The organism is Pseudomonas sp. GW821-FHT02H06, from assembly GCF_059421525.1.
Window position 1 is genome coordinate 56,204 of the sequence record NZ_JBWKVD010000020.1, and the last position, 43,220, is coordinate 99,423.

Genomic DNA, 43,220 nt, shown 5'->3' on the forward strand with positions numbered 1-43,220 from the left:
TTGAGCTCGTCGAAATGCCGGCGGTTGGCCAGGCCCGTGAGCGGATCGAAGCGGGTCAGGGCTTCCAGTCGCGTATTGGCGGCCTTGAGCTGTGCGGTGCGCTGCTCGACCAGTTCGGCGAGCTGGTCGCGGCTGGCGGCGAGGGTGACTTCATCGCGCGCCTGACGCTCCAGGTGCGCGGCCAGTTTGTCCTGCAGGTCATTGACGCCCGCTTCGAGCAGGTCGAGTTCGTCGCCGGCCTTGCCGCGTCGCTCAAGCGTCAGGTGCGTCTTGAGGTTGAGCGGTGTCAGGTGTTCGAGGTGGCGGGCAATGCGCCGCACGTGCAGGGTCACCGAGCGGTTGAACATCCCCATGATCAGCCCGGCGAGCGCCAGGGACTGGATGATCTGGGTGAGCATGATGACCGCGACTTCTTTCCACAGGCGTCTCCACAGCAGGCTCTCGTCGCCTTCGATGGTCAGCTCGCCGACCACCTCGCTGGCGCCGGGGTAGGGCGCAATCGTCAGCTGCCGATGCAACGCCGGGGCGAGGATCGAGCCGGTGTGGCCGGGGTGTTGGTGTTCCAGAATCTCGGGGGCGCGACCGGGCCGCAGGATCGTCAGCTGAACGCGGCCCACCGGCGCCGCCGTGGCCACGCTGTCGATCTGGGTCTGCAGCGCCTGATCATCCATCTCCCACACGGCTTTGGACAGCGTGCCCTGGAACACCTGATCGATCAGGCTCAGCTCGGCGTTCATGTTCGCCAGATTGGTGTTCCAAGCGAACCAGGTGCGCACCAGCACCGTTGCGGCGGTGAACAGCATGCAGAACGCCAGCGTCGCCAGCACCAGACGCCGTGCCAGCGAACCGGTGCGCTGTCCATTGCGAGGGTCCGGGCGGGTGTCGCCGGGCGGGTCGGAAGGGGTGTCGAACGGCATGCTCATTGCCACTTGCGCGCGATGGCGTCGTAGGTGCCGTTGGCGCGAATGGTCTCAAGGGCTTTCTGAAACAGCTGCACCGTGGCGTCGGGCGTGCCCATGCTGAACGCCATGTTGAAGCCGCCGGCTTCTTCCAGCTCTTTTATGCGCAGGGATTGCACCAGGGTTCGGGTGGGGTCATCGCCGACCTGCCGGGCGAGGTAGTAAGCGTTGAGCTCGTCGGAAATCCACAGCTCGACGTGGCCGGTCTGCAGTTTCTGGTAGTTGAATTCGTAGCGGTTGCTCGATTGCAGCTGATGACCGATCTCGAACGCGCGCGCCATCAGGTACTGCTCGCCGACGTCTTCGTTGACCGTCGCGGTTTGCCAGTCCCGGGCATCGTCCAGGCTCAGCAGCGTGACGGGATGGCTGGCAGACGAATACAGAAACCAGCGCGACGCGGCGATGGTGCCGACCCACTTGAACAGCCGCTCGCGCTCGGCGGTGCGGGTGATGGAGTAGATCAACACATTGGGCGTGTGCAGCGCCAGATCATAAGCCCGCGCCCAGGGCATGGATTGAATGGAGGCCTGCACATTGACCTCCTTCAACACCGCCTGGACCACCTCGGTGCTCATGCCGGTGAGCCCCCCGTCGCGGGTCATGTTATAGGGTGGGAGTTCTTCGGTGACCACATGGATCTCGACACGAGCCGCGTTCGAGTTAATCGATTCAGCTCCCGACGCGCCAGTGCCCACGCACAGCAACAGCGCCACACAGAGTGCGCTGCCCAGTGTGTGAATGAGCGAATGGAATGTCATCGATAACTACCTCATGGGGTGCAGAAGCGACAGATTCCGGGCCGTGAACACCCCGGCACAACCGTCACCGACTGCCTTGCACACCGGGATATCGGCTGAATAATCCGTCACTTGAGACGGCATCCTGCCGGTCATCCTAACAGCTTGAATGGACGAGGCCGGGTTCCCCGACTCCCGCGCACAACCTCACACAAACTCCAGCACCTTCTGACAACGCACATCGTCCGGCAACCACCGATCTCCAGTGCCCGGACTGGCCTCTTCCCGGCTAAAGCCGGTCCTACAAAAGCACCGCGTGCATTCAGTGGGACCGGCTTTAGCCGGGAATGGACGCGGAGCGTCCCAGGGTGCATACCCACGCAGAGCGTGGGGACGATCATCCACGGCACCGCATTCCCCCGTAGGACCGGCTTCAGCCGGGAAGCCGTTGATCTGCTGTTGATCTGCTGTTGATCTGCTTTTGATCTCGCTTTTGATCTTCGTACAAAAAAGGTCCAGACACCGCCAAACGCGACTTGTGTGCAGGCTGAACGCAGGTTTTGCGGAGTGGGCCGAGCCGCATGGATGCGGCGAGAGCGCCGTTAGGACATGGATGTCCGTTCGGCGCGGGCCCACGGAGCAAGACCGGAGTGAAGGAACCCGACGCAGGAGGGCCAAACCAGGAGCAAGCACCCTTGGTTACTTGGGGTGCTTTTCCAAGTAACTCGCCGAAGGCGAAACAATCTGCCCCCAGGCAGATGCTTTTAGACAGCTGTGGCGTTCTGCCACATCGGATCAAACGCGCCTTATTGACCTGGATCAATCCCGCAGGAAACGTCTGTAGGAAAAATACCTCGCACCCCGACGAGTCCTCAACATGCCCGGTCCTTTCGACTTCCTCAAACACCCCCTGGCTAGAGACATCAGTCTGATCCTCCTGATCAAACTCGTCCTGCTCATGGGCATCCGCAGCGTCTGGTTCGACGCCCCGGTCGAAGTCAAGGACGACGGCGTGCAAGCCGGCCTGCACCTACTGAGCACCCCATCCGCACCCTCTGAGAAAAACCCAAAATGATATCGGAATCAGTCGTCGACCTCTCCCGGCTGCAGTTCGCGATGACCGCGCTGTACCACTTCCTCTTCGTCCCCCTGACCCTCGGCATGACCTTCCTGCTCGCCATCATGGAATCGGTCTACGTCATGACCGGCAAGCAAGTCTACAAAGACATGACAAAGTTCTGGGGCAAACTGTTCGGCATCAACTTCGCCCTCGGCGTCACCACCGGCCTGACCATGGAATTCCAGTTCGGCACCAACTGGGCCTACTACAGCCACTACGTCGGCGACATCTTCGGCGCGCCGCTGGCCATCGAAGGGATGATGGCGTTCTTCCTCGAATCGACCTTCATCGGCCTGTTCTTCTTCGGCTGGGACCGCCTGACTCGCGTCCAGCACCTTACCGTCACCTGGCTGGTGGCGATCGGCTCCAACCTGTCAGCGCTGTGGATCCTCATCGCCAACGGCTGGATGCAGAACCCGGTCGGCGCCGAGTTCAACTTCACCACCATGCGCATGGAACTCACCAGCTTCAGCGACCTGCTGTTCAACCCCGTCGCCCAGGTCAAGTTCGTCCACACCGTGGCGTCAGGCTACGTCACCGGCGCGATCTTCGTCCTGGCGATATCCAGCTGGTATTTGCTCAAGGGCCGCGACATCGCTTTCGCCCGGCGTTCGTTCGCCATCGCCTCGGCATTCGGTATGGCCTCGATCCTGTCGGTGATCGTGCTGGGTGATGAGTCCGGCTACGAGATCGGCGACGTGCAGAAAACCAAGCTCGCCGCCATCGAAGCCGAATGGGACACCGAACCGGCCCCGGCAGCGTTCACCTTGTTTGGCCTGCCCAACCAGGCCGAGCAGCGCACCGACTACGCGGTCAAAATTCCTTACGTGATGGGCCTCATCGCCACCCGCTCGGTGGATAAGCAGGTCACCGGCATCAAGGATCTGGTGCACGAACACGAAGGCCGCATCCGCAACGGCATGACCGCCTACGACTTGCTCGGCCAACTGCGCGGCGGCGACAAGAGCCAGCAGACCCTCGACGCCTTCAACGCCGTGAAGAAGGACCTCGGCTACGGCCTGCTGCTGAAGAAGTACACCGACAAGGTGGTCGACGCCAACGAGCAGCAGATCAAACAGGCTGCGCTGGATTCGATCCCGCAGGTGGCCTCGATCTTCTGGACCTTCCGCGTGATGGTGCTCAGCGGGATGCTCATGCTGCTGTTGTTTGCCTGCGCCTTCTGGGCCTCGGCGCGCAAGAACGAGACCCGCAAGCGCTGGCTGCTCAAGTGGGCGGTGTTCAGCCTGCCGCTGCCGTGGATTGCCACCCAGACCGGCTGGTGGGTCGCCGAGCATGGCCGTCAGCCCTGGTCCATCGGCGAAGTGCTGCCCGTGCACCTGTCAGCCTCGACCCTGTCGGCGGGGGATGTGCTCGGTTCGATTGTGGCGCTGGTGGGCTTCTACACCGTCCTGCTGATCATCGAGATGTACCTGATGATCAAGTTCGCCCGACTCGGCCCGAGCAGCCTGCACACCGGTCGCTACCACTTCGAGCAAGGCGCGCCCGGCAACGCTGCCCACGCCAAACACCCGGCCCTGGCCTGAGGAATCCCCGATGTTCGATTACGAGACACTGAAAATGATCTGGTGGGTGCTGGTCGGCGTATTGCTGATCGGCTTCGCCCTCACCGATGGCTTCGACCTGGGCGCGGCGATGCTGATGCCCTTCGTCGCGCGCAGCGACACCGAGCGGCGCGTGGTCATCAACACCATCGCCCCGCACTGGGACGGCAATCAGGTCTGGCTGATCACCGCCGGCGGCGCGCTGTTCGCGGCCTGGCCGCTGGTGTATGCCGCTGCGTTTTCCGGTTTGTACTGGGCGCTGCTGCTGGTGCTGTTTGCGCTGTTCGTGCGCCCGGTGGGGTTCGACTACCGCAGCAAACTGGAAAACACTCGTTGGCGGCAGAGCTGGGACTGGGGCCTGTTTGTCGGGGGCGTGGTGCCGTCGCTGGTCTTCGGCGTGGCGTTCGGCAACCTGTTGCTGGGCGTGCCGTTTCAGTTCGACGACACCCTGCGGTCCAGCTATCACGGCAACTTCTGGCAGCTGTTGAGCCCGTTCGGCCTGCTGGCTGGCGTGGTCAGCCTGAGCATGCTCGGCCTGCACGGCGGCAGCTGGCTGATGATGCGCACCGAAGGCGCCATTGCCCAACGCTCACGCCGGGCAGCGCAGTGGCTGTCGCTGCTGTTTCTGCTGTCGTTCATCGGCGCCGGCGTGTGGCTGTTGCTCGGCGGCATTCAGGGCCTGGCGATCACTTCGGCGTTCGACGCCGGGGCGGCGCTGAACCCGCTGGCGAAAACCGTGACAGCCAGCAACCACGGCTGGATGGCGAATTATCAGCAGCACCCGCTGACGGTCATCGCGCCATTGCTTGGGATTTTCGGTGGCTTGCTGGCCTTGCTCGGCGCCAGTGCGGGGCAGGGCAGAACGGCGTTCCTCGGCAGCAGCCTGGCGATCGTCGGCGCGCTGTGCACCGCCGGTTTTGCGTTGTTCCCATTCGTCATGCCGTCGAGCCTGGACCCGGCGTCGAGCCTGACCGTGTGGGACGCCGTTTCCAGCCATAAAACCCTGATGATCATGCTGATCGCGGCGTCGATTTTCGTGCCGTTGATCCTCTGCTACACGCTGTGGTGCTACGCCAAGATGTGGGGCAAGGTCACCACCGCGCACATCGACCACAACCCCCACGGCCTGTACTGAGCCACGTTCTAGAGGAGAGACAATCATGTGGTATTTCGCCTGGATTCTCGGCGTGTTGCTGGCCTGCAGCTTCGGCATCATCAACGCGCTGTGGCTGGAGTCATCCGACGCCGCTGCGCTGGAGAGCGGCCGTGACCGCTGAAGCGCTGAGTGCACCCTTCAGGCACGCCATCGGCCGGGCACTGTCCCTGCTGATGGCCGTACCCCTGAGCCTGGTGCTGCTGATTCACCCGGCGTCGATGCTCGATGCCAACGGCCATTACTCCCACAGCCCGCTGATGCTGATCATGTGGGGCGTGGCCGGAGGATTCGTCCACGGCGTCGGTTTCGAGCCGCGGGCGATGGCCTGGCGGGTGGTGTTTCACCCGCTGCTGGCCTGGGCGCTGATGGCCGTCGGCTATGGGATGTGGCTGACCGCGCGGCAGTGGCTTTAAGCCGTTTACGCAGTAGCAGCCCTGGTCGACTTCACGGGCGGCACGATGGACAGCGCGATCAACGCCGCAATGGCGCACAGCAGGCCGGAAATGAAAAACGCCGGCAGGTACGTGGCGAAATGCGTGCGTGTCCAGCCGGCGCCGAAGGCGGCAAACGCGGCGCCCAGTTGATGGCCGGCGAACACCCAGCCAAACACGATATTGGCGCGCTCGGCGCCAAATCGCTGGGCAGTCAGCTTGACCGTCGGCGGCACTGTGGCGATCCAGTCCAGCCCGTACAACAAGGCAAATACCTACAGCCCGAACACGGTGAAATCCAGAAACGGCAGCAGCACCAGCGACACGCCGCGAAAGCCGTAGTACCAGAACAGCAGCCAGCGATTATCGAAGCGGTCCGACAGCCAGCCGGAACCGATGGTGCCGAAGAAGTCGAAAATCCCCATCACCGCCAGCATTCCGGCCGCCGTGGTCGCGGCCAGGCCGTAATCGCCGCACAGACTGATGAAGTGGGTCTGGATCAGGCCGTTGGTGCTGGCGCCGCAGATAAAGAACGTCATGAACAGCACCCAGAACGTCCAGGTTTTCGACACGTCGCGCAGCACTCGCAGCGGGGTGATCAGCAGCTGAACGAAGGTCTGGGTGCTCGCGGCTATGGGCTGAATGTCCTCATCGCCGTAGAGCGGCAATTGCAGATCGGCAGGGCGGTTGCGCATCAATGCCAGCACCGCGACGCCGGCAATGACGATGGCCGTGCAAATGCATGCCAGCGCCGTGCGCCAGCCGAAATGCTCGGTCATGTTCGCCAGCAGCGGCATGAACACCAGTTGGCCCGTGGCAGAACTCGCCGACAGCAAGCCCATTGCCAGGCCACGATGCTTTGAGAACCAGCGCGTCGCGACGGTGGCGCCGAGCACCATCGCCGTCAGCCCTGTGCCGAAGCCAACCACCACGCCCCATAGCAGCACCAACTGCCAGAACTGCGTCATGAACAGCGACAAGACCATGCCGCTGGCGACCAGCGTCAGCGCGGTCAGCACCACCTTGCGCACGCCGAAGTGATTCATGAACGCGGCGGCAAACGGGCCGACCAGACCGAACAGGGCAAAGCGAATCGCCAGCGCCGAAGAAATCTCGGCGGTGTCCCAGCCGAACTCCGCTTGCAGTGGCCGGATGAACACACCCGGCGCGCCCACGGCGCCGGCCATGACCAGCATGGTGAGGAAGGTGACGGCCAGGATCACCCAGCTGTAGTGAATGCGACGGCGCGACAGCGAAGCCGCCAGAACGGACGAAACCATGGAAATTCACCAGAGAGCAGAGCAGTTGGATGATGGCTGTACTCCAATATGAACGCTCAGCCATCAGGCCTCCGTCAAGGGGATATTTCTGAATGTTGCAGATAGGGGAGGCGCGAGCCGTGTGAGCGGCTCAAACAGCGGGATTCGACGTCCGGCATTTCACCCCGTGAAACAGTGGATTGCTTTTTCTGGTCATTCTCCAATCCAGCGGTCAGGCCCACTATTCATTCCACCAGCGCGGCCCACCATTGCGGCACCGCCGCCCCACGCTGAGTTGACGCACTTGCCCAGGAGCTCACCCCATGACCGCCATCACGCTCTATCACTTCCCGCTGTCCGGCCACTCCCACCGCGCCGAGCTGATGTTGTCGCTGCTGGGCCTTGATCCGAAGATCCAGTTTGTTGATCTGGCCAAGGGCGAGCAGAAAAAGCCGGAATTCCTCGCCATCAACGCCTTCGGCCAGGTGCCGGTGATTGACGACAACGGCGTGATCGTCGCCGATTCAACGGCGATCCTGGTGTACCTGGCGAAGAAGTTCGACCCGTCGGGCCGCTGGTTGCCGAATGATCTCGAGGGCGCCGCGCAGGTGCAGCGCTGGTTGTCTGCCGCCTCCGGCGCGATTTATCTGGGCCCGGCGCGGGCGCGGCTGATCACGGTGTTCGGCGCGGGCTTCGATCCGAAAGACACGATCCAGCGGGCCCACGACGCGCTCCGTGTCATCGATCAGCACCTGAACGGGCGCGAATTTCTCGCCACTGATCACGCCACCATCGCGGATGTCGCCGCCTACAGCTACATCGCCCACGCGCCGGAAGGCAATGTGTCGCTGGACGAATACGCCAACGTGCAGGCATGGCTGGCGCGCATCGAGAACCTGCCGGGCTTCACGCCCATGCCGCGCACGGCGGCAGGGCTGGTCAACTAATCATCCGGGAGTCCAGGGAGTTCGCGCCATGAACGAGATTCGCACTGAAATACCATCGCCATGGCATTCCGGCGAGCGCGCTCTGCAGGCTAAAGTCGGCGTTGCGGAGCGCATGGAAGCCCTGGGCAAGCGCGTCATTCGTGACTACATGCCCGATCAGCACCGTGAGTTCTACGAGCACCTGCCGTACCTGATTCTCGGCGCCGTCGACGCTGAGGGCTGGCCATGGGCGAGCCTGCTGGACGCCCAGTCGGGGTTTATCCATTCACCCGACGCCAGGCAGTTGCACATCGCCCGACGACCCGACGCCGAAGACCCGGCCGGCGCCGAGTTCACCCCGGGCGCGGCGGTGGGCATGCTCGGCATCGACCTGCACACCCGCCGTCGCAACCGCATCAATGGCCACATCAGCGATGTGTGGGAAAACGGTTTTTCCGTGAGCGTCGAGCACTCGTACGGCAATTGCCCGCAGTACATTCAGCTGCGGGCGCTGAAGCAGGTGCCGCTCAAAGCTGTGGCGGAGCGTCCCCCGTTGCAGCGATTGACCGCGCTGGATGACGCCGCCATCGCCACCATTCGTGGCGCCGACACCTTCTTCGTCGCCAGCTATGTCGACCTTGAGGGCGCCCAGCCCCAACGTTCGGTGGACGTGTCCCACCGTGGCGGCCAGGCCGGGTTCGTGCGGGTGGAGGGCGATGTGCTGACCATCCCGGACTTCGCCGGCAACCTGTTTTTCAATACGCTGGGCAATTTCCAGGTCAATCCAAGGGCCGGTCTGCTGTTCGTCGATTTCCAGACCGGCGAGCTGTTGCAGGTGGCGGGCACTGTCACGCTGATCCTCGACGGGCCGGAAATCGCTGCATTTCAGGGCGCCGAGCGGCTCTGGCAGGTGCGGGTGGAACAGGTGGTGCGTCGTCCGGCGGCGTTGCGCTCGCGCTGGGAATTCCAGGGCTGGTCGCCGAACAGCCTGATGACCGGCGACTGGCAGCAGACCGCCGCCCGCTTGCAGGCCGACGCCTTGCGCGATCAATGGCGACCCCTGCGGGTGACGCGGATCGAGGACGAAAGCGACGGTATTCGTTCGTTCTATTTCGAGCCTGCCGACGGCGCCGGTTTGCCCGCGTTCAAGGCCGGTCAACACCTGCCGCTGCGCCTGTCCCCGGACGTTCGCACGCCGCCGCTGATACGCACCTACAGCCTGTCCAGCGCGCCGTCCGATGGATTCTTCCGCATCAGCGTCAAGCGCGACGGCCTGGCCTCGGCGTACCTGCATGACCACGTCAGCGTTGGCGATCTGCTCCAGGCGCGGTCACCCCAGGGCAGCTTTGTGGTGGATCCGCAGGAGCGCCGTCCGCTGGTGCTGCTGGGGGCGGGCATCGGCGTCACGCCCATGCTGTCGATGCTGCGAGAAGTCATCTACGAAGGCAAACGGGTGCGGGGAGGGCGGGCGACCTGGTTCATCCAGAGTGCCCGTCGTCTGGCCGACCTGGCGTTTCGCGAAGAAGTGGACACACTCATTGCAAAGGCTGGCGACCAGCTGACAGCGATCCGCGTGCTGAGCCAGCCGGAAACGTCGGCGCGGGTGGGTGAAGACTTCCACCTGACCGGCCGCATTGACCTCGATCTGCTCAAGGCGCTGCTGCCGTTCAACGACTTTGATTTCTATGTGTGCGGGCCGGCGGCATTTACCCAGGCGATCTACGACGGCCTGCGCGGCATGCACATTCGCGATGAGCGCATTCATGCCGAGACCTTCGGCCCGTCCAGCCTCAAGCGCAGCGGTGATTCACAGGGAGTTGCCTTCGAGCAACCGCCCGCCGCCACCGAAGCAGTGCCGGTGGTGTTCGAACGCTCCGCCAAGGAAGCGCGCTGGCAACCCGCCGGCGGCACTTTGCTGGAACTGGCCGAGAGCCGAGGACTGAGCCCGGAATTCAGCTGTCGCGGCGGATCCTGTGGCACCTGCAAGACCCGGCTCATCAGTGGCCAGGTGCATTACCCGGTTCCGCCCGCTGAAAGGCCGGCGCCGGACCACGTGCTGATCTGCTGCGCAGTCCCGGCTTCAGGGCCGTTGGTGCTCGATCTGTAACCATCCATGCGTGTGCGGGAGAGACGGCGATGAACCCATGGCCAGCGTTCGAGAAAGAGGAAACCCCGATGCCTTATCAGGCCACCGAGCAGGAGATCTCCTGGTTGTTGCCGCAGTCGCTGGCGTCCCTGGCCGGCGAGCTTGCGGCGAGCCACGAGCCCGTAGACACGCCGGCGACCCTTCGGCTGTTTATGTGGGTGCGGTCGATCCCGGCCTTCAAACGATCGCACTGAAGGCAACGTGGGAAGGGCGATGAGGGCGCGGGCCGATGATTGTGCGTGTGTAGCGGCTGATGGTTGAAATGTCCCGCCGTCTGGCCGGATGATGTGCGCCGGTTTGCCCACCGTTCGCAGCGGCTCAGCGGCGGCTCGTCCCATTGGGGTGAGTGCCATGATCCGTGCGGCGCTCGTTGCCCTTCACAAGGACGTTCATCTTGATCACCCGCAGAACCCTCATCGGCGCGTCGTTGCTGGCTGTGCCCACGTTGTTGAGTCTTCCTTCATTCGCTTTCGAGCGGCGCTCGGAGCCTTCTTCTGATCGAGTCATCCAGCAGCAACTGGCCGACCTTGAACGTCGTCACGGCGGCCGGCTGGGGGTTGCCATTCTGGACACGGCGAGCCAGCGCCTGATCAGCCATCGTGGCGATGAACGCTTTGCCCTGTGCAGCACCTTCAAATGCCTGGCCGCCGCCCATGTGCTGGCGCGGGTTGATCGAAAGCAGGAGGACCTGTCGCGGCGCATCGTCTATTCCGCTGAGCAACTAGTGCCGTATTCACCGACCACCGAGCTGCACGTGGGCGGGCAGGGGCTGAGCGTCGGTTCGCTGTGCGAGGCGGCGATGACACTGAGCGATAACACCGCCGCCAACCTGCTGCTCGACAGCATGGGCGGTCCCGAAGGTCTGACGGCCTGGCTGCGCTCGATCGGTGACACGCAAACGCGCCTCGACCGGCGCGAGCCCGAGCTGAATGAAAACCGGCCGGGTGACCCGCGCGACACCACCACGCCCGTCGCCATGCTGCAGACCCTGAAGACCCTGGTGCTGGGTGAAAAACTGACACTGGCCTCGCGCGATCAATTGACGGCCTGGCTGGTGAACAATCAGACCGGCGACAAAAAGCTGCGCGCCGGCGTCCCTGCCCGTTGGCGTGTGGGCGACAAGACCGGTTCAGGTGCCAACAACGCCAGCAACGACGTTGCGGTGATCTGGCCCGGCGAACGGCCGCCTGTTCTGGTGACGGCGTATTACACCGGATCGAAAGCCAGCGGTGATCAGATCAACGCACTGATGGCCGATATCGGGCGACTTGCCGCTGGGGTGTAGGGCGAGCGTCGAGGTGTATCGAGGCGAGTCGTAAAATCTCGATACACATTGCCCTCGATGGATCGGTTGCGCCGTACGGCCGGAGAACTCCGCCAACGTCTCACACAGCCCTGTGCCGCCCCAGACGCCGCTCAATTGCCACAAATCTGATGCCTTGATGCCGATATGTGGCGCATTGATATTAAATTCCCTTCAGCTAGACAACCTCAGCCTTAGCCAACAAAACCGGGCACTTCAGCTTTACACGCTGTAGGAAATGGCTGACAGACGGCTCCGTTTTGGCGCGTGGTCTCAAGACTGTCATCAAACAGAAATGTTTCCAGTTTTAAATCTGCCTCGGGTCTTCAACTGTGACCACACACACAAAATTCTCTTGTTGAGGTATTGCCGTGATTCTGCTGACTAAAAAACGCCTGTCGCTTCTGATGGCTTCGATGTGCCTGTCGGGTATGGCACACGCCGTTGATGTGACGGGCGCTGGTTCGAGTTTCGTATTCCCGGTTATCTCCCAGTGGTCGCAGGACTACAGCAAAACTGCTGACAATCGCGTGAACTATCAGTCGATCGGTTCGGGCGGCGGTATCGCCCAGATCAAGGCTGCCACCGTAGACTTCGGCGCGTCCGACGCCCCGATGTCCGCTGAAGACCTCAAGGCCGGCGGCCTGGGTCAATTCCCAAGCGTCATCGGCGGCATCGTTCCAGTCGTCAACCTCGAAGGCGTCAAAGCCAACGACGTGAAATTGAGCGGCCAGGTCCTGGCCGACATCTTCCAGGGCAAAATCACCAAGTGGAACGACCCTGCGATCGTCAAACTGAACGATGGCGTGAAACTGCCTGATACCAACATCACTGTCGTTCACCGTTCGGACGGCTCGGGCACTTCCTTCAACTTCACCAGCTACCTGACCAAAGTCAGCGACGCATGGAAATCCGGTCCAGGCACTGGCTCCGCTGTTCAATGGCCAGTGGGCGTGGGCGGCAAGGGTAACGAAGGCGTGGCGGCTTACGTAAAACAGATCAAGGGCTCGATCGGTTACGTTGAATACTCCTACGCCACCAAGAGCGATATCGCTTTCACTCAACTGCAGAACTCTGCTGGCGAGTTCATCAAGCCTGACGCCAAAGCTTTCGCCGCAGCGGCTGACACCGCTGATTGGGCCAACGCCAAAGACTTCAACCTGATCATGACCAACGCGCCGGGCAAGACGGCATGGCCGATCACCGCGACCACCTGGATCATTATGTACAAGCAACCGAAGAACGCCGAGAAAAGCGCGGCTGCTTTCGACTTCTTCAAATGGTCCCTGGAAAAAGGCCAGAGCGCCGCTGAAAAACTGGAATACGTACCTCTGCCTGCATCGCTGGTCAGCAAGATCGAAGACTACTGGAAAACCGAGTTCACCAAGTAACTCGACGTAATCCGGCTAACCCCTGTCACCGAGCGCTCGGTGGCAGGGTTTCCTTGCGAGTGGACCTACCATGAATGAGAACACCCAATACATGTCCGCTGTGATTCCGGATGCACTATCCGAGAGCGAAAAACGCGCGGCCCGCGATCACCGACACGACGCCTGGTTTCGGCGCACGATGCTGGGAGCGGCTCTGTTGGTGCTGCTGTTGCTGGCGAGTATCGCCGGCTCGACACTCTGGGGCGGTGCCCTGGCGTTCAAGACCTTTGGCTTCGAATTTCTTACCAGTACCGAATGGGATGTGGTCAACGGCAAGTTCGGCGCGCTGGTGCCGATCTACGGCACGCTGGTCACCTCCTTTCTCGCGCTGCTGATCGCCGTTCCGGTGAGCTTCGGCATCGCGGTTTTTCTGACTGAAGTCGCACCGCCCTGGTTGCGCATGCCCATCGCTTCGGCGGTGGAACTGCTCGCGGGCATTCCTTCGATCATCTATGGCATGTGGGGCCTGTTCGTGTTCGGGCCGTTCATGGCGCAATACATGGCCCCGTGGATCAACGACAACCTCGGCGCGCTGCCGCTGATCGGCCCGGTGTTCCAGGGCCCGCCACTGGGCATCGGCATGCTCACCGCCGGCATCGTGCTGGCGATCATGATTATCCCGTTCATCACCTCGGTCATGACCGAAGTGTTCCGCAGCGTGCCCATCGCGTTGAAAGAGTCGGCTTACGCACTGGGCGGCACGACCTGGGAAGTGGTCTGGGACATCGTCCTGCCTTACACCCGCTCTGCGGTGGTCGGCGGTGTGTTCCTGGGCCTGGGCCGTGCGCTCGGCGAAACCATGGCGGTGACCTTCGTGTTGGGCAACGCCCACCAGTTCTCCGCATCGCTGATGATGCCCAGCAGCTCGATTGCTTCGGTGATTGCCAACGAGTTCAGCGAGGCCTACACCGACCTGCACCGTTCTGCGCTGATCGCCCTGGGCTTCCTGCTGTTCGTGGTTACCTTCATCGTGCTGGCGATCGCCCGTCTGATGCTCTCTCGTCTGTCGCGCAAGGAGGGTCTATGAGTAAGGCCGATAACGAAAACCTGTACCGCGCCCGCGCGATCAAGAACAGGATCGCGATGGTCCTGAGCTGCGCCGCGACGGCCTTCGGCCTGTTGTGGCTGGTGTGGATTCTGCTGACCACGATCGTCAACGGGTTCGAAGCGCTGAACCTGCGGCTGTTCACCGAGATGACCCCGCCACCGGGCTCATCGGGCGGTCTGGCCAACGCCTTTTACGGCAGCATCCTGATGTCCGGCATCGGCCTGCTGATCGGCACGCCGATCGGTTTGATGGCTGGTATCTGGCTGGCAGAGTTTGCACGCAACACCAAGCTGGGCAATGCGGTGCGCTTCATCAACGACATTCTGCTGTCGGCACCGTCGATCGTGCTGGGTCTGTTCGTGTACACCGCGGTGATCCTGCCCCTCAGCGCCGTGACCAACCATCAGGTCGGTTTCTCGGCCATCGCCGGCGCTCTGGCCCTGGCACTGCTGGTGATCCCGGTGGTGGTGCGGACTACCGACGAAATGCTCCAGCTGCAACCCTCGACCATGCGCGAAGCCGCGCTGGCGCTGGGTGTGCCGCAATGGAAGCTGACGCTGCAGATTGTCCTGCGTGCGGCCAAGGCCGGCGTCGTGACCGGCATCCTGCTGGCGCTGGCGCGCATCACCGGCGAAACCGCGCCGCTGCTGTTCACCGCCTTTGGTAACCAGTTCTGGAGCAGTGACCTGCTCAAACCGATCGCAAGCGTGCCTGTGGTGATTTTCCAGTACGCGATGAGTCCGTTCGATGACTGGCATTCCCTGGCCTGGGCCGGCGCTTTGATTATGACCATGTTTGTACTGGTACTGAGCCTCAGTTCCCGTCTTCTCCTTTTGCGCAATAGGGCGTCCTGATGAACAACCTTTCCCTCGCCGACGAAAAAACCAAAATCCAGGTACGCGGTCTCGATTTCTACTACGGCGCTCAGCGTTCGCTGAAATCGGTCGACATGATCATCCCCGAGAAGCGCATCACCGCGATCATCGGCCCGTCCGGCTGCGGCAAGTCCACGCTGCTGCGCGTGTTCAACCGCATTTACTCGATGTACCCGAAACAGGAGGCCAAAGGCGAAGTGATGCTCAACGGGGAGAATATTCTCGCTCCCGGTTACTCGATGAACCGCCTGCGCAGCAACGTCGGCATGGTGTTCCAGAAGCCGGTGCCGTTTCCGATGTCGATCTACGACAACATCGCCTACGCGGTGCGTCACCACGAAAAACTCTCCCGTCGCGAGATGGAAGAGCGCGTCGAGCAGGCCCTGCGCGGCGCGGCGTTGTGGGATGAAGTGAAAGACAAGCTCAAGCAGAGCGCCCAGAGCCTTTCCGGTGGTCAGCAACAGCGTCTGTGCATCGCCCGCACCATCGCGCTGCGTCCGCAAGTGCTGCTGCTGGATGAGCCGACTTCAGCCCTCGACCCGATCTCCACCGGTCGCATCGAGCAACTGATCACCGAGCTCAAAGAGCAGTTCACCGTGATCATCGTTACCCACAACATGCAACAGGCCGCGCGCTGCTCGGACTACACCGCGTTCATGTTCATGGGCGAACTGATCGAACACGGCGACACCGACACCATCTTCACCAAGCCGTCCAAGACCCAGACCGAGGATTACATCACCGGTCGTTTCGGCTGAGGGGGAATATCGCTGGCGCTGCAGGAGGTCTTAGTGGGACTGGCTTTAGCCGGGAAGTGGCCGGTATAGACGCCACAAACTTGTGCTGTCACCGCCGACGCTTTCCCGGCTGAAGCCGGTCCCGCACTTGATCGCGGATTATCTGTAGGACTGGCTTTAGCCGGGAACGCATCAGGGGCTACACCGCAAATTTGATGGCGTCCAAACCGGCCACTTCCCGGCTGAAGCCGGTCCTACTATGGGAAAGCGTCGAGCATTACGGCGCGGCGCTCGAAGCGCCGGCATCCCCCATGAACGCCTCCAGCCGCTTGCGCAGCCAGCGTTCGGCGGGGTCGGTGTCCATGACGCTGAGCCAGACCATCGACAGCTCCAGATTCGGCGTCACGAACGGCAGCGGTTCGCCGCGCAGACCGGTTCGGGCCATGGCCCGGGTCAGGTGATCCGGCAAATTGCACAGCAGATCCGTCCCCTCCATCAACGCCGGCAACGTGCTGTATTGCGGCACCGACAGCACGGCGGTGCGCTTGCGCCCGATCGCCGCCAGCCACTCATCCGCAAAGCTCGAAATGTTTGCCACGTGGGAAACTACGACATGGGGCCGGGTGCAGTATTCATCCAGGGTGATCGGCTCAGGCGACGAATCGGCCCGCACCACCATCGGCTGCACGCTGCGCAGCAGTTTCCGCTTGGCATTGGCCGGCAGTTCACGGGTCAGGCAGACGCCGACGGTGATGTCGCCGGACATGAGCAGCTCCGAGACATTCCAGAAATTGACCTGCTTGATCACCAGCACGATGCCCGGCGCTTCCTCGCGAATCGCGCGCAGCATCGGCGGCAGCAGGCTGTATTCGACGTCGTCGGAGAGGCCGATGCGGAAGGTCATGTCACTGCTGGCCGGGTCGAATTCCCGCGTGAGGCTCAGGGCGACGGACATCGCGTCCAGCGCCGGCGACAGGTGACTGATGATCTCGTTGGCCCGCGCCGTGGGTTCCATGCGGTGACCGACGCGAATGAACAGCGGATCGTTGAACAGCGCACGCAGGCGGTTGAGGGCGGCACTGATGGTGGGTTGGCCGAGGAACAGCTTCTCGGCGGCGCGGGTCACGTTACGCTCTTGCATCAAGGTCTCGAACACCACCATCAGGTTGATGTCGGCCTTGCGCAGCTCATTGCGATTCATACATCGTCCCCGTTACCCGACATTCGTCACCCTTCTTTAGAGGTCTGCGACAGATGGACGCAGTTTATGGAGCACGGTCGTTCGGCGTCCAGCCTTCCCGGCTAAAGCCAGTCCCACTGAATATACGCATGCGCTTGGTGGGACGGGCTGGACCGCGAATTGTAGGACCGGCTTTAGCCGGGAAGAGGCCAGCGTGGGCACCCTCGATTTTGCGGTGTGACCGCGCAAGCCTTGCCTGCCAATGCCACCGCCCGCAGCGTTTTGCCATTGGAGCGAACCTTTTCCCGATGAACTTCAGCAGAACCCCATGAGTCAGCATTAAAACGCTCACCATGAGGCTCTACATTCCATGCAGATTTCCTTGAAAGGCCAGGTCGCCCTCGTCACCGGCGCCAGTTCCGGACTGGGTGCCGGCGCGGCGAAAGGGCTGGCGGCGTCCGGCGCGGCAGTGGTCGTCAACTACCATTCGCAACCCGAACCCGCGCAGAAGCTCGCGCAAGAAATCATCGACGTCGGCGGCCAGGCCATCGCCATTGGCGCCGACGTCTCCAACGAGCAGGACGTGGAAAGGCTGTTCGCCGAGACCCTGAAGGCGTTCGGCCGTCTGGACATCCTCGTCGCCAATTCCGGGCTGCAGAAGGATGCGGCCTTCGCCGACATCACCCTCGAGGACTGGAACACCGTCATCAACGTCAACCTGACGGGTCAGTTTCTCTGCGCGCGCGCTGCAGTGCGGCAGTTCGCCAAACAGGACATCCGCCCCGAGGTGTCTCGCGCCATGGGCAAGATCATCCACATGAGCTCGGTGCATCAGGTCATACCCTGGGCCGGCCACGTCAACTACGCCGCGTCGAAAGGCGGCGTCGATCTGTTGATGCGCAGCATTGCCCAAGAGGTCGGCGAGCAGCGCATCCGCGTCAACAGCATCGCGCCGGGGGCGATTCGCACCGCCATCAACACCAAGGCCACCAGCGGCGACGCCGAGAAGAAACTCCTGGAGCTGATCCCCTACGGTCGGGTGGGCGAGGCAGATGATGTGGCCAATGCCATTGTCTGGCTGGCGTCGGATGCGTCCGACTATGTGCATGGCACGACGCTGTTCATCGACGGCGGCATGAGCCTCTACCCGGAGTTCCGCAACAATGGCTGAACACACCCCGAACCCCGATGAGCAGACCCAGCAAGAACCGCAGAACGCTATCGAAAACCACGGAATCATTGGCGACATGCGCAGTGCGGCGCTGGTCGCCGACACCGGCAGCATCGACTTCTGCTGCTGGCCCGACTTCGACAGCCCGAGCATCTTCACCGCGCTGCTGGACACCCCTGACGCTGGGATTTTCCAGCTGGCGCCGATCCTACCGGACGCTCGTCGCCAGCAGCTGTACCTGCCCGAAACCAACGTGCTGATGACGCGCTGGATCGCCCAGGACGCCGTCGTCGAAGTCACTGACCTGATGCCCATTGCTTCTGAAGTCGACAACCTGCCGCGCCTTATCCGCCGCATCCATGTTCGTCACGGCCAAACGGCGGTGCGCATGCTCTGCCGGGTGCGCCACGATTACAGCCGCGCTGATACGACCGCGCAGATGGACGGCGAGGACATCCGTTTCGAGGCCGAAGGTCAGCCGGCTATGCGTTTGGCGGCGACCACCGAATTGACCCTTGAAGGCCAGGCCGCGGTGGCCGAGTTCGAGATGAAGCAGGGTGATGTCGTCGAGTTCATGCTCGGCGGCGCCGATGATCCGCTGGTCAAAGCCACCAACTGCGACTGCGATTTGAAAAACACCGTCAATTACTGGCAGCACTGGAGCCGGCATTCCAATTACCGCGGCCGCTGGCGTGAAGTGGTCAATCGCTCGGCCCTGGCGCTCAAGCTGCTCACCTCGCGCAAGCACGGCGGCATTGTCGCTGCGGCGACCTTCGGCCTGCCGGAAGAAGAGGGCGGCGAGCGCAATTGGGACTACCGCTACACGTGGATCCGCGATGCCTCCTTCACCGTCTACGCCTTCATGCGCCTGGGTTACACCGAAGAAGCCAATGCCTTCATGCACTGGGTCCGTGAGCGCATGGGCGACTGCTGCGAAGACGCCAACAAGCTCGGCATTCTCTACGCTCTGGACGGTCGCGAAGAATTGCCCGAAGAAGAACTGGATCACCTCAGCGGCTACGGCGGCGCGTCTCCGGTCCGCATCGGCAACGAAGCCTACAAGCAGACGCAGCTGGACATCTACGGCGAGCTGCTCGACGCGGTGTACCTGGCCAACAAATACGGCGAGGCCATTTCCCACGAGGGCTGGAAGCACGTCACGCGGCTGGTCAATGAGCTGTGCGAAACGTGGAACAGCAAGGACGTCGGGATCTGGGAAATGCGCGGCGACGACCAGCATTTCCTGCATTCGCGGCTGATGTGCTGGGTCGCGCTGGACCGGGCGTTGCGGCTGTCGCTGAAACGTTCGCTGCCGGCGCCGTTTGAGCGCTGGGACCGGGAGCGTCAGGCCATCCATGACGACATCTGGGAAAATTTCTGGGACGCCGATCTGGGTCATTTCGTCCAGCACAAGGGCAGCAAGAACCTCGATGCGTCGATGTTGCTGATGCCACTGGTGCGCTTCGTCGGCGCCAGTGATCCGAAGTGGCTGAAGACCCTGGACGCCATCGAACGCACGCTGGTGCGCGACGGCATGGTCTTCCGCTATCGCAACGACGATGACCATCAGGACGGCCTTGAGGGTGAGGAAGGCGCGTTCGTGGCCTGCTCGTTCTGGTACGTCGAATGCCTGGCCCGCGCCGGGCGGGTGGAGCAGGCGCATCTGGAGTTCGAGCAATTGCTGCGCTATGCCAACCCGCTGGGCCTGTACGCCGAGGAGTTCGACGCCCACGGCCACCATCTGGGCAACACGCCCCAAGCCCTCAGCCATCTGGCGCTGATCAGTGCGGCGAGTTTTCTGGATCGTAAACTCGAAGGCAGCCAGACCCTCTGGCAGCCCTGACTTCCGGGATCAAAGGAGAAAATCGATGGCTCATGCATTCAAGGTCGGTGATCACGTGCGCTGGAATTCCGAAGCCGGGCACATCGTCGGCAAAGTGACGAAGGTGCACACCAAGGAGGTCGAGTTCATGGGCCGCCATCGCCATGCCTCGCCCGACGCGCCGCAGTACGAGGTCAAGAGCGACAAGACCGGGCACTTGGCGATGCACAAAGAGGACGCGCTGGAAAAGGCTTGAGTCCCGCGTCTTTGATGACAGATGGCCCGGATACAAAAACGCAGCGATGACCGAAATCATCGCTGCGTTTTTTTGTGGCCGGTTCAGCAGATCAAGGAATCAGGCGCTGGGCCCGCAACGTGTCGAACACGTCAAAGAACGCCTGGTCGCTGGCCTGGAACTCCTTGAAGCCCAGGGCCCGGCTTTTTGACATGTCGGTCACCACTTCGATGGGGCGACCGAGGTCAGCATCGGTGTGCCACGGCGAGATCAGGCGACTGATGTCGGCTTCTTTTAAACCGTGGGCGCGCACGAGCTCGTCCCATGCCCCTTGATCGTTGGCCATCTGCTCTTCCAGCGGGGACACCTTCTCCGGGAATGCAGCAGGGTGCACACCGAAGTACTCGGCGATCTGGCCCCACATCCACTTCCAGCGGAACACGTCGCCGTTGGTGATGTTGAACGCCTGATCCGCCGCCGCAGGGGTCGTCGCTGCCCACAGCTGCTGTTTGGCCAGTTGCCGCGCGTCGGTCATGTCGGTGAGGCTGTCCCACTGCACGCGGGAGCCGGGGAACACGAACGGGCGGCCGGTGGCTTTGCAGATCGACGCGTACACCGCGAGGGTAGTCGCCATGTTCATCGCGTTGCCCACTGCGACGCCGGTAACGGTGTGCGGACGGTGCACGCTCCAGGTGAAACCGTCGCGTTCGGCGGCGGCAAACACTTCATCTTCCTGGGCGTAATAGAAATTCTCGATGTCCAGCCGCCCTTGGGACTCACGGAACGGCGTCTGCGGCAGGGTGCCTTTGCCGTAGGCTTCGAACGGCCCGAGGTAATGCTTCAGGCCGGTGACCAGCGCGACGTGCTTGACGCTCTTCGCCGGGCTCAACGCGTCCAGCACGTTACGCACCATGGCGGCGTTGACGCGGATGTTTTCAGCTTCCGTGGCTTGACGCGACCAAGTCGTGAGGAAAACGTGGGTCGGCTTGAGGTCCGCGAGGGCCTGTTTGACCGACGCCGGGTCTTGCAAGTCTGCCGCGACGGGGATCACGCCTGGCGTTTGGGAGGGACGGCGGGAGAGGGCGGCCACCTGCCAACCGTTATCGAGCAACAGTTGAGTGGTTGCGCTGCCGACGATGCCGCTGGCGCCGACGACCAAGGCCGTTTGAGTCATGGGGATCTCCTGTTTGATCGGGTTGAACGAGCTTCATAACGATGCAGCTCTCAGGTTTCAGAACGGCATCGCTGCCCATAGGTTCAGCTCGATTGGCCGGGTGCGACCACACACCGCGCCGGCGCCCTCCTTTGACTCATCCGACCAGCAGCGCCGCGCCATACATGCCGATGGCGAAGACCACATGGCCGACCACATTCTGCAACCGCGCTACGTTCGGCTTCGGCGCCTTGTTGCACGCCACGCCGACACCCATGCCGGGCTGCAGGATGAACCAGCCGGCGCCGACGGTGACCAGCCCGACGATCAGCGCAGGGAGAAAGGTCGGCGCGTGCGCCCACTGCACGCCCCAGATAAACAGCAGCGCCGCGGCGAACAGCACGCCGACGGTGTAATGCATGAACCAGCCAATCACCAGCTCGTTGGGAACGGGAGGGGAATTGCCAATGCCATTGCGGTGCACGAACTGCCCCTTGGGCATCCCGGCGAACCAGCGACCGACGAGGTGCCAGGGCGGGGTCGGCAAACCCAGCAGCGCCTTGAGCAGCAGAGCCCAGAGATCCAGCAGCGCGGTGCCGCCGATGCCGATGAGAATTGCCAGGTAGATGAATTCGAACATGTCCGTCCCTGCGTGCTGTCAGTGATCGATGGGCGAGTGATGGCCGGACACGTTAGCAGTTTTGTCAGGGAAAGCGCGTGGGTTGAATGCATGCGTTGCATGAGTGGGACCGGCTTCAGCCGGGAAGAGACCTCCATGAACACCGCGAGATTTGCGGTGTGACATCCGAAGCCTTCCCAACTAAAGCCGGTCCTGCATTAAAGGTCGCTCAAGCACTTACCAGCGGTCATTGCCACGACCGTGGTCAAACCCCCGGCGGTAGCCACCGTCGTAGTAACCGTGGGGCGGTGGTGGCGCGAAACGGCGATATTCGACCCGCTCACGCACCGGCACATAGACAACCTGCTGGTACTGCGGCTGATAACGCGGCGCATAGCGCGGTTGCGGACGGTAATCCTGATAGCGATCGTGACGGTCGTTGTTCGACTGACTGATCACCGCGGCCAGTACGGCACCGACGGCGGCTCCGGCGATGACAGGCACAATCACGTTGCGTTCGCTGGCGGACGCCGTGCCGGCGCCAACGAGCAGACCGGACAGGATCAGGGCTTGGGTCATCTTGGCAATCATGGTGTCTCCTTTGGCGAAAGAGTGGGTTCGCCATGGACGTATGAAACACCGGATCCGTGTAAACCCACGTCTAGGATCGGTAAAGGTTGGGTAAACCCGGATGTGCTCAATCGGCGCAGCAGTGCACGACCGGCGATCGTTTAACCGCCTGCGACGATGTAATGTTCGGCCATCCGAGAGGTCACACGTGCAGTCCAATGGATTGCGACGGCCTTGTCCTCCTCGTGTCACGCTTTCCCCTGCCACCTCAGGCACCTCTTTTTGACATCGTTGACACTGGAACACAGCCCATGCGCCTGGCCGACTTCATCCTGCAGAACATCGAACCCATCCTGCAAAAGTGGGAAGCCTTCGCCAGGACCATGACGCCCGCCGCCAATGGCATGGACTCCGCCGAACTTCGCGACCACGCCGAACAGATGCTCCGCACGATCGCCGCTGACCTCCAGACCTCACAGACCGATGAGGCGCGAGTATCCAAGTCCAAAGGCGAAGCGCCCGATTCCGATAACGTCACTTCGGCCGAGACCCATGCTGAAGTCCGTCATTCGTCCGGCTTCACCATCGGTCAGATGATCGCCGAGTACCGGGCCTTGCGCACCAGTGTGCTGATGCTGTGGATGCCGCCCAAGGAAGTGAACCGGGCAGACGAGATTGCCGACATTCTGCGCTTCAACGAAGCCATCGATCAGGCCCTGGCCGAGTCCGTCGTGACCTACACCGATAATGTCGATGCTGCGCGCAACGTCTTCCTCGGCATCCTCGGTCACGATTTGCGCAGCCCGCTGGGGGCGATTTCCCTCAGCGCCGAAGTGCTGCTGCGTGCAGGCGACCTGCCGCCCAAGGCAACCAAGAACGTGTCGCGCATCTACACCAGCGTCAAGCGTTCGACCAAGATCGTCGGTGACCTGCTGGACTTTACCCGGACGCAACTGGGCTCGGGAATTCCAGTGCGAGTGGCGCGGGATGATTTTTTCCAGGCCTGCGAAGCCATGGTGGAAGAGGCTAGGGCCTACCATCCGGATCGTGAGATCGACATGCGCGGCGATACCCGAGTCGTCGCGCAATTTGATCGGTCACGGATGGAACAGGTCATGTCCAACCTGATCGGCAACGCGATCAAGCATGGCAACCCCATGACCCCGGTCACCGTCACGCTGATGGCGGGTGCCAAAACGGTGCCCCTCTCGGTGCACAACGAGGGCCCGCCCATTGAGGACAGCGTGAAAGCAACACTCTTCAACCCGATGGTGCGCAATTTTCAGGACGGAAAAGTGGAATACGGCGCGGCCGCAGGTCTTGGCCTGGGGCTGTATATCGCAGCGGCGATCGTCGACGCCCATAACGGCAGCATCAAGGTCGACTCCGCAGCCGACCGCGGCACCACCTTCACCGTGTCCTTGCCGTTGATCGGGGACGCAGGCGACTGAAGCGCGCAGATCTCCGGGCACAAATGCTGCAATCGATACACAGGGCAACGACCGCCGATCAGCCGGCGGTCAGGCTCGGGAAACCTCGAGCAACAAGTTGAATCAACTGGTTACGTAGGTGAGGTTAGGGGAAGTATATGGTGACCGACGATCTAGTCCGGTGGAACAGCCACTGGCGGTTAACCGACCACACAGTGTTGTGCAGGACCTGTAAAGCCAGGCAAAGCGAAGCCGAGCGAGAAGCGACCTTCGTGCATCTGCCGACCTGCGGTTATGCCCGAGAGGCCGCCCATCCCTGGGATGAGCTCGACGCGAGCTGCGGAATGCTGCAGACCTCCCATTGAATCGGACCCTGTCGCCGATCGCTTACTGCGATGGCTCGGCCACGGCGCTGTACATCAGGCTCGGGGCCTGACCGGCTACGTCATCGAGCTCGCCGCAACGGTGCATGCCGATTTTCTCCAGCACCCGAATCGACGCCGCGTGGGTCGGCCGGACGTAACCGTAGACCTCTTCCAGCTTCAAGCTTGAAAACCCGAAGTCCAGCGCCGCTCTGCCCATCTCCGTGGCAAACCCCTGTCCCCACGCCTCAACGGCGAACCGATAGCCCAGATTGACCCTTTGCACGCCCAAAAAATCATGAAACCCGATGCCGCCGAAGCCGATGATGTGTTCGGGGGCCTCCTTGCGCGCAATTGCCCACCAGCCAAAGCCGTGGGTCTGCCAGTGCTCGATCCAGCCCTTGAGCATGGCTGCTGCCTGGGCCTCGTCGGTCATCGGCCCGGAAGGGTTGAACAGCTGGGTCTGCGGGTCGCTGTAGATGGCGAACAGGCGGGCGAGATCATCAGGTTCCGGTGCGCGGTAGATCAGATGAGCGCTGCTCATGGCCATGGCAAGTGATCCTTCGGCTAGCCTTCAGAGTATTTGCAGCGGATCGCTGCTGCTGACGTCCTGATCTACCAGTTGAATGCGGTTGCGTCCACCGCGTTTGGATTCATACAAGGCGGCGTCGCTGCGTTCGATCAATTCTGCCAGGCTGGATGGCGGTTGGCTGAACAGGCTGGCACCGATGCTCAACGTAACGGGCTGGGGGGTGGAAAAAGTTGCCGAGGCGGTCGCGTGAAAGGCCTCGCGCAGCGTGCTCCCCACGGCCAGCAAATGCTCGCTGGAGGTGTCACTGAGCAACACCACGAATTCATCCCCGCCCAGGCGCGCGGCGAGCGAACCGGTGGGCAAGGCCCCGCGGATAATTTCACTGAGCGCGACCAGCAGTCGGTCGCCGGCGCTGTGGCCATAAAGGTCGTTGACCAGCTTGAAATTGTCGATGTCCATCAGCAGCAGCGCCCCCGGCCGCGCCTGCGAAACGTTCTCCAGCAGACGCTGCCCGCGCACTTCCAGCGCGCGGCGGTTGTACAGGGCCGTCAGCGGATCCCGCGCCGCCAGCCGGGCGATGCGTTTTTCCCGGCGATGACGCTCCGAGCCGGTCATCGACAGGGCGATCAGCATCACCGCCATCGTCCCTTCGACCAGCGAAATCTGGATGATCTCGCCACGAAAGGCGGCCAGATCGATCAGCGTGCCAGGCACCACCGCCGTGACCGCTTTGGAAAAATAGAACACGCCGTGGGCCAGCAGCACATAGCGCAATTGCACCGCGCCGACGCTCAGGGACTTGCCGTGAGGGCGCAGCAACCCGCTGGCCTTGACCATCAGCAGAGAGATCAACAGCGAGTTGGCTGCCAGCATCACTTTCGACCACCACGGCTGGTCCGGCAGCAGCAACAACCCGATCCACAGGACGAAGATCAGGTACCAGGCCCGCGACACGCGGGTCTCGGTAAACCGCGCAACGCCCAGCAGGAACAGCCAGTGGGCGGTGACCAGCAAGCCGTTGGCGAACCAGATGCCAATCAGCAGAATGCCGCTGCTGCGCAGCAATGCCAGGGTCGAGCCCACTGAAATAATGGCAAACCCCGCGCTCCAGAACAGCAGCGACGGCTCCCGCACCGTCCGCCACTCCACGGCCAGGTACAGCGCGGCGGCCGCAGCGAGGGCGATGGTCATCGTCAGCAGGGTGATCGGGTCGAGCGCCATAAGCAGCCTGATGGGTAAGGGTTGCGGTGTCGTCGCGAGTCGAAGCGCCGGGGGGCTTTCTTTCGCTGGCTGTTGTGTATCGGCCACCCCGACAAAACTTTAACGCCGGCGCCGTTCCGCTAGAATGGCGCGGACCCGGTCCTGCCGCCGTTATTCCAGGTCTTTGTTGGCTACGAACGGCTGCAACCATCGGTACCCCCAGGCAGGACGCACAAGCGAGGCGGCAGTGATCGAGCGGCGAGAATTCAGCGGAGGCATGAAGGGCAAGAACCTTCGCTACGTGGATGAAAACAGGCGAAGCCCCTCGGCCCAGACCCGAACCGGCTTCCTGCTGCTCGAACACTTTTCGTTGCCGGCTTTCACCCAGGCCCTGGACACGTTCGTCACCGCCAACCTGCTGCGCCCCGATCTGTTCACGTCGAGGACATTTGGCTTGCACGAGGGCGAAGTGGCCAGTGATCTGGGGCTGGTGATCCGGCCCGACACGCGGTTCGACGCGTCGGCGCTTAAGGCGCTGGACCTGCTGGTGATCTGTGGCGGTTATCGCACCGAGCTCAAGGCCGATGAGCCGCTGGTGCACCTGCTGACCACCGCCGCCGAACAGGGCATCACCCTCGCGGGGCTGTGGAATGGCGCCTGGTTCCTCGGCGCAGCGGGCTTGCTCGACGGCTACCGGTGCGCCATTCATCCCGAGCACCGCGCCGCCCTGGCGGAGATCTGCAAAGTCAGCGAAGTCACCAGCGAAGCTTTTGTCATCGACCGCGATCGTCTCACTGCCGCAAGTCCCGCCGGGGCCTTCCACATGGCGCTGGAATGGATCAAGACGCTGCACGACAAGGCGCTGATCGAAGGCATCGAGGACATTCTGTCTTTCGAGGAGTCGCGCTATCGGCGGATCAAGCCGAGCCGGCACATGACGGTCAGCGCGCCGCTCAAGGAAGTGGTCAAGCTGATGGACGCCAACCTTGAGGAACCTCTGGAACTGGAGCAACTGGCGGTGTACGCCGGACGTTCGCGGCGACAGATCGAGCGGCTATTCCAGGAACAACTGGGCACCACCCCGCAGCGCTACTACCTGGAACTGCGCATCACCGAGGCCCGACGCCTGCTGCAGCACACTGAGCTGACCCAGGTGGAAGTGCTGGTGGCCTGCGGGTTCGTCTCGCCGAGCCATTTCAGCAAATGCTACAGCGCGTACTTCGGCTATCGGCCTTCCAAAGAAAAGCGTCTGGTCAAATGAGCGCTGCCTTGATTTGCCCCTCGGCCAGCCCAACCCTGTAGGCTTCGTCCTCAACAGAACAAACGTACCCAGCCCGGGGCAGAGACAGCGTGAATGAGTGAGATCAGCACCAAAATAATCACCGTCGAGGGCCATGCCGCCCTGAAGAAGGAGCTCGATTACCTGTGGCGCGAGCACCGGCCTGATATCACGCAGAAAGTGGCGTGGGCCGCTTCCCTGGGGGATCGCAGCGAGAACGCCGACTATCAGTACAACAAAAAGCTGCTGCGCGAGATCGACCGGCGTGTGCGCTACCTGCGCAAGCGTCTGGAAGACATGCGCGTGGTCGCCTATTCGCCGGAGCAGGAAGGCCGGGTGTTCTTCGGCGCGTGGGTCGAAGTCGAGGACGAGGAGGGTGAGAGCAAGCGTTTCCGCGTCGTCGGTTATGACGAGATCTACGGACGCATGGACTACATCTCCATCGATTCGCCCATGGCCCGGGCGCTGCTGAAGAAAGAAGTCGGTGACGAAGTCTCGGTGCCGGTTCCGTCCGGCAGCAAGCAATGGTGGATCACCAAGATCGAATACCTGAAATAGCAGGGGAGCTTTGCGCGGGTTGACGGTGGGCGGCGCAGTGCCGCCCACCGTCATGCCCCACCGTTAGCCCTCGCGCAGCACTTGCAGGGGACTGGCGTTCAGCGCCCGCCGTGTGCCGAACACGCCCGCGCCGCCCACCAGCAAGGCGCCGATCAGCGGCAGCACCAGCAGCCAGATGTGGGGGTGCCACTGCAGGTTGAATGCGTAGCGGTACAGCGCAAAGCTCACCAGCTCGCACCCAATTGCCGCCAGCACACCGCTCACCGCGCCGAGCAGACCGAACTCGATGCGTCGAGCCTTGGTCAGCAACGCACGATTGGCGCCCAACGCCCGCAGCAGCGCACCCTGTCGGATCCGCTCATCCAGGGTCGCCTGCAAGCCGGAGAACAACACCGCCATCCCCGCCGCGAGCACGAACAGCAGCACGTACTGCACCGCCATCGTCACCTGATCGAGGATGCTGCGCAGCTGCTCCAGCAACGCTTCCACCTGCAGGATCGTCACCGCCGGGAAGGCCCGGGACAGCTCGACGATCTGCTGATCATTGCCGGGCGCCAGATAGAAACTGGTCAGGTACGTGGCCGGCACGTCCTTGAGGGTGCCGGGCTGGAAGATCATGAAGAAGTTGGGCTGAAAGGTGTCCCAGTTGATGTCGCGCAGGCTGGTGACTTTGACCTCGCGGGTCAGCCCGCCGATCACGAAACCGAGGGTGTCGCCCAGTTTCATGTTCAGGCTGTTGGCCAGTTTGGTTTCCACCGACACGCCGGGAACTTCGCCATCCGCAGGTGGCTGATCGCTGGGCCACCACTGGCCTGCGGTGATGCTGTTGCCTTCCGGCAGCGTCGCCGCCCACGTCAGGTTGAGGTCGCGCTGGGTGGCGTTTTCGCCACGGGAGTCCTTGGTGACAAACTTGCTTACCGGCTCGCCGTTGATCGTCATCAAACGCCCCGGAATCATCGGGTACAGCGGCGCGCTGTGGGTCGACAGGCGGCCCATGCGTTCAGCGAAGTTGTCCTTGTCGTTGGGCAGGATGTTCAGGGCGAAGTAGTTCGGCGCATCCTTCGGCAGCTGGTTCTGCCAAGTGTCGAGCAGCTCGCCGCGCAGCAGCGCAATCAGCCCCATGGACAGCAGAATCAGACCGAACGCCAGGGACTGGCCGGCTGCGGCCATGGGGTGGCGCAACAGCTGACCCAGGCCCAGACGCCACGGCAGCGACGCCCCGGCGAGCAAACGGCGCAGGCTTTTCAGGGCCAGCAGCAACACGCCGCCGAGTATCAGCGCCGCGATCAGACCGCCGCCGAGCAGGGCGAAGGTCAGCACCAGGTCCAGACTCAGGCGCCACATGATCAGGCCCAGTGCGAACAATGCCGCGCCGTAGACCAGCCATGTGCTCGCCGGGATGGGCAGCATGTCCCGACGCAATACCCGCAGCGGTGGCACGCGACCCAAAGCAGCCAGGGGCGGCAGTGCGAAGCCGGCGAGGGCGACCAGTCCGGTGCCGATTCCGGCAACTGCGGGCAGCCAGCCTCCGGGCGGGACGGCAGCAGGCAGCAGGTTTTCCAGCAAATGAAACAGCCCGAGTTGGGCGAACCAGCCGAGCAAAGCGCCCGCCACGCTGGCCACGACGCCGAGCATGGCCAGCTGCAAACCAAACAGCACCAGCGCTTCATTGCGCGACAGACCCAGGCAACGCAGCAACGCACTGGCGTCGAAGCGGCGCACCGCGAAACGCGCCGCCGACAAGGCAACCGCCACGCCGGCCAGCAGCACGGCGACCAGACTGGCCATGTTCAGGTAACGCTCGGCTTTGCCCAGCGCGCCGCCAATCTGCTGGTTACCATCGCGGGCGTCGTCGATCTTCTGATTCGGCGCCAGCCCGGGTTCGATCGCTTTGCGGTACGCGGCGAGGTCCTGGGGCGTGCCGCGCCACAATTCCCGGTAACTGACGCGGCTGCCGGGCTGCACGACCTTGGTGGCTTCAAGGTCGGCCATGTTGATCATCACCCGAGGCGTCAGGCTGTAGAAGTTGCCGGCGCGGTCGGGTTCGTAGGTCAGCACCCGGGTCAGATTCAAGGTCTTGGAGCCGACGTCGATGCTGTCGCCGACCTTCAGGTTCAGCGCCACCAGAATCCGCGCTTCCGCCCAGGCTTCGCCGGGTTGCGGCTCACCGCCCACGGTTTCGGCTTCATAGGGGGCAGGGGCGCTTTTCAGCTCGCCGCGCAACGGGTACGCCGCGTCCACGGCCTTGACGCTCGCCAGCTGAATGCCGTTATCGGTGGCAACCACGCTGGAGAAAATCACGATCTGCGAGTGATCCAGCTTCAGCGCCTTGCCGGCGTCGATCTGCGCAGGCGTCGCCGGTGCGGAGCCGCCGAGAATGAGGTCAGCACCGAGAAACTCCGTCGCTCGCAGCAGCATGGCGCTGTTGAGGCGTGCGCCGAAATAACCGATGGCCGTACTGGCGGCAACCGCCACCACCAGGGCGAAGAACAGCACGCGCAGCTCGCCGGCGCGGGCATCGCGCATGAGCTGGCGCGCCGCGAGGCTGAGCAGACGGGAAAAAGGCAGGCGTGCCATCAAGGCTCCATGGGGGCGACCAGTCGGCCACCCTCGAGACGGATCAGGCGCCGGCAACGGTGGGCCAGACGCTCATCGTGGGTGACCAGCACCAGGGTGGTGTTGCGCTCCTGGTTCAGCTCGAACAGCAGATCGCTGATGCGCTCGCCGGTGTGGCTGTCCAGGTTGCCGGTGGGCTCATCGGCGAACAGCACGTCCGGGTCGGCGGCAAACGCACGGGCGATGGCGACGCGTTGCTGCTCGCCGCCCGACAGTTGCCGTGGCGTGTGGGTCAAACGCTGACCCAGGCCGACGCGTTCCAGCAGATGGCGGGCCTGATCACGGGCGTCTTTGCGGCCTTCCAGCTCCATCGGCAGCATGACGTTTTCCAGCGCGTTCAGGCTGTCGAGCAACTGGAAGGACTGGAACACGAAGCCCACGTGTTCGGCGCGAACCCGAGCGCGCTGGTCTTCGTCCAGGTCGCTGAGATTGCGCCCCGACAGGACGACGGAACCGGCGCTGGGCAGGTCGAGGCCGGCCAGCAGACCGAGGAGGGTGGATTTGCCCGAGCCCGACGCGCCGACGATGGCCAGCGTGTCGCCCTTGTTTAGTTCCAGGGAGAGTTCGTGCAGGATGGTCAAGTCACCTTCGGTGCTTGGGACCACTTTGCTGAGGTTCCGAGCACTGAGAATACTTTCGCTCATGGAGAATCCGATGCGTGCGTGGTTTTTAAGTGCTGGCCTGGGTTTGCTGCTGATATCACAAGGCGCGATGGCAGGCACGGTGCTGATCGTTGGCGATAGTATCAGCGCGGCTTTCGGCCTGGATACCCGGTTGGGTTGGGTCAGTCTGCTGGAACAGCGTCTGGCAAAGGAAGGCTTCAAGGAAAAAGTGGTCAATGCATCGGTCAGCGGCGACACCAGTGCAGGAGGCCAGGCGCGGCTGCCGTCGCTGCTTGCCGAGCACAAACCGGATCTGGTGATCCTCGAACTGGGCGGTAATGACGGCCTGCGCGGGCAGCCGCCGGCGCAATTGCAACAAAACCTTACCGACATGGTTGAGCAGTCCAAAGCGGCGGGGGCCAAGGTGCTCTTGTTGGGCATGAAAATCCCGCCCAACTACGGTGAGCGCTACACCACGGCCTTCGCGGCGGTGTACCCGAAAGTCGCCGAAGCCACCGACGCTGCGCTGGTGCCCTTCATGCTGGAAGGCGTGGGCGGCAGGCCTGACATGACCCAGCAAGACGGCATTCACCCCAACGTCCAGGCTCAGCCTTACCTGCTGGATAACGTGTGGCCGGTGCTTAAGCCACTTCTTTAAATGCAATCTCTGAGGCTTCAGGATGGAGTTCCCTTCTGGTGCCTCAGTCGGCTCGTAATGCGGTTTATTACAGCTTTGCCCACCGTTGTGACAATCAATGCTCTCATCAGCGACGGTGACGCCCAATGTGATGAGCAGTCATGATCACGCTGGGAACCGGGGGACCGCCTTAGACCACCTACATGCTTCCAGGCACCAGGAGGCCCACATGAATCCCATTCGCCCCTATCAAGGTCAGCAACCTGCTTTCCACATTCCTGAAAGCGCGCAGCCGCATGGTTCCAATGCCCCAACCTCAACGCGTTCGTCGAACCAAACTTATCCAGCCGACTTGGCGCCTTCCAGAAACCGTTCCGTAGCGATGCCTTCAAAGGTGAAAGTAGGCGGAGATTCCTTTCTGATAGGAACGCTCAGAAGCCGGCTTGATGCTCAGTCAAGAGCCTATTTGCGTACGGCGCTGAATCCAGACGAAAACACGCCTACCACGCAACGTCAGGACGGAATCGTTTCCTATTTGGTGCAGCACGAGACCGAAGAAAACCAGACGCCCGGGCCAGATGTTTTAGCCGTGTCCGTTGACGTGGATCAAAATAAGTACCTTAAATCACTCGTGGCAGCCCGAGTCTCCGATAGAGAAACGGTTCTGGATCTCCGGTTTGATAGCAAGCTCGGCCACTTTGCAGAAAAACTAATCTCAGGATTGAGGTCGAAAACCGCGGATAACGTCCAGGCATCGATGCTGAAAAACGGTCCGAAATGGTATTGGGAACTGGAATCCGGGGAAGACCTGACGCTGAAGAAGCTTTCAGCTGAAAACATCGACGCCCTGAGAAGCGAGGTCAACGCTGCAAGCCTTAAAGATTATGAAAAGGCCTTCATTAAAAGCCTGATTGATGAGCCGCTTTACATCACCCACGCAGCGCCATCTGATGCCGACATAAAACGTCCGGACGGTACGGTTTCGTTATTTTCCAGAAGAAAGCTGGAGGAAAGACAAATAGAATTCAACACTGAAAACACGACGGACCACGATATCGCCATGCTTGCCAACGATGATCACGTGTTTTTTTCACTTGAGGCGGGTGATCAACCTCAGAAAGACAGCAGCCGGTTTGGCGACAAATTGATGAGATTCAAGTTTGATCAACCCAAGATCCTCAGCCATGCGACTCTGCATCTTGTCGACCCATTGACCGCCGTACCGCCCTCTGTGGGCTCACGCTTTGACGCCATTGAAGACCATATGGACGAAGAAGAGGCAGCGGACGCTATCGATAAACTTGAATCGCGCGCGTTCACCCCTGGCGAAGCGACATTTCATGGCCGGCATATGAAAATAGGGCTCGCCTTGTCCATTATTCAAACCTGTAGAAACAGCATGCCAGACGACATGAGTCGCGAGCTGCTAGAAGGCGAATCTGTTAATCGCGTAATGAATGGATTGTTCCGGCCTACCGTGATGGTCCCACGGCACTTCTTCGACAAACCGGTCGATGAGTCGGACATTTTAATAAATTAAACGGGACTGTCTGGGGACAGACTATGGACCATAGGCGTCTTTCTCGGCCTGGCGTGAGACCTCCAATGGTCTTGTGGCGTGGCCCGTGTTCAGGGTGACGTCTCGTCCATTGTCAGCGGCCCCGTTTGCGCCTATGGTGGCGAAAACCTGTACAGGACCCCAAAGATGTACAAGAAAGAGCAGTGGCCACTCACGCTGTACTTCGACGGTGACTGCCCGCTTTGCGCGCGGGAGATCAAGCTCTTGCGTTCTCACGCTTCCGCGCACGCCGACGCCACCGCAACCGCAGCGCAATTGCTGTTCGTCGACATCAGCCAAGAGGGTTTTGACGCCGGTGCACTCGGATTTAGCCGTGAGCAGATGGAGTCGGTATTGCACGCCCGATTCGACGATGGCACCTGGGTCACGGGCCTGGACGCAACCCTCTGGAGCTGGCGCGCAGCCGGTCTTGGCATCTGGGCTGCGCCGCTGTCGTGGCGGCCACTGAGGCCCTTGCTGAACGTCGGTTATCGCTTGTTCTGCCGCTGGCGTCCCCACCTGGCGTGGCTGCCTCATCCGGACGGGAGTCGCCGATGCCGCGACGACCGTTGCGCGGTTTCCCGACCCTCAGACCAAAACCGCTGATTTAAAGGCCTGCAGGCCTTTTCCGGACGGGGGCTTTCGGCTAATGTGGCGCCCCCGCTCTGGAGCCCCCAATGCCGCGCCGTCCTTCCTGGTCCCTTTATGCCTATCAACTGATCGAGCCCGACGAACAGCTCGACCTGTTCGCGTGCCAGGAAATCCTCGTGCATCTGGTCGCTCGCCAGCTCGAGCTGGCAGGCTCCGCCGACCGCACCTTGTGCGGCACCTTGCTGCCCGCCCAGCCGCGCTGGTCGGAAGTCCGGCAGACGGTTTATCAGGATGAGCGACTGTGCCCGCTGTGCCGGGCGATCATCGACGCGCAACGGCGCGGCTGGCACCCGATCTGGCCGGAACTGGAAACCGGCGTCTAAGGGCTCGCGCGCACTCCCCGAATGCGCAGGCGTGCGTGTACAATCGCGCACAATCAAGCCTTCCGTTTACCAAGGATTCTCCGGATGTTGTCGCGCATTCCAGCTTTCGCCCGCTGTCTGTCGCTCGCTGCGCTGTGCGCGGCCGGCCCCGTCTCCGCCCTGGAGTTTCCGTTGCCGCCGCCCGGTGAGGACATCATCGGTCAGGTGCAGACCGTCACCGCCAAGTACGAAGACACCTTCGCCGATCTGGCCACCCGCTACGACCTGGGCTATCTGGAAATGATTGCCGCCAATCCGGGCGTCGATGCCTGGCTGCCGGGCGCAGGCACTCAAATAGTGTTGCCGACGCGTTTCATCCTGCCGCCGGGTCCGCGCGAAGGCATCGTCATCAACCTGGCCGAGTACCGTTTGTACTACTACCCGAAAGGTCGGAACGTGGTTTACACCTTCCCGCTGGGTATCGGTCGCGAGGGCTGGGGTTCGCCGGTTTCCACCACCAAGGTCACCGCCAAAACGCCGAACCCGACCTGGACGCCGCCCGCGTCGGTCAAGGCCGAGCATGCCGCCGACGGCGACATCCTGCCCAACGTGGTCCCGGCCGGGCCGGACAACCCGCTGGGCCCGTTCAAATTCGGCCTCGGCTTGCCGGGCTACCTGATCCATGGCTCGAACAAGAAGTTCGGCATCGGCATGCGCACCAGTCACGGCTGCTTCCGCATGTACAACAACAACGTGCTGGAAATGGCGGACATGGTCCCGGTGGGCACCACTGTGCGCATCATGAGCGAGCCCTATAAGTTCGGCGTCAGCGGCGGCAAGGTCTACCTCGAAGCGCACACGCCGCTGGACGAAAGCGGCAAGCCGTCGGTAGTCGACAAGCACACCGCCGTGATCAACGCACTGCTCAAGCGTGAAGACCTGGCCAACAGCCTGCGCATCAATTGGGACGAAGTGCGGGACGTAGTGGCTGCCGAAGACGGCATGCCGGTCGAAATTGCCGTGCCGACCACGCCTGCGCCCGTGGTGGGCGGCGCGCCGATGACGCTGCAGTAACGCTGCGACGCCAATCAGGCGGTGCTGATGCCCGCCCGTCCTGCGTCGAATGCGCAGGCGGGCGGGTTTTTTATTGCCTGGGAAATGCCTGTTCAACAGAGGTCGCCGGCAAACGTCGGGCAATAAAAAAGCCGACCCGTTAACGGGTCGGCTTATCAATAATCCCGGGGGATTATTACTTACGGCTAGCCTTGTCCAACATACGCAGAGCGCGCTCGTTGGCTTCGTCAGCAGTTTGCTGAGCTTTTTGAGCTGCAGCCAGAGCTTCATCAGCCTTGCGATAGGCTTCATCGGCACGGGCTTGCGAACGAGCGGCTGCGTCTTCAGTTGCAGTCAGACGAGCTTCGGTTTCTTTGGATGCGCTGCTGCAACCGGTAGCCAGAACTGCGGCCAGGGCCAGAGCAGAGAATTTCAGAACGTTGTTCATCGTGTTCCCCTTAAAGGACTTCTATCAAATTAGTCATCTCTCGAGAGTGAGAAAATGACCGGCGTACATCTTACTCATTGTTTGTAGTAAGTAAACGGACCGCGCGCAAGATCTGCAGAAAATTCTTGGGTATGAACGTGTTCCGTGCAACTCCTCACGCTTTTTCTTCGCACGCAAAGAGCCCCAGGCGGTGGTGTCTGTCAGGTGACTCCGGCCCAGGCGATTTCCCACTACCAGCGACGTACCGGCGACCATTTTTGTATAGTCGATTATCGTGACAGGCGCATCCCTGAGGGCGGTTTTAATGACCTTCAAGTGACTTGAGTGCGGGCGTTGCGTCTCAATGGACATTGCCCGGCGACAACAGGTTCCATGGTGCACGCCTTCAGATGTGCGGCAGCGCAATTAACAGTTGATTCACTTGAGCGCACTTGCTCAGGGCGCCTACTATTTGCCTGTGCTCAAATTGTTTGAGAACAGCGACGCTCTTCGCGGTGTCCAAACGGCACAGGGTGGCGCAGTCAGCTCTACCGCAGAAGTCGCTATTGCAGAAGGCAATAGTTCTCATACTGCCTGTAGAGGTTCCTTCGCCGGGAAAATGTCGATAAGGTAAGGGTCCAATTCCAAGACCCGCGAGGAGTAGTGATGAGCGAGGCGTTGTCCATCCACCATGACGAGACCGGTCACCAGTTCGAAGTCAATATTGACGGCTACCGTGCCTATCTGACCTACATGGACCTGGGTAAAGAGACCCTGGATATCTACCGTACGTTCGTTCCCAACGAATTGCGCGGACGTGGGATAGCGGCAGCCTTGACCAAGGTGGCCCTCGACTACGCCGACCGGATCGGCTACACCGTGATTCCTTCGTGCTCCTACGTGGAACGCTACATGGAGCGCAACCAGCGCCAGGCTGCCAAGATCTGACCCAGGCGCGCGTCACACAGTAAAACGCCGAGCATGTGCTCGGCGTTGTCGTTTCTGCGGGCAGGTCAGTCGCGCTTGCGCTTGGGCAATACGTCCTTGAGCTTGGCGTGCATGCTGCGCAGGGTCTTTTCAGTGCTTTCCCAGTCGATGCATGCATCGGTGATGGACACGCCGTATTGCAGGTCGGCGAGGTCTTTGGGAATGGCCTGGCAGCCCCAGTTCAGATGGCTCTCGACCATCAGGCCGATGATTGACTGGTTGCCTTCGAGAATCTGGTTGGCGACGTTCTCCATCACCAGCGGTTGCAGCGCCGGGTCCTTGTTGGAGTTGGCGTGGCTGCAATCGACCATGATGTTCGGCTTGATCTTCGCCTTGTTCAGCGCCTGTTCACACAGGGCGACGCTGACCGAATCATAGTTGGGCTTGCCGTTGCCGCCGCGCAGCACGACGTGGCCGTAGGCATTGCCCTTGGTGGTGACGATGGACACGCCGCCTTCCTGGTTGATACCCAGGAAGCGATGGGGGCTGGACACCGATTGCAGGGCGTTGATCGCCACGGTCAGGCCGCCGTCGGTGCCGTTCTTGAAGCCGACTGCCGAGGACAGGCCCGAGGCCATTTCCCGGTGAGTCTGGGATTCCGTGGTGCGCGCGCCGATGGCCGACCAACTGATCAGGTCCTGCAGGTACTGAGGCGAAATCGGGTCGAGGGCTTCGGTCGCGGTCGGCAGGCCTTTTTCGGCCAGGTCGCGCAGCAATTGACGGCCGATGTGCAGACCATCCTGAATCTTGAAAGAGTCGTCCAGGTACGGGTCGTTGATCAGGCCTTTCCAGCCGACGGTGGTGCGTGGCTTCTCGAAATACACGCGCATGACCAGATACAACGTATCGGACACCTCGGCGGCGAGTGCTTTCAGGCGATCGGCGTATTCGTGGGCGGCCTTGAGGTCGTGGATCGAGCAGGGCCCGATCACGACGAACAGGCGGTGATCCTTGCCATCGAGGATGTTGCGGATGACTTCGCGGCCCTGGCTGACAGTGGCCTGGGCGGCGGCGGTCAGCGGGATTTCGCGTTTCAGCTGATCCGGGGTGATCAGTGTCTCGTTGGAGGCAACGTTGAGGTCGTCAATCGGTAAATCAGCCATCGTGTTACTCATCAGGTCACGGATGCTGGCCGCCAGCGTCCCCGTGCGGCGGAGCCGAGCATGATTGAGCGCAACGGGGGAGCCGAACCTTAGCGCGTTAGCCGGTGGTTCGACAATGGGTAAACGTGGCTTTCGTCCAACGGTTGCGGCATTGTCTGACCTGTCTGGGGTGGCGACAGGCATCACCCGAACATCATTCAGAGGAGAAGCGCGTGGATCAATTGCAACTGACGGACTTCGACCTCGACCAGCAACTTCTCAACCTGCCCGGCGTCTCACTGCTGATTTTCACCAGCCTGGGCTGCTCCAGTTGTCGCTGGGCCCGGCATCATTTACCCGAGCAATCGCTGCCTGTTGACCGCCTGTGCTGGATCGATGCCGAAGAAAACGGCGGCGCGGTGCAGCGCTACGGCGTGTTTCATCTGCCGACGATGTTTGTGATCCGCGACGGTGCCTTCTTCGGGCCCCTTCGCACGCAGATGTCCGCCGAGGCCATTGTCCCGGGCCTGGCCCACGCGCTGGCGACGCCGCCAGACGAATTACCCTGAAGCGGAGTTTCCATGAGCGAGAGCACAGCGAGCGAAAGCTCAACCAGACCCCGGATCGGCATCATCGGCACCGGCGCGATCGGCGGCTTCTACGGCGTGATGCTGGCCCGGGCCGGCTTCGATGTGCACTTTCTGCTGCGCAGCGAATTCGAGGCCGTCGCCCGCAACGGCCTGCGGGTAGACAGCCATGTGCATGGCCCGTTAGTGCTGGAAAATGTCCAGGCCTACGCCTCCGCCGCCGACATGCCGCCCTGCGACTGGCTGCTGATCGGCGCGAAGACCACCGGCAACGGCGGGGTGGCCTCCGCCATCGTTCAGGCCGCGGCGCCGGACGCCAAAGTTCTGCTGCTGCAAAACGGGTTGGGCGTCGAGGAAGAGCTGCGCGCCGAGCTACCGGATTCCCTTCATCTATTGGGCGGCTTGTGTTTTGTCTGCGTGCATCGCACCGGTCCGGGCCAGATCACCCATCAGGCCTTCGGTGCCGTGAATATCGGCTATCACAGCGGGCCGGCCGATACGGCAACGCGCGGGCATTGGGTCGAGGAGGGGGCGTCGCTGTTTCACCAGGCCGGCATCGACTCTGTGGCGATGGACAATCTCGACAAGGCGCACTGGCAGAAACTGGTGTGGAACGTGCCCTACAACGGGCTTTCCGTGCTGCTCAACGCCAGCACCACGCCGCTGATGGCCGATGCCGACAGTCGCGCGCTGATTCAGGGCCTGATGGCGGAAGTGGTGCAAGGCGCCGAGGCGTGCGGCCACGTGCTGCCGGTGGGTTACGCCGAGCAATTGCTTAAGGTCACCGGCCATATGCCGGATTACCGGCCGAGCATGTACCACGACTTCACCGAAAAACGCCCGCTGGAACTCGACGCCATCTATGCCCGGCCCCTCGCCGCTGCGCTTTCCGCTGGCTGTGACATGCCCAAGGTGCGCGCCCTGTATCACGCGCTGGCGTTCATTGATCGCGGCAATCGTTAACGGCCATGCCGTGCGCTTGCCCAACTGCTGCTTTAAGGATGACTGATGAGCACCGAGCTGAACGTTAAAACCCCGGGGAGCAAGCTGGTGCTGGCAATCTCCTCGCGGGCGCTGTTTGATCTGCGGGAAAGCCATGACGTTTACATGGCCAATGGGGTCGCTGCCTATCGTCAGTACCAGATCGACCACGAGGACGAAATTCTCGAGCCCGGTGATGCGTTCCGGCTCGTGGAAAAACTGCTCAGCCTGAACGCCAGCCTGAACCAGTCCCGGGTGGAAGTGGTGCTGGTTTCGCGCAACAGCGCCGACACCGGCTTGCGCGTGTTCAATTCGATTCAGCACTACGGCCTCGACATTTCCCGCGCCGCGTTCGTCGGCGGCCGCAGTCCGTTTCCGTACCTCGCCGCCTTCGGCAGTCACCTGTTCCTGTCGACCCATGCCGATGACGTGCGTAGCGCCCTGGACGCGGGGTTTGCCGCCGCGACCATCCTTTCCGGTGGCGCCCGTCGTGCGGCCAGTGCCGAGCTGCGTATTGCCTTCGACGGCGACGCCGTGCTGTTCTCCGATGAGTCCGAGCGCGTGTATCAGTCCGGTGGGCTGGAGGCGTTCCAGGCCAACGAGCGCGAGGCGGCGCGACGGCCATTGCCCGGCGGGCCATTCAAACCCTTTCTCGCGGCATTGAACGCCCTGCAGCGCGAATTCCCCGAAGAGTCCTGTCCGATTCGCACGGCGCTGGTGACTGCGCGTTCAGCCCCCGCCCACGAACGGGTGATTCGTACCCTGCGCGAGTGGGACATCCGTCTGGATGAGTCGCTGTTCCTCGGCGGCCTGGACAAATCGGCGTTTCTCGAAGCCTTTGCCGCGGACGTGTTCTTCGACGATCAGCCGGGCCACTGCGAGCGCGCGCGCGAGGTGGTGGCGACCGGGCACGTGCCCCACGGTATCAGCAACGAGCTAAAACCCTGAGGCGTTAGACCGAAAAGCAGCAGTCGGCCGTCGCAGTGCGCAGCGCGCTGCTACGCTGATGAAGTCTTCACTTCACAGGCTGCCGGGGGTCCCATGATCCGTTCGATGCTCTACGCCACGGACCTCGGTGTTTATGCGCCGTATGTGTTGCAGCACGCGCTGGTGTTGGCGCGGACCTTCGACGCCGAGCTGCACGTTGTGCATGTGGTGGAGCCGATGGGCGTGTTTGCCGAGTCCGTGCTGCAGAGCTATCTGGCGGCAGACGTCTTGAAAGAACTGCACAGCGAGGGCGTCAACACGGTGATCGACGGCATTGAGGCGCGGGTGCTGGCCAGTTTTCGCGAGGAACTGGGCGAGGGCCATGAGGACCTGGCGCTGATTCGCAGTGTTCGCGTGGTCCAGGGCGACCCATCCAATGTGATACTCGATCAGGCGCGCCTGCTCGGCGTTGATCTGCTGGTGGTGGGCAGTCACAGTCACGGTGGGGAGGGCGATACGCCCATAGGCCGAACGGCGGCGCGAGTGCTGCAACTGGCCGGCGTGCCGGTGTACATGGTGCCGATGCTGCAAAGTCGTACACAAACGTGATCGCGTTCCGGGAATGTGCCAAGGGCGTTAAAAGCTGCGTGCCATTACTGGATAAAAGTGATAAAAAGTTCTAGCTTTGCCTTCCTGACCAATAATCCAGTTATATACCGTCGCTGATGCCCGTGGCGTCTTCCGGCTTTGAGGGATACATATGAAGCTCCAACAATTGCGCTACATCTGGGAAGTGGCGCACCACGACCTCAACGTTTCAGCGACCGCGCAAAGCCTCTACACCTCGCAGCCAGGCATCAGCAAGCAGATCCGCCTGCTGGAAGACGAGTTGGGCGTCGAAGTCTTCGCCCGCAGCGGCAAGCACCTGACCCGCGTCACCCCGGCAGGCGAGCGCATCATCACCACCGCCGGCGAGATCCTGCGCAAGGTCGAGAGCATCAAGCAGATCGCCCAGGAATTCTCCAACGAGAAAAAGGGCACGCTGTCCATCGCCACCACCCACACCCAGGCGCGTTACGCGTTGCCGCCGGTGATCAGCAATTTCATCAAGCAGTACCCGGACGTCGCGCTGCACATGCATCAGGGCTCACCGATGCAGATCGCCGAAATGGCCGCCGACGGCACGGTCGATTTCGCCATCGCCACGGAAGCGCTGGAATTGTTCGGCGATCTGGTGATGATGCCGTGCTACACCTGGAACCGCTGCGTGGTCGTCCCTCAGGGCCACCCGCTGACCAAGGTGCCGAAGCTGACCCTGGAGATTCTCGCCGAATACCCGATCGTGACGTACGTGTTCGGCTTCACCGGCCGTTCCAAACTCGACGAAGCATTCAGCCACCGTGGCCTGACGCCGAAAGTGGTGTTCACCGCCGCCGACGCTGACGTCATCAAGACCTACGTGAGATTGGGACTGGGCGTTGGCATCGTCGCGAAAATGGCCGTCGATCCGAAGCTGGACAGCGATCTGGTGGTGCTCGACGCCAGCAAACTGTTCGAAGCCAGCGTGACCAAGATCGGCTTCCGCCGCGGCACCTTTCTGCGCGGCTTCATGTGCGATTTCATCGAGAAATTCGCCCCGCACCTGACCCGCGACGTCATGGCCAAAGCCATTCAGTGCCACAACAAGCAGGAGCTGGAAGAGCTGTTTGCCGGGGTTGAACTGCCGGAGCATTAACAGGCCCGACCTGCGGGTCACGCCTTGCGCTTGACCTGTAGGAGTGAGCTTGCTCGCGATGCGTCAATTCAGGCGCTGAACGGCGTCTGCCAGACCGTCATCGCGAGCAAGCTCACTCCTACAACGTTGCGATCTGCTCTCAGGACTTCGCGATCATATTCCCGGCATGCAGCCCGCATTCCTTCTGCGTCGCTTCTTCCCACCACCAGCGGCCTTCGCGTTCGTGCTGATTTGGCAGGACAGGGCGCGTGCAGGGTTCGCAGCCGATGCTGATGAAGCCGCGCTCGTGCAGGGTGTTGAAGGGCAGTTCGAGCATGCGGATGTAATTCCACACGTCGGCGCTGCTCATCTGGGCCAGCGGGTTGAACTTGTACAGCGTGCGCTCCGAGGTCGAGAACGCGCTGTCGATTTCCACCACCGCCACGTTGTTGCGCGTGCTCGGGCTCTGGTCGCGACGCTGACCGGTGGCCCAGGAGGTAACGCCGGACAGCTTGCGGCGCAACGGCTCGATCTTGCGGATCCCGCAGCACTCGCCATGACCGTCGCGGTAAAAGCTGAACAAGCCCTTTTCCTTGACCATAGGCTCGAGCTTTTCGCGGTCCGGGCTGACGATGTCGATGTCGATTTTGTACTGCTCGCGGACCTGATCGATGAAGCGATAGGTCTCCGGGTGCAGCCGGCCGGTGTCCAGGCTGAACACCTTGACGTTCTTGTTGATTTTCCAGGCCATGTCCACCAGCACCACGTCCTCCGCGCCACTGAAGGAAATCCACAGGTCGTCACCGAAGTGCTGGAAAGCAAATTTGAGAATGTCGGATGGGGATTTGTTGGCGAAGGTGGCAGCGATGTCGTCAACGTCGAAAGGGTGATTCATCTGGGCGGCTTCCTGATCAGGGCTGGCGCTTAGGCGCTCGTAATGGCGCAGATGGTAACAAAAAACATCGCGCCTTTTGGCTGAAAGCGGGAGAACACGGGTGCTTTTGCGGGCGGCAAACCTATGGGAGCGCCACCCCGGTCACCCCCGCAGGTCCAAAGGCCCGGCCAAATCCCGAGGCGACCCACGATCCTGTGAGCGAGCTTGCTCGCGAAGGCTTACTGTCATTCCCCAGAGAAAGTGGCTGGCTGTCCTGGCCTCTTCGTGAGCAAGCTCACTCCCACAAGTCCTATGAACCGGCCGAAATCCTGAGGCGACCCACGGTCCTGTGGGAGATTCTATGGTTGTCATCAAGCCAAAATCCCCCTTTTCGGTTGGTAGTCGCTCTGATTTTTCATCAG

Annotated in this window: 45 protein-coding genes (1 of these 45 cut by a window edge); 30 read left to right on the plus strand and 15 right to left on the minus strand. The window is 62.0% G+C overall.

The window, feature by feature from the left end; all coding sequences use genetic code 11:
- A protein-coding gene (locus AC07VF_RS23745) for a GGDEF domain-containing protein (protein ID WP_495009749.1) crosses the window boundary here: on the minus strand, positions 1-917 show its 5' portion. The gene continues 442 nt to the left of window position 1, outside the view; the window shows 917 of its 1,359 coding nt (coding positions 1-917); the start codon lies at positions 915-917; its stop codon lies beyond the left edge, outside the window.
- Positions 918-919: 2 nt separating this feature from the next.
- Complete coding sequence (locus AC07VF_RS23750) at positions 920-1,717, minus strand: substrate-binding periplasmic protein (protein ID WP_495009748.1); 798 nt, start codon at positions 1,715-1,717, stop codon at positions 920-922.
- 856 nt (positions 1,718-2,573) lie between these two features.
- Between AC07VF_RS23750 and cydP the strand changes: the two genes are divergently transcribed.
- The 5 genes from cydP to AC07VF_RS23775 are packed head-to-tail and all read left to right on the plus strand — an operon-like array spanning position 2,574 to position 5,947.
- Positions 2,574-2,771 carry a cytochrome oxidase putative small subunit CydP gene (cydP, locus tag AC07VF_RS23755; protein ID WP_346628899.1) on the plus strand — a complete coding sequence of 66 codons (198 nt, stop codon included), beginning with the start codon at positions 2,574-2,576 and terminating at the stop codon, positions 2,769-2,771.
- On the plus strand, positions 2,768-4,360 hold the full coding sequence (locus tag AC07VF_RS23760; protein ID WP_495009747.1) for a cytochrome ubiquinol oxidase subunit I: 1,593 nt from the start codon (positions 2,768-2,770) through the stop codon (positions 4,358-4,360). Before cydP ends, AC07VF_RS23760 begins: the two co-directional genes overlap by 4 nt.
- A gap of 10 nt (positions 4,361-4,370) precedes the next feature.
- A complete protein-coding gene (gene cydB, locus AC07VF_RS23765) occupies positions 4,371-5,513 on the plus strand; it encodes a cytochrome d ubiquinol oxidase subunit II (protein ID WP_495009746.1) in 1,143 nt (380 codons plus the stop codon).
- Positions 5,514-5,538: 25 nt separating this feature from the next.
- On the plus strand, positions 5,539-5,655 hold the full coding sequence (cydX, locus tag AC07VF_RS23770; RefSeq protein ID WP_065988546.1) for a cytochrome bd-I oxidase subunit CydX: 117 nt from the start codon (positions 5,539-5,541) through the stop codon (positions 5,653-5,655).
- On the plus strand, positions 5,645-5,947 hold the full coding sequence (locus AC07VF_RS23775) for a cyd operon YbgE family protein (protein WP_346627794.1): 303 nt from the start codon (positions 5,645-5,647) through the stop codon (positions 5,945-5,947). Before cydX ends, AC07VF_RS23775 begins: the two co-directional genes overlap by 11 nt.
- 5 nt (positions 5,948-5,952) lie before the next feature.
- On the opposite strand, the gene AC07VF_RS23780 is transcribed toward AC07VF_RS23775, so the two are convergent.
- Both AC07VF_RS23780 and AC07VF_RS23785 read right to left on the minus strand, forming a co-directional pair.
- The gene (locus AC07VF_RS23780) at positions 5,953-6,231 is read right to left on the minus strand and encodes a hypothetical protein (RefSeq protein WP_495009745.1); all 279 of its coding nucleotides are present in this window, start codon (positions 6,229-6,231) and stop codon (positions 5,953-5,955) included.
- A gap of 9 nt (positions 6,232-6,240) precedes the next feature.
- Positions 6,241-7,245 carry an MFS transporter gene (locus AC07VF_RS23785; RefSeq protein WP_495009744.1) on the minus strand — a complete coding sequence of 335 codons (1,005 nt, stop codon included), beginning with the start codon at positions 7,243-7,245 and terminating at the stop codon, positions 6,241-6,243.
- A 302-nt stretch (positions 7,246-7,547) separates the two neighbouring features.
- Here AC07VF_RS23785 and AC07VF_RS23790 point away from each other — a divergent pair, with 302 nt between their 5' ends.
- The 8 genes from AC07VF_RS23790 (at position 7,548) to pstB (ending at position 15,710) form a co-directional block, all read left to right on the plus strand.
- Positions 7,548-8,171 (plus strand): glutathione S-transferase family protein, encoded by a 624-nt coding sequence (locus AC07VF_RS23790; protein WP_495009743.1) that lies wholly within the window; start codon positions 7,548-7,550, stop codon positions 8,169-8,171.
- A 28-nt stretch (positions 8,172-8,199) separates the two neighbouring features.
- Entirely contained in the window at positions 8,200-10,257 is a 2,058-nt protein-coding gene (locus tag AC07VF_RS23795) for a 2Fe-2S iron-sulfur cluster-binding protein (protein ID WP_495009742.1), read from the plus strand.
- A gap of 29 nt (positions 10,258-10,286) precedes the next feature.
- The gene (locus AC07VF_RS23800) at positions 10,287-10,490 is read left to right on the plus strand and encodes a hypothetical protein (protein ID WP_192172403.1); all 204 of its coding nucleotides are present in this window, start codon (positions 10,287-10,289) and stop codon (positions 10,488-10,490) included.
- A 200-nt stretch (positions 10,491-10,690) separates the two neighbouring features.
- Positions 10,691-11,581: a class A beta-lactamase gene (gene bla / locus AC07VF_RS23805; RefSeq protein WP_423572418.1), complete on the plus strand. Its 891-nt coding sequence runs from the start codon at positions 10,691-10,693 to the stop codon at positions 11,579-11,581.
- A 389-nt stretch (positions 11,582-11,970) separates the two neighbouring features.
- The gene (gene pstS / locus AC07VF_RS23810; RefSeq protein ID WP_346628907.1) at positions 11,971-12,990 is read left to right on the plus strand and encodes a phosphate ABC transporter substrate-binding protein PstS; all 1,020 of its coding nucleotides are present in this window, start codon (positions 11,971-11,973) and stop codon (positions 12,988-12,990) included.
- A gap of 70 nt (positions 12,991-13,060) precedes the next feature.
- A complete protein-coding gene (gene pstC, locus AC07VF_RS23815) occupies positions 13,061-14,056 on the plus strand; it encodes a phosphate ABC transporter permease subunit PstC (RefSeq protein ID WP_192172406.1) in 996 nt (331 codons plus the stop codon).
- On the plus strand, positions 14,053-14,931 hold the full coding sequence (pstA, locus tag AC07VF_RS23820; RefSeq protein WP_192172407.1) for a phosphate ABC transporter permease PstA: 879 nt from the start codon (positions 14,053-14,055) through the stop codon (positions 14,929-14,931). The genes pstC and pstA overlap by 4 nt, the downstream gene beginning before the upstream one ends.
- A complete protein-coding gene (gene pstB / locus AC07VF_RS23825; RefSeq protein WP_122623165.1) occupies positions 14,931-15,710 on the plus strand; it encodes a phosphate ABC transporter ATP-binding protein PstB in 780 nt (259 codons plus the stop codon). The genes pstA and pstB overlap by 1 nt, the downstream gene beginning before the upstream one ends.
- Positions 15,711-15,966: 256 nt before the next feature.
- On the opposite strand, the gene AC07VF_RS23830 is transcribed toward pstB, so the two are convergent.
- Positions 15,967-16,890: a LysR family transcriptional regulator gene (locus tag AC07VF_RS23830; RefSeq protein WP_192172408.1), complete on the minus strand. Its 924-nt coding sequence runs from the start codon at positions 16,888-16,890 to the stop codon at positions 15,967-15,969.
- 349 nt (positions 16,891-17,239) lie between these two features.
- On the opposite strand from AC07VF_RS23830, the gene AC07VF_RS23835 reads away from it, so the two are divergent.
- Genes AC07VF_RS23835 through AC07VF_RS23845 form a run of 3 tightly spaced genes read left to right on the plus strand, consistent with a single transcriptional unit; the run spans position 17,240 to position 20,118 of the window.
- Positions 17,240-18,040 carry a glucose 1-dehydrogenase gene (locus AC07VF_RS23835; RefSeq protein WP_495009741.1) on the plus strand — a complete coding sequence of 267 codons (801 nt, stop codon included), beginning with the start codon at positions 17,240-17,242 and terminating at the stop codon, positions 18,038-18,040.
- On the plus strand, positions 18,033-19,883 hold the full coding sequence (locus AC07VF_RS23840) for a glycoside hydrolase family 15 protein (protein ID WP_495009740.1): 1,851 nt from the start codon (positions 18,033-18,035) through the stop codon (positions 19,881-19,883). Before AC07VF_RS23835 ends, AC07VF_RS23840 begins: the two co-directional genes overlap by 8 nt.
- Positions 19,884-19,908: 25 nt before the next feature.
- Positions 19,909-20,118, plus strand: coding sequence for a hypervirulence associated TUDOR domain-containing protein (locus tag AC07VF_RS23845; protein ID WP_172612667.1), 210 nt, complete (start codon positions 19,909-19,911; stop codon positions 20,116-20,118).
- 91 nt (positions 20,119-20,209) lie between these two features.
- Here the strand turns inward: AC07VF_RS23845 and AC07VF_RS23850 are convergent, their stop codons facing one another.
- From AC07VF_RS23850 to AC07VF_RS23860, 3 genes are all read right to left on the minus strand, one after another.
- Complete coding sequence (locus tag AC07VF_RS23850; RefSeq protein WP_346627787.1) at positions 20,210-21,271, minus strand: SDR family oxidoreductase; 1,062 nt, start codon at positions 21,269-21,271, stop codon at positions 20,210-20,212.
- 136 nt (positions 21,272-21,407) lie between these two features.
- The gene (locus AC07VF_RS23855) at positions 21,408-21,890 is read right to left on the minus strand and encodes a DUF2938 family protein (protein ID WP_495009739.1); all 483 of its coding nucleotides are present in this window, start codon (positions 21,888-21,890) and stop codon (positions 21,408-21,410) included.
- Positions 21,891-22,106: 216 nt separating this feature from the next.
- Positions 22,107-22,460, minus strand: coding sequence for a hypothetical protein (locus AC07VF_RS23860; protein WP_495009738.1), 354 nt, complete (start codon positions 22,458-22,460; stop codon positions 22,107-22,109).
- Between the two features lie 290 nt (positions 22,461-22,750).
- Here AC07VF_RS23860 and AC07VF_RS23865 point away from each other — a divergent pair, with 290 nt between their 5' ends.
- Positions 22,751-23,890 (plus strand): ATP-binding protein, encoded by a 1,140-nt coding sequence (locus tag AC07VF_RS23865; protein ID WP_495009737.1) that lies wholly within the window; start codon positions 22,751-22,753, stop codon positions 23,888-23,890.
- A 366-nt stretch (positions 23,891-24,256) separates the two neighbouring features.
- Here the strand turns inward: AC07VF_RS23865 and AC07VF_RS23870 are convergent, their stop codons facing one another.
- Together AC07VF_RS23870 and AC07VF_RS23875 are read right to left on the minus strand one after the other, a co-directional pair.
- Positions 24,257-24,781, minus strand: coding sequence for a GNAT family N-acetyltransferase (locus AC07VF_RS23870; RefSeq protein ID WP_495009736.1), 525 nt, complete (start codon positions 24,779-24,781; stop codon positions 24,257-24,259).
- A 24-nt stretch (positions 24,782-24,805) separates the two neighbouring features.
- Positions 24,806-25,984, minus strand: coding sequence for a GGDEF domain-containing protein (locus tag AC07VF_RS23875; RefSeq protein WP_495009735.1), 1,179 nt, complete (start codon positions 25,982-25,984; stop codon positions 24,806-24,808).
- A 256-nt stretch (positions 25,985-26,240) separates the two neighbouring features.
- Here AC07VF_RS23875 and AC07VF_RS23880 point away from each other — a divergent pair, with 256 nt between their 5' ends.
- Positions 26,241-27,224 carry a GlxA family transcriptional regulator gene (locus AC07VF_RS23880; RefSeq protein ID WP_495009766.1) on the plus strand — a complete coding sequence of 328 codons (984 nt, stop codon included), beginning with the start codon at positions 26,241-26,243 and terminating at the stop codon, positions 27,222-27,224.
- A gap of 102 nt (positions 27,225-27,326) precedes the next feature.
- Positions 27,327-27,800 (plus strand): transcription elongation factor GreB, encoded by a 474-nt coding sequence (gene greB, locus AC07VF_RS23885; protein WP_172613149.1) that lies wholly within the window; start codon positions 27,327-27,329, stop codon positions 27,798-27,800.
- Positions 27,801-27,863: 63 nt separating this feature from the next.
- Here greB and AC07VF_RS23890 read toward each other — a convergent pair whose 3' ends face one another.
- Both AC07VF_RS23890 and AC07VF_RS23895 read right to left on the minus strand, forming a co-directional pair.
- Positions 27,864-30,377 carry an ABC transporter permease gene (locus tag AC07VF_RS23890; protein ID WP_495009734.1) on the minus strand — a complete coding sequence of 838 codons (2,514 nt, stop codon included), beginning with the start codon at positions 30,375-30,377 and terminating at the stop codon, positions 27,864-27,866.
- On the minus strand, positions 30,377-31,060 hold the full coding sequence (locus AC07VF_RS23895) for an ABC transporter ATP-binding protein (protein ID WP_192172418.1): 684 nt from the start codon (positions 31,058-31,060) through the stop codon (positions 30,377-30,379). Before AC07VF_RS23895 ends, AC07VF_RS23890 begins: the two co-directional genes overlap by 1 nt.
- Before the next feature lie 10 nt (positions 31,061-31,070).
- Between AC07VF_RS23895 and AC07VF_RS23900 the strand changes: the two genes are divergently transcribed.
- From AC07VF_RS23900 to AC07VF_RS23920, 5 genes are all read left to right on the plus strand, one after another.
- A complete protein-coding gene (locus AC07VF_RS23900; protein ID WP_346627780.1) occupies positions 31,071-31,676 on the plus strand; it encodes an arylesterase in 606 nt (201 codons plus the stop codon).
- Positions 31,677-31,884: 208 nt separating this feature from the next.
- Entirely contained in the window at positions 31,885-33,195 is a 1,311-nt protein-coding gene (locus tag AC07VF_RS23905; protein WP_192172420.1) for a hypothetical protein, read from the plus strand.
- A gap of 165 nt (positions 33,196-33,360) precedes the next feature.
- On the plus strand, positions 33,361-33,819 hold the full coding sequence (locus AC07VF_RS23910; RefSeq protein WP_495009733.1) for a thiol-disulfide oxidoreductase DCC family protein: 459 nt from the start codon (positions 33,361-33,363) through the stop codon (positions 33,817-33,819).
- A gap of 71 nt (positions 33,820-33,890) precedes the next feature.
- On the plus strand, positions 33,891-34,187 hold the full coding sequence (locus AC07VF_RS23915; RefSeq protein ID WP_192172422.1) for a hypothetical protein: 297 nt from the start codon (positions 33,891-33,893) through the stop codon (positions 34,185-34,187).
- Positions 34,188-34,271: 84 nt separating this feature from the next.
- Positions 34,272-35,240: a L,D-transpeptidase family protein gene (locus AC07VF_RS23920; RefSeq protein WP_192172423.1), complete on the plus strand. Its 969-nt coding sequence runs from the start codon at positions 34,272-34,274 to the stop codon at positions 35,238-35,240.
- Positions 35,241-35,415: 175 nt separating this feature from the next.
- On the opposite strand, the gene oprI is transcribed toward AC07VF_RS23920, so the two are convergent.
- The gene (gene oprI / locus AC07VF_RS23925; RefSeq protein ID WP_003199355.1) at positions 35,416-35,667 is read right to left on the minus strand and encodes an outer membrane lipoprotei OprI; all 252 of its coding nucleotides are present in this window, start codon (positions 35,665-35,667) and stop codon (positions 35,416-35,418) included.
- Between the two features lie 645 nt (positions 35,668-36,312).
- Here oprI and AC07VF_RS23930 point away from each other — a divergent pair.
- Positions 36,313-36,594 carry a GNAT family N-acetyltransferase gene (locus AC07VF_RS23930; RefSeq protein ID WP_065988521.1) on the plus strand — a complete coding sequence of 94 codons (282 nt, stop codon included), beginning with the start codon at positions 36,313-36,315 and terminating at the stop codon, positions 36,592-36,594.
- A 65-nt stretch (positions 36,595-36,659) separates the two neighbouring features.
- Here AC07VF_RS23930 and AC07VF_RS23935 read toward each other — a convergent pair whose 3' ends face one another.
- Positions 36,660-37,736 carry a 3-deoxy-7-phosphoheptulonate synthase gene (locus AC07VF_RS23935; protein WP_192172424.1) on the minus strand — a complete coding sequence of 359 codons (1,077 nt, stop codon included), beginning with the start codon at positions 37,734-37,736 and terminating at the stop codon, positions 36,660-36,662.
- 212 nt (positions 37,737-37,948) lie between these two features.
- Between AC07VF_RS23935 and AC07VF_RS23940 the strand changes: the two genes are divergently transcribed.
- The 5 genes from AC07VF_RS23940 (at position 37,949) to cysB (ending at position 41,945) form a co-directional block, all read left to right on the plus strand.
- Positions 37,949-38,284, plus strand: coding sequence for a thioredoxin family protein (locus AC07VF_RS23940; RefSeq protein WP_192172425.1), 336 nt, complete (start codon positions 37,949-37,951; stop codon positions 38,282-38,284).
- Between the two features lie 12 nt (positions 38,285-38,296).
- Entirely contained in the window at positions 38,297-39,265 is a 969-nt protein-coding gene (locus AC07VF_RS23945) for a putative 2-dehydropantoate 2-reductase (protein WP_495009732.1), read from the plus strand.
- Between the two features lie 45 nt (positions 39,266-39,310).
- Positions 39,311-40,231, plus strand: a complete 921-nt coding sequence (locus tag AC07VF_RS23950) for a 5'-nucleotidase (RefSeq protein WP_282371410.1) — start codon at positions 39,311-39,313, stop codon at positions 40,229-40,231.
- A gap of 93 nt (positions 40,232-40,324) precedes the next feature.
- Positions 40,325-40,819 (plus strand): universal stress protein, encoded by a 495-nt coding sequence (locus AC07VF_RS23955; RefSeq protein ID WP_495009731.1) that lies wholly within the window; start codon positions 40,325-40,327, stop codon positions 40,817-40,819.
- A gap of 151 nt (positions 40,820-40,970) precedes the next feature.
- Positions 40,971-41,945, plus strand: coding sequence for an HTH-type transcriptional regulator CysB (gene cysB, locus AC07VF_RS23960; RefSeq protein ID WP_495009730.1), 975 nt, complete (start codon positions 40,971-40,973; stop codon positions 41,943-41,945).
- Between the two features lie 139 nt (positions 41,946-42,084).
- Here cysB and AC07VF_RS23965 read toward each other — a convergent pair whose 3' ends face one another.
- Positions 42,085-42,819 (minus strand): phosphoadenylyl-sulfate reductase, encoded by a 735-nt coding sequence (locus AC07VF_RS23965; RefSeq protein WP_495009729.1) that lies wholly within the window; start codon positions 42,817-42,819, stop codon positions 42,085-42,087.
- Between the last annotated feature and the right edge of the window lie 401 nt (positions 42,820-43,220).

Bases quoted from the DNA above. Each gene is read 5' to 3' on its own strand.
- AC07VF_RS23750 (WP_495009748.1), bottom strand. From the start codon at position 1,717: ATGACATTCCATTCGCTCATTCACACACTGGGCAGCGCACTCTGTGTG.
- cydP (WP_346628899.1), top strand. From the start codon at position 2,574: ATGCCCGGTCCTTTCGACTTCCTCAAACACCCCCTGGCTAGAGACATC.
- AC07VF_RS23760 (WP_495009747.1), top strand. From the start codon at position 2,768: ATGATATCGGAATCAGTCGTCGACCTCTCCCGGCTGCAGTTCGCGATG.
- cydB (WP_495009746.1), top strand. From the start codon at position 4,371: ATGTTCGATTACGAGACACTGAAAATGATCTGGTGGGTGCTGGTCGGC.
- cydX (WP_065988546.1), top strand. From the start codon at position 5,539: ATGTGGTATTTCGCCTGGATTCTCGGCGTGTTGCTGGCCTGCAGCTTC.
- AC07VF_RS23785 (WP_495009744.1), bottom strand. From the start codon at position 7,245: ATGGTTTCGTCCGTTCTGGCGGCTTCGCTGTCGCGCCGTCGCATTCAC.
- AC07VF_RS23790 (WP_495009743.1), top strand. From the start codon at position 7,548: ATGACCGCCATCACGCTCTATCACTTCCCGCTGTCCGGCCACTCCCAC.
- AC07VF_RS23795 (WP_495009742.1), top strand. From the start codon at position 8,200: ATGAACGAGATTCGCACTGAAATACCATCGCCATGGCATTCCGGCGAG.
- AC07VF_RS23800 (WP_192172403.1), top strand. From the start codon at position 10,287: ATGAACCCATGGCCAGCGTTCGAGAAAGAGGAAACCCCGATGCCTTAT.
- pstC (WP_192172406.1), top strand. From the start codon at position 13,061: ATGAATGAGAACACCCAATACATGTCCGCTGTGATTCCGGATGCACTA.
- pstA (WP_192172407.1), top strand. From the start codon at position 14,053: ATGAGTAAGGCCGATAACGAAAACCTGTACCGCGCCCGCGCGATCAAG.
- pstB (WP_122623165.1), top strand. From the start codon at position 14,931: ATGAACAACCTTTCCCTCGCCGACGAAAAAACCAAAATCCAGGTACGC.
- AC07VF_RS23830 (WP_192172408.1), bottom strand. From the start codon at position 16,890: ATGAATCGCAATGAGCTGCGCAAGGCCGACATCAACCTGATGGTGGTG.
- AC07VF_RS23835 (WP_495009741.1), top strand. From the start codon at position 17,240: ATGCAGATTTCCTTGAAAGGCCAGGTCGCCCTCGTCACCGGCGCCAGT.
- AC07VF_RS23840 (WP_495009740.1), top strand. From the start codon at position 18,033: ATGGCTGAACACACCCCGAACCCCGATGAGCAGACCCAGCAAGAACCG.
- AC07VF_RS23845 (WP_172612667.1), top strand. From the start codon at position 19,909: ATGGCTCATGCATTCAAGGTCGGTGATCACGTGCGCTGGAATTCCGAA.
- AC07VF_RS23850 (WP_346627787.1), bottom strand. From the start codon at position 21,271: ATGACTCAAACGGCCTTGGTCGTCGGCGCCAGCGGCATCGTCGGCAGC.
- AC07VF_RS23855 (WP_495009739.1), bottom strand. From the start codon at position 21,890: ATGTTCGAATTCATCTACCTGGCAATTCTCATCGGCATCGGCGGCACC.
- AC07VF_RS23860 (WP_495009738.1), bottom strand. From the start codon at position 22,460: ATGATTGCCAAGATGACCCAAGCCCTGATCCTGTCCGGTCTGCTCGTT.
- AC07VF_RS23865 (WP_495009737.1), top strand. From the start codon at position 22,751: ATGCGCCTGGCCGACTTCATCCTGCAGAACATCGAACCCATCCTGCAA.
- AC07VF_RS23870 (WP_495009736.1), bottom strand. From the start codon at position 24,781: ATGGCCATGAGCAGCGCTCATCTGATCTACCGCGCACCGGAACCTGAT.
- AC07VF_RS23875 (WP_495009735.1), bottom strand. From the start codon at position 25,984: ATGGCGCTCGACCCGATCACCCTGCTGACGATGACCATCGCCCTCGCT.
- AC07VF_RS23880 (WP_495009766.1), top strand. From the start codon at position 26,241: ATGAAGGGCAAGAACCTTCGCTACGTGGATGAAAACAGGCGAAGCCCC.
- AC07VF_RS23890 (WP_495009734.1), bottom strand. From the start codon at position 30,377: ATGGCACGCCTGCCTTTTTCCCGTCTGCTCAGCCTCGCGGCGCGCCAG.
- AC07VF_RS23895 (WP_192172418.1), bottom strand. From the start codon at position 31,060: ATGAGCGAAAGTATTCTCAGTGCTCGGAACCTCAGCAAAGTGGTCCCA.
- AC07VF_RS23900 (WP_346627780.1), top strand. From the start codon at position 31,071: ATGCGTGCGTGGTTTTTAAGTGCTGGCCTGGGTTTGCTGCTGATATCA.
- AC07VF_RS23905 (WP_192172420.1), top strand. From the start codon at position 31,885: ATGAATCCCATTCGCCCCTATCAAGGTCAGCAACCTGCTTTCCACATT.
- AC07VF_RS23910 (WP_495009733.1), top strand. From the start codon at position 33,361: ATGTACAAGAAAGAGCAGTGGCCACTCACGCTGTACTTCGACGGTGAC.
- AC07VF_RS23915 (WP_192172422.1), top strand. From the start codon at position 33,891: ATGCCGCGCCGTCCTTCCTGGTCCCTTTATGCCTATCAACTGATCGAG.
- AC07VF_RS23920 (WP_192172423.1), top strand. From the start codon at position 34,272: ATGTTGTCGCGCATTCCAGCTTTCGCCCGCTGTCTGTCGCTCGCTGCG.
- oprI (WP_003199355.1), bottom strand. From the start codon at position 35,667: ATGAACAACGTTCTGAAATTCTCTGCTCTGGCCCTGGCCGCAGTTCTG.
- AC07VF_RS23930 (WP_065988521.1), top strand. From the start codon at position 36,313: ATGAGCGAGGCGTTGTCCATCCACCATGACGAGACCGGTCACCAGTTC.
- AC07VF_RS23935 (WP_192172424.1), bottom strand. From the start codon at position 37,736: ATGGCTGATTTACCGATTGACGACCTCAACGTTGCCTCCAACGAGACA.
- AC07VF_RS23945 (WP_495009732.1), top strand. From the start codon at position 38,297: ATGAGCGAGAGCACAGCGAGCGAAAGCTCAACCAGACCCCGGATCGGC.
- AC07VF_RS23950 (WP_282371410.1), top strand. From the start codon at position 39,311: ATGAGCACCGAGCTGAACGTTAAAACCCCGGGGAGCAAGCTGGTGCTG.
- AC07VF_RS23955 (WP_495009731.1), top strand. From the start codon at position 40,325: ATGATCCGTTCGATGCTCTACGCCACGGACCTCGGTGTTTATGCGCCG.
- cysB (WP_495009730.1), top strand. From the start codon at position 40,971: ATGAAGCTCCAACAATTGCGCTACATCTGGGAAGTGGCGCACCACGAC.
- AC07VF_RS23965 (WP_495009729.1), bottom strand. From the start codon at position 42,819: ATGAATCACCCTTTCGACGTTGACGACATCGCTGCCACCTTCGCCAAC.